General features: G+C 59.0%; 54 protein-coding genes and 1 tRNA gene (1 of these 55 cut by a window edge). 24 read left to right on the top strand and 31 right to left on the bottom strand.

What is annotated here, in order from left to right; all coding sequences use genetic code 11:
- Positions 1–99: 99 nt before the first annotated feature.
- From iolG to CLV87_RS10110, 7 genes are all read right to left on the bottom strand, one after another.
- Entirely contained in the window at positions 100–1,095 is a 996-nt protein-coding gene (gene iolG / locus CLV87_RS10140; RefSeq protein ID WP_099241422.1) for an inositol 2-dehydrogenase, read from the bottom strand.
- Between the two features lie 30 nt (positions 1,096–1,125).
- Positions 1,126–1,899 (bottom strand): TIM barrel protein, encoded by a 774-nt coding sequence (locus tag CLV87_RS10135; RefSeq protein ID WP_099241424.1) that lies wholly within the window; start codon positions 1,897–1,899, stop codon positions 1,126–1,128.
- 1 nt (position 1,900) lies between these two features.
- Entirely contained in the window at positions 1,901–2,860 is a 960-nt protein-coding gene (locus tag CLV87_RS10130; protein ID WP_099241426.1) for a sugar phosphate isomerase/epimerase family protein, read from the bottom strand.
- The gene (locus tag CLV87_RS10125) at positions 2,857–3,882 is read right to left on the bottom strand and encodes a Gfo/Idh/MocA family oxidoreductase (protein WP_099241428.1); all 1,026 of its coding nucleotides are present in this window, start codon (positions 3,880–3,882) and stop codon (positions 2,857–2,859) included. Before CLV87_RS10125 ends, CLV87_RS10130 begins: the two co-directional genes overlap by 4 nt.
- Positions 3,883–3,973: 91 nt before the next feature.
- A complete protein-coding gene (locus CLV87_RS10120; RefSeq protein ID WP_099241430.1) occupies positions 3,974–4,801 on the bottom strand; it encodes an ATP-binding cassette domain-containing protein in 828 nt (275 codons plus the stop codon).
- Between the two features lie 5 nt (positions 4,802–4,806).
- Complete coding sequence (locus CLV87_RS10115) at positions 4,807–5,856, bottom strand: ABC transporter permease (protein WP_235871886.1); 1,050 nt, start codon at positions 5,854–5,856, stop codon at positions 4,807–4,809.
- A gap of 87 nt (positions 5,857–5,943) precedes the next feature.
- Positions 5,944–6,903, bottom strand: coding sequence for a substrate-binding domain-containing protein (locus CLV87_RS10110; protein WP_099241432.1), 960 nt, complete (start codon positions 6,901–6,903; stop codon positions 5,944–5,946).
- A 296-nt stretch (positions 6,904–7,199) separates the two neighbouring features.
- Between CLV87_RS10110 and CLV87_RS10105 the strand changes: the two genes are divergently transcribed.
- Complete coding sequence (locus CLV87_RS10105) at positions 7,200–8,228, top strand: LacI family DNA-binding transcriptional regulator (protein WP_099241434.1); 1,029 nt, start codon at positions 7,200–7,202, stop codon at positions 8,226–8,228.
- Positions 8,229–8,414: 186 nt separating this feature from the next.
- On the opposite strand, the gene CLV87_RS10100 is transcribed toward CLV87_RS10105, so the two are convergent.
- A tRNA-Leu gene (locus CLV87_RS10100) sits at positions 8,415–8,501 on the bottom strand.
- A gap of 148 nt (positions 8,502–8,649) precedes the next feature.
- Here CLV87_RS10100 and CLV87_RS10095 point away from each other — a divergent pair.
- A complete protein-coding gene (locus CLV87_RS10095) occupies positions 8,650–9,633 on the top strand; it encodes a complex I NDUFA9 subunit family protein (RefSeq protein WP_099241436.1) in 984 nt (327 codons plus the stop codon).
- A gap of 75 nt (positions 9,634–9,708) precedes the next feature.
- Here the strand turns inward: CLV87_RS10095 and CLV87_RS10090 are convergent, their stop codons facing one another.
- From CLV87_RS10090 to CLV87_RS10075, 4 genes are all read right to left on the bottom strand, one after another.
- Positions 9,709–9,972 (bottom strand): DUF6455 family protein, encoded by a 264-nt coding sequence (locus CLV87_RS10090; protein WP_099241438.1) that lies wholly within the window; start codon positions 9,970–9,972, stop codon positions 9,709–9,711.
- A 2-nt stretch (positions 9,973–9,974) separates the two neighbouring features.
- Positions 9,975–10,274 carry a DUF6455 family protein gene (locus CLV87_RS10085; RefSeq protein ID WP_099241440.1) on the bottom strand — a complete coding sequence of 100 codons (300 nt, stop codon included), beginning with the start codon at positions 10,272–10,274 and terminating at the stop codon, positions 9,975–9,977.
- 3 nt (positions 10,275–10,277) lie between these two features.
- Complete coding sequence (locus tag CLV87_RS10080) at positions 10,278–10,535, bottom strand: DUF6455 family protein (protein ID WP_099241442.1); 258 nt, start codon at positions 10,533–10,535, stop codon at positions 10,278–10,280.
- Between the two features lie 86 nt (positions 10,536–10,621).
- Positions 10,622–11,344 carry a M48 family metallopeptidase gene (locus tag CLV87_RS10075; protein WP_099241444.1) on the bottom strand — a complete coding sequence of 241 codons (723 nt, stop codon included), beginning with the start codon at positions 11,342–11,344 and terminating at the stop codon, positions 10,622–10,624.
- A gap of 131 nt (positions 11,345–11,475) precedes the next feature.
- On the opposite strand from CLV87_RS10075, the gene CLV87_RS10070 reads away from it, so the two are divergent.
- The gene (locus tag CLV87_RS10070; protein ID WP_099241446.1) at positions 11,476–11,718 is read left to right on the top strand and encodes a hypothetical protein; all 243 of its coding nucleotides are present in this window, start codon (positions 11,476–11,478) and stop codon (positions 11,716–11,718) included.
- Here the strand turns inward: CLV87_RS10070 and CLV87_RS10065 are convergent.
- Entirely contained in the window at positions 11,715–11,969 is a 255-nt protein-coding gene (locus CLV87_RS10065) for a DUF167 domain-containing protein (protein WP_099241448.1), read from the bottom strand. The genes CLV87_RS10070 and CLV87_RS10065 overlap by 4 nt on opposite strands.
- Before the next feature lie 99 nt (positions 11,970–12,068).
- Here CLV87_RS10065 and CLV87_RS10060 point away from each other — a divergent pair, with 99 nt between their 5' ends.
- Together CLV87_RS10060 and CLV87_RS10055 are read left to right on the top strand one after the other, a co-directional pair.
- Positions 12,069–12,647, top strand: coding sequence for a nitroreductase family protein (locus tag CLV87_RS10060; protein WP_099241450.1), 579 nt, complete (start codon positions 12,069–12,071; stop codon positions 12,645–12,647).
- Positions 12,644–13,336 carry an EI24 domain-containing protein gene (locus CLV87_RS10055; RefSeq protein ID WP_099241451.1) on the top strand — a complete coding sequence of 231 codons (693 nt, stop codon included), beginning with the start codon at positions 12,644–12,646 and terminating at the stop codon, positions 13,334–13,336. The genes CLV87_RS10060 and CLV87_RS10055 overlap by 4 nt, the downstream gene beginning before the upstream one ends.
- 447 nt (positions 13,337–13,783) lie before the next feature.
- Here CLV87_RS10055 and carB read toward each other — a convergent pair whose 3' ends face one another.
- A complete protein-coding gene (gene carB / locus CLV87_RS10045) occupies positions 13,784–17,116 on the bottom strand; it encodes a carbamoyl-phosphate synthase large subunit (RefSeq protein ID WP_099241453.1) in 3,333 nt (1,110 codons plus the stop codon).
- 193 nt (positions 17,117–17,309) lie between these two features.
- Between carB and CLV87_RS10040 the strand changes: the two genes are divergently transcribed.
- Both CLV87_RS10040 and CLV87_RS10035 read left to right on the top strand, forming a co-directional pair.
- The gene (locus CLV87_RS10040) at positions 17,310–18,428 is read left to right on the top strand and encodes an aminodeoxychorismate synthase component I (RefSeq protein WP_099241455.1); all 1,119 of its coding nucleotides are present in this window, start codon (positions 17,310–17,312) and stop codon (positions 18,426–18,428) included.
- On the top strand, positions 18,386–19,033 hold the full coding sequence (locus CLV87_RS10035) for an aminotransferase class IV family protein (protein WP_099244514.1): 648 nt from the start codon (positions 18,386–18,388) through the stop codon (positions 19,031–19,033). Before CLV87_RS10040 ends, CLV87_RS10035 begins: the two co-directional genes overlap by 43 nt.
- Here the strand turns inward: CLV87_RS10035 and CLV87_RS10030 are convergent.
- Positions 19,030–19,644 (bottom strand): LysE family translocator, encoded by a 615-nt coding sequence (locus tag CLV87_RS10030; RefSeq protein ID WP_099241457.1) that lies wholly within the window; start codon positions 19,642–19,644, stop codon positions 19,030–19,032. The two genes, CLV87_RS10035 and CLV87_RS10030, sit on opposite strands and share 4 nt — an antisense overlap.
- Complete coding sequence (locus CLV87_RS10025) at positions 19,641–20,423, bottom strand: uracil-DNA glycosylase (RefSeq protein WP_099241459.1); 783 nt, start codon at positions 20,421–20,423, stop codon at positions 19,641–19,643. Before CLV87_RS10025 ends, CLV87_RS10030 begins: the two co-directional genes overlap by 4 nt.
- A 171-nt stretch (positions 20,424–20,594) precedes the next feature.
- Here CLV87_RS10025 and CLV87_RS10020 point away from each other — a divergent pair, with 171 nt between their 5' ends.
- The 6 genes from CLV87_RS10020 to plsY are packed head-to-tail and all read left to right on the top strand — an operon-like array spanning position 20,595 to position 24,820.
- Complete coding sequence (locus tag CLV87_RS10020; RefSeq protein WP_099241461.1) at positions 20,595–21,545, top strand: aspartate carbamoyltransferase catalytic subunit; 951 nt, start codon at positions 20,595–20,597, stop codon at positions 21,543–21,545.
- Entirely contained in the window at positions 21,545–22,084 is a 540-nt protein-coding gene (locus CLV87_RS10015; protein ID WP_235871885.1) for an aspartate carbamoyltransferase catalytic subunit, read from the top strand. Before CLV87_RS10020 ends, CLV87_RS10015 begins: the two co-directional genes overlap by 1 nt.
- Entirely contained in the window at positions 22,081–22,512 is a 432-nt protein-coding gene (locus CLV87_RS10010) for a hypothetical protein (RefSeq protein ID WP_099241465.1), read from the top strand. The genes CLV87_RS10015 and CLV87_RS10010 overlap by 4 nt, the downstream gene beginning before the upstream one ends.
- Entirely contained in the window at positions 22,509–22,904 is a 396-nt protein-coding gene (locus CLV87_RS10005) for a hypothetical protein (RefSeq protein WP_099241467.1), read from the top strand. The genes CLV87_RS10010 and CLV87_RS10005 overlap by 4 nt, the downstream gene beginning before the upstream one ends.
- On the top strand, positions 22,901–24,202 hold the full coding sequence (gene pyrC / locus CLV87_RS10000; RefSeq protein ID WP_099241469.1) for a dihydroorotase: 1,302 nt from the start codon (positions 22,901–22,903) through the stop codon (positions 24,200–24,202). The genes CLV87_RS10005 and pyrC overlap by 4 nt, the downstream gene beginning before the upstream one ends.
- 12 nt (positions 24,203–24,214) lie before the next feature.
- On the top strand, positions 24,215–24,820 hold the full coding sequence (gene plsY / locus CLV87_RS09995; protein WP_099241471.1) for a glycerol-3-phosphate 1-O-acyltransferase PlsY: 606 nt from the start codon (positions 24,215–24,217) through the stop codon (positions 24,818–24,820).
- Between the two features lie 94 nt (positions 24,821–24,914).
- Here plsY and CLV87_RS09990 read toward each other — a convergent pair whose 3' ends face one another.
- Both CLV87_RS09990 and CLV87_RS09985 read right to left on the bottom strand, forming a co-directional pair.
- Positions 24,915–25,685 (bottom strand): alpha/beta fold hydrolase, encoded by a 771-nt coding sequence (locus tag CLV87_RS09990; RefSeq protein ID WP_166652713.1) that lies wholly within the window; start codon positions 25,683–25,685, stop codon positions 24,915–24,917.
- 11 nt (positions 25,686–25,696) lie between these two features.
- Entirely contained in the window at positions 25,697–26,296 is a 600-nt protein-coding gene (locus CLV87_RS09985) for a 2-hydroxychromene-2-carboxylate isomerase (protein WP_099241474.1), read from the bottom strand.
- A 93-nt stretch (positions 26,297–26,389) separates the two neighbouring features.
- On the opposite strand from CLV87_RS09985, the gene CLV87_RS09980 reads away from it, so the two are divergent.
- Positions 26,390–27,400, top strand: a complete 1,011-nt coding sequence (locus CLV87_RS09980) for a ribose-phosphate pyrophosphokinase (RefSeq protein ID WP_099244516.1) — start codon at positions 26,390–26,392, stop codon at positions 27,398–27,400.
- Positions 27,401–27,496: 96 nt separating this feature from the next.
- On the opposite strand, the gene CLV87_RS09975 is transcribed toward CLV87_RS09980, so the two are convergent.
- On the bottom strand, positions 27,497–27,847 hold the full coding sequence (locus tag CLV87_RS09975; RefSeq protein WP_099244518.1) for an H-type lectin domain-containing protein: 351 nt from the start codon (positions 27,845–27,847) through the stop codon (positions 27,497–27,499).
- A 198-nt stretch (positions 27,848–28,045) separates the two neighbouring features.
- On the opposite strand from CLV87_RS09975, the gene CLV87_RS09970 reads away from it, so the two are divergent.
- Positions 28,046–30,127, top strand: a complete 2,082-nt coding sequence (locus CLV87_RS09970; RefSeq protein ID WP_099241476.1) for a DEAD/DEAH box helicase — start codon at positions 28,046–28,048, stop codon at positions 30,125–30,127.
- 179 nt (positions 30,128–30,306) lie between these two features.
- Here the strand turns inward: CLV87_RS09970 and CLV87_RS09965 are convergent, their stop codons facing one another.
- The 5 genes from CLV87_RS09965 to CLV87_RS09945 all read right to left on the bottom strand — a co-directional run bounded on the left by CLV87_RS09965 (position 30,307) and on the right by CLV87_RS09945 (position 35,261).
- Complete coding sequence (locus CLV87_RS09965; protein ID WP_099241477.1) at positions 30,307–30,729, bottom strand: F0F1 ATP synthase subunit epsilon; 423 nt, start codon at positions 30,727–30,729, stop codon at positions 30,307–30,309.
- A gap of 94 nt (positions 30,730–30,823) precedes the next feature.
- The gene (gene atpD, locus CLV87_RS09960; protein ID WP_099241479.1) at positions 30,824–32,248 is read right to left on the bottom strand and encodes a F0F1 ATP synthase subunit beta; all 1,425 of its coding nucleotides are present in this window, start codon (positions 32,246–32,248) and stop codon (positions 30,824–30,826) included.
- Positions 32,249–32,264: 16 nt separating this feature from the next.
- Entirely contained in the window at positions 32,265–33,143 is an 879-nt protein-coding gene (locus tag CLV87_RS09955; protein ID WP_099241481.1) for a F0F1 ATP synthase subunit gamma, read from the bottom strand.
- A 12-nt stretch (positions 33,144–33,155) separates the two neighbouring features.
- Positions 33,156–34,694 carry a F0F1 ATP synthase subunit alpha gene (atpA, locus tag CLV87_RS09950; protein ID WP_099241483.1) on the bottom strand — a complete coding sequence of 513 codons (1,539 nt, stop codon included), beginning with the start codon at positions 34,692–34,694 and terminating at the stop codon, positions 33,156–33,158.
- Entirely contained in the window at positions 34,695–35,261 is a 567-nt protein-coding gene (locus CLV87_RS09945) for a F0F1 ATP synthase subunit delta (RefSeq protein ID WP_099241485.1), read from the bottom strand.
- Between the two features lie 183 nt (positions 35,262–35,444).
- On the opposite strand from CLV87_RS09945, the gene CLV87_RS09940 reads away from it, so the two are divergent.
- From CLV87_RS09940 to CLV87_RS09930, 3 genes are all read left to right on the top strand, one after another.
- Positions 35,445–35,666, top strand: a complete 222-nt coding sequence (locus CLV87_RS09940; protein WP_133840745.1) for a hypothetical protein — start codon at positions 35,445–35,447, stop codon at positions 35,664–35,666.
- Between the two features lie 73 nt (positions 35,667–35,739).
- Positions 35,740–37,167: a calcium-binding protein gene (locus tag CLV87_RS09935; protein WP_099241487.1), complete on the top strand. Its 1,428-nt coding sequence runs from the start codon at positions 35,740–35,742 to the stop codon at positions 37,165–37,167.
- 203 nt (positions 37,168–37,370) lie between these two features.
- Positions 37,371–41,078, top strand: coding sequence for a hypothetical protein (locus tag CLV87_RS09930; protein ID WP_099241488.1), 3,708 nt, complete (start codon positions 37,371–37,373; stop codon positions 41,076–41,078).
- A gap of 22 nt (positions 41,079–41,100) precedes the next feature.
- On the opposite strand, the gene CLV87_RS09925 is transcribed toward CLV87_RS09930, so the two are convergent.
- A complete protein-coding gene (locus CLV87_RS09925; protein WP_099241490.1) occupies positions 41,101–41,862 on the bottom strand; it encodes a methyltransferase domain-containing protein in 762 nt (253 codons plus the stop codon).
- A gap of 73 nt (positions 41,863–41,935) precedes the next feature.
- On the opposite strand from CLV87_RS09925, the gene gloB reads away from it, so the two are divergent.
- From gloB to CLV87_RS09910, 3 genes are all read left to right on the top strand, one after another.
- Positions 41,936–42,697, top strand: a complete 762-nt coding sequence (gene gloB, locus CLV87_RS09920) for a hydroxyacylglutathione hydrolase (RefSeq protein WP_099241492.1) — start codon at positions 41,936–41,938, stop codon at positions 42,695–42,697.
- 150 nt (positions 42,698–42,847) lie between these two features.
- A complete protein-coding gene (clpA, locus tag CLV87_RS09915; protein WP_099241494.1) occupies positions 42,848–45,178 on the top strand; it encodes an ATP-dependent Clp protease ATP-binding subunit ClpA in 2,331 nt (776 codons plus the stop codon).
- Between the two features lie 32 nt (positions 45,179–45,210).
- Positions 45,211–46,137 (top strand): M23 family metallopeptidase, encoded by a 927-nt coding sequence (locus CLV87_RS09910; RefSeq protein WP_099244520.1) that lies wholly within the window; start codon positions 45,211–45,213, stop codon positions 46,135–46,137.
- On the opposite strand, the gene CLV87_RS09905 is transcribed toward CLV87_RS09910, so the two are convergent.
- The 3 genes from CLV87_RS09905 to CLV87_RS09895 all read right to left on the bottom strand — a co-directional run bounded on the left by CLV87_RS09905 (position 46,134) and on the right by CLV87_RS09895 (position 50,621).
- A complete protein-coding gene (locus CLV87_RS09905) occupies positions 46,134–48,845 on the bottom strand; it encodes a peptidoglycan -binding protein (protein ID WP_099241496.1) in 2,712 nt (903 codons plus the stop codon). The genes CLV87_RS09910 and CLV87_RS09905 overlap by 4 nt on opposite strands.
- 3 nt (positions 48,846–48,848) lie before the next feature.
- On the bottom strand, positions 48,849–50,024 hold the full coding sequence (locus CLV87_RS09900) for a biopolymer transporter ExbB (RefSeq protein WP_099241497.1): 1,176 nt from the start codon (positions 50,022–50,024) through the stop codon (positions 48,849–48,851).
- A 66-nt stretch (positions 50,025–50,090) separates the two neighbouring features.
- A complete protein-coding gene (locus tag CLV87_RS09895; RefSeq protein ID WP_099241499.1) occupies positions 50,091–50,621 on the bottom strand; it encodes a gamma-glutamylcyclotransferase in 531 nt (176 codons plus the stop codon).
- A gap of 64 nt (positions 50,622–50,685) precedes the next feature.
- On the opposite strand from CLV87_RS09895, the gene CLV87_RS09890 reads away from it, so the two are divergent.
- Positions 50,686–51,642 (top strand): DUF2125 domain-containing protein, encoded by a 957-nt coding sequence (locus CLV87_RS09890; protein ID WP_176555999.1) that lies wholly within the window; start codon positions 50,686–50,688, stop codon positions 51,640–51,642.
- Positions 51,643–51,693: 51 nt separating this feature from the next.
- Complete coding sequence (locus tag CLV87_RS09885; RefSeq protein WP_099241503.1) at positions 51,694–52,971, top strand: acetylornithine deacetylase/succinyl-diaminopimelate desuccinylase family protein; 1,278 nt, start codon at positions 51,694–51,696, stop codon at positions 52,969–52,971.
- 65 nt (positions 52,972–53,036) lie between these two features.
- Here the strand turns inward: CLV87_RS09885 and panC are convergent, their stop codons facing one another.
- Together panC and panB are read right to left on the bottom strand one after the other, a co-directional pair.
- The gene (gene panC / locus CLV87_RS09880) at positions 53,037–53,879 is read right to left on the bottom strand and encodes a pantoate--beta-alanine ligase (RefSeq protein ID WP_099241505.1); all 843 of its coding nucleotides are present in this window, start codon (positions 53,877–53,879) and stop codon (positions 53,037–53,039) included.
- The gene (gene panB / locus CLV87_RS09875) at positions 53,879–54,709 is read right to left on the bottom strand and encodes a 3-methyl-2-oxobutanoate hydroxymethyltransferase (protein ID WP_099241507.1); all 831 of its coding nucleotides are present in this window, start codon (positions 54,707–54,709) and stop codon (positions 53,879–53,881) included. The genes panC and panB overlap by 1 nt, the downstream gene beginning before the upstream one ends.
- 198 nt (positions 54,710–54,907) lie before the next feature.
- Between panB and CLV87_RS09870 the strand changes: the two genes are divergently transcribed.
- Positions 54,908–56,380, top strand: coding sequence for an ABC transporter substrate-binding protein (locus tag CLV87_RS09870; protein ID WP_099241509.1), 1,473 nt, complete (start codon positions 54,908–54,910; stop codon positions 56,378–56,380).
- Between the two features lie 3 nt (positions 56,381–56,383).
- Here the strand turns inward: CLV87_RS09870 and CLV87_RS09865 are convergent, their stop codons facing one another.
- On the bottom strand, positions 56,384–56,439 hold the 3' portion of the coding sequence (locus tag CLV87_RS09865) for a GMC family oxidoreductase (RefSeq protein ID WP_099241511.1). The gene runs 1,564 nt beyond the window's last position; the window shows 56 of its 1,620 coding nt (coding positions 1,565–1,620); its start codon lies beyond the right edge, outside the window; its stop codon occupies positions 56,384–56,386.

The raw sequence follows: 56,439 nt of genomic DNA, 5'->3' as shown, positions 1-56,439 counted from the left end.
ATATATTTGTCAAAAGACCCCATATCCTCAAGCCGCCCACCTATCTGAGCGCCATATAAATCAACCGAACTACGGCCAATCGTGATCAAATCAAGCGCGTCAGACATCGGCCAAGCTCACAGGTGCACCGGTTTTCAGGGATTGGGTGGCAGCCTCGGCCATGGCCAAAGCTGTGATCCCATCGGACAAATCGACCGGAAGCGCGGATCCGCCATTGATCGCGTCAACAAACGCGCCCCATTCATTGGCATAAGACGGCATATAGCGTTCGAGGAAGAAATAGGTTGGTTTCGCCCCGCTCACACCCGCGGTTGTGGATTTGACCACCGTGTTTTCCAGCATGTTCTGCGCTTGCAAAAGCCCGTCCGACCCCAGCAGCTCAACGCGCTGATCATAGCCATAGACGGCGCGGCGCGAGTTTTTGATCACCGCAATGCGCCCATCCGCATAGGTCATGGTGACGGCGGCGGTGTCCACATCGCCCGCTGCACCAATCTCGGTGTCAACAATGGAAGAGCCGCTGGCGCTGATCGACACCGGCGCTTCGCCCATCATGAAATTGGCCATGTCAAAGTCATGGATCATCATATCGCGGAACAGACCGCCCGAGACCTTGATATAGGCAACGGGGGGCGGGGCCGGGTCAAAGGAGGTGATCGACAGCAGTTCAGGTTTGCCGATTTCACCGGCATCCAAGGCAGATCTCATCGCGCTGAAATTCGGATCGAACCGGCGGTTGAACCCGATCATGACCGGCTGACCGGATTGCGCGACATTGGACTGGCAGGCGCGAGCACGGTCAAGGCTCAGATCCACCGGCTTTTCACACAAAACCGCCTTGCCTGCCGCCGTTGCAGCCTCGATCAGGTTGGAATGCGTATCGGTTGAGGTCGCGATCAAAACAGCGTCAATTGAGGGATCGGCGATGATCTCATCCGTGGTCCGCGCGGTGCTGCCATATTCGGCGGCCAGTTTCTCGGCGTTTTCGGGAAAATAGTCCGAAACGGCTGACAGCGTGCTGCCCGGGTTCGAGAAAATGGCAGTGGCATGCACACCAGCAATCCGGCCAGCGCCCAGAAGTCCAACTTTGATCATTGGGTCGTCTTTCTTGTTTTTGTTTGTTGTTCAGAGGGTAAAGGCCGCGCGAAACGCCTCGAGCGCGTCTTCGGGTTTGTCTTTTGCAAAGGCTTCCATGCCGATCGGGCCCTGATAACCCAGCGCATCCAGCGCACGCGCGATCATGGGCCAGTTCATTTCACCGGTGCCCGGTTCGCAGCGGCCCGGATTGTCAGCGACCTGAATCTCACCCACCCATGGCAGGCAGGCCTCGGCATGGCGGATCACATCGCCTTCGCCAATCTGCGTGTGGTACAGGTCGAGATTGATGCGCAATTGCGGACGATCCACGGTGCTGACAAGGTTCAACACGTCAGTGGTGGAATTGAATGGGCAGCCGGGATGTTCGCGCAGGTTGAGATTTTCCAGCGTGAAAACAACACCTTCTTCCTCAGCCATGTCGCAGATCCGGTGCAGGGTATCGCGGGCGCGTTGCCACATGCCCGGTGCCACATGGGCCAGCTGTTGGATCGGCAGGCCCATATCCCCCAACCCGGTCCCATGCAAATTCAGACGATCCACACCCAGCCGCTTGCCGATTTGCGCAGTCTCGCGGGCGGATTTCAGCAGCAGCTCGGCCCCCTCTTGATCCGCAAGACGGCCCTCAAGATAGCCATTCATGATGGTAAAATTCGCCCCGGTCGCCTCTAGCGCGTCCAGATCCCATGCGGGCCAATTCCATAGGCCAACGCCAAAGCCCATTTCATGCAGGCGCGCGGCCCGCCAGTGGATGGGCTTGTCCTGCCAAAGCATCTCGGCGCAGGCCGCAAGTTGAAATCCCATGTCAGATATCCTGTGGTGAGTAGTCAGAGGGAGAGACGGGCATGACGCCCTGAAGAAGGGACACGGATTTTTCCAGCCCCTCCAAAGAGTTGAGAAGAACATCTTCGTGCTCGATGGACAGCCAGCCATCATAACCCGCCATCTTGAGCCGGTAGCAGAACTGCCGCCACCATTCTTCGCCATGGCCAAAGCCAAGGGTGATATAGGACCAACTGCGCGCCGGGATATCCATCAGGGACCCGTTTTCAAGCAGGCTTGTCGTGGCCTGGACCGGCGCGTTCAGCATCGTGTCCTTGGCATGGACATGATAGATCGCCTCGCCCAGCGCCTCAGCAGCAACAAGCGGGTCCGCCCCCATCCAGAAAAGATGCGACGGGTCGAGATTTGCCCCAATCATGGGCCCGACCGCGTCGCGCAGTTTCCACAGGGAGGGAACATTGTAGACGCATTGGTTTCCGTGCAGTTCCAGTGCGATGCGTTCAATACCGGACTCTTTCGCCAGGGTCGCGATGTCGGTCCAGAAAGGGAGGAGCCTTTCTTCCCACTGGAACTGCAGGATCTCTTGGGTTTCGGGCGGCCAGGACGAAACCACCCAGTTTGGCATCGTGTCCTGGGCACTGCCGGCCGGCAGGCCAGACATTGTGCAGATGGTTTTGATCCCCATTTCGCCAGCAACGCGGATCGTGTCGCGCAACCCCTCGCCCTGGGCCGGGTCGGTCGGGTGCAGCGGGTTGCCGTTTGCGTTCAGTGAGATGATCTCAAGCCCGCGATCCTCAAACGCTGCCTGATAGGCTTTGCGTGCCCCGGCATCTTTCAGCATCAAGGGCAGATCAAAATGGGGCGCGGTTGACCAACCGCATGTATTCACTTCGACACCCGACACACCCATTCGTGCGGCGTTATCAAGCATCTGCTCAAAGCTCATGCCGCCCAGACTGTCTGACACAAATCCCAGTTTCATGCCGCGATTCCCTTATTCGTGGTGTAAATGCCAGGCTTGGCTTGAAGAGTGATCGGTTGCTTTTGCCCCGAAGACAGGGCCTTGACGCCAGCTTCGGCAACGATGGCGGCGCAATAGCCGTCCCAACAATCCGAGGCGATTTCCGGGAACATGCCCGTTTCCACAAAACGCAGGAAATCGCGATTTTGCCGGATATAGGCCTCGTGATAGCGGCTTCGCCAGTCTGTGTCGTACCGGGTTGATGATGCCAGGCGCATGTCTGTACGCGTATAGGCGACATTGTTCATGGCAATAGAACCGGCTTCACCAACCAACTCGGCGCGCACGTCATAGCCATAGGCGGCGTTGTTGTTGACCTCCACCGTGACAAGCTGGCCGTCATCGGTTTCCAAAACCATCACAACAGGGGCAACAACATCATCCGAGCGACGGGCCTGCTGCGCGGTGATCGAAGAAAACTCGGCCCCCAGAACATGGCGCACCACGTCGAATTCATGCGGGGCAGAATTGGTGATTGCCATCGCACCGGTGAAATCCGCCGCAGGGGTTTCGACATTGCGGTGAAAGTTATGCATCATCAACGCCCGCCCCAGCCGACCCGAGGTCAAGGCGGCCTTCATCTCGGTATAGGATTGGTCATAGCGGCGCATGAAACCCAGCATGACAAACGGACGCCCGGCGGCCTCTTCCAGCTGCATAACCTCAATGCATTCATCCGATGACTGCGACAGAGGCTTTTCACACAGCACCGGTTTTCCGGCGGCAATACAGGCCTTGGACAGAGGCGCATGGGTAAAATCCGGGCTGGCCACGATCACGGCATCCACGTCAGACCGGCTGATCACCGATTCCGGATCGTTGGCGATGTCGGCAACGCCATGGTCATCCGCAATTTTGCGGGCCCGCGCGCTGTCCATGTCACACACGACCTGCAGCGTCGCACCGGGCAAATCCTGGGCCACGATCGCAGCATGATCGGCCCCCATGATCCCGGCACCTATGATGGCTATGCGAATGCTCATTTGGCAATTCTCCGTGCATGCGTCTTGCAAAGTGGCCCGGCAAAGCCGGACCGCTGTCTCATTTTCTGATCAGAGATGAGAGGTCGCCCTCTCAGGACGTACTGAGTTGCGGCGGATGGCCTTCGTGGTCATCCATGTAGGTTTCCAACTGCGCCTCAAGCGAGGCCATGTCTTCGCCACCCGCCATGAGATCGGTGATCTCCTCGCGGCTTTTCTCGCCCTTGCGGAAATCGGCCGCGATGGCCCCCCGGATCAGAACGGCAAAGTGATCGCCCACCGCCAGCGCATGCATGACCTGGTGGGTGATGAACACCACCGCCAGCCCGCGCCGCTTGGCCTCGTTCACGATACGCAAAACGTGGGTCGCCTGTTTGACCCCAAGCGCCGCGGTTGGTTCATCAAGGATCAGAACACGCGCCCCAAAGTAAACCGCGCGGGCAATGGCAAGCGATTGCCGCTCACCGCCAGACAGGCCGCCAACCAGACGATCACCGTCTGTGATACGGGTAATCCCCATCTTCTGGACTTCTTCCACCGCGATACGGTTGGCCTTTTCCCGGTCGAAAACCCGGAACGGACCAAACCCTTTGGTCGGCTCCATGCCCATAAAGAAGTTCCGCCCAACCGACATCAGCGGATAGGTACCGCCAAATTGGTGTACGGTGGCAATCCCACGCCCTTGTGCTTCGCGCGGGCCGCTAAAGGTGATCGGCTCGCCATCCATCAGGATCTCGCCGCGTGTTGGTTTGTGAACACCGGCCAGGGTCTTGATCAGGGTCGACTTGCCGGCACCATTGTCCCCCAAAAGGCAGAGCACTTCGCCCTCGCGGACCTTCAGGCTGATTTCATGGAGCACGTCGATCGGGCCAAAGGACTTGTCGACTTTGCGGAGTTCGAGAACTGGTTTCTTGTCAGACATCCCGCTTACCCCTTATCTTTCTTGGTCGACCAACTGGTCGCCAGTTTCTGGAAGGTTCCGTTCATCAGAACCGCGATCAAAAGCATCACGCCGATGATCAGCAAGGACAGGTTGCGGTCGATTTCGGTGTAGTTGATCCCTTGCTGCACAATGCCCAGGGTCATGGTACCGAACACGACGCCGACAACCGAGCCAAAGCCACCATTCAACAACACACCACCCACAACCGAGGCGATGATTGTGAAAAAGATCATGTTGAAGAAGGTTGCAGACTGCGCCGAATTGAACTGTACGACCTGACAGATACCCGCCAGGGCCGTGCAGACCGAGCACAGGATGAACAGCCAGATCTTGAGGCGGTTGACAGGAATACCGGCGTTGCGCGCGCTTTCAGCGTCGCCACCCACGGCGAAAACCCAGTTCCCCCAGGGTGATCTGTGCAGGAAAAAGAAAAAGACGACGATTAGGGCCAGCCACCAAAAGACCGAGGTGCGGAAACCGAAATAACGCGTGCCAAAAATCGCCTTGGCCCAATCCGGGGAATAGAGCGACACATTGGTGTTGTTGATCAAAGCATCGGACAGAGCAAGCGTCAGACCGCCAACAGCAAAGAGCGTGGCCAGGGTCACAATAAAGGACGGCACTTGAGTTCGGGTCACCAACAACCCGTTGATCAGCCCGACACCCGCCGCCATCAACAGCGTCATGGTAATGCCAAGCCACATCGGCAATTCATAATGTCCGGAAGTGATGCCAAGCATCATCGCAGAGGCGGGCAGAACCGCGCCGGTCGAAATGTCCAGCTCGCCCGCGATCATCAGGAAAGCAACGGGAATAGCGATGATCCCCACGGTGCTGGCAAAGTTCATCCAGTTCGCCAAGCCACCCACCGACAGAAAGTTCCGCTGAAAGCCAAATAAGCTAAAGATGAGAAAGACGATAATCATGCCGAAAAAGGCACCCGCCGCGGGGCTGCGAATAAGTTCACCGAAGGAAAAACCACCGGATGTGGGGGCCGTTTCGTCCGTCTTTTGTTGTGTGATGCTCTCTGACACGGAGCCACTCCCTTTTTTCCAAAAGGCCAAAGACCTTAAATGCCCAGCCGAACCCCTGCCCGGCTGGGACTGTTTCAAAATCGCGGTTTAGCGAGTGCCCGCCTTGACGCCTGCAAAGGTCGCATCGATGTTCGAGGCATCAACAATTGCCGGGCCGGTCAAAACAGGCGCGGTCGCAACTTTGGTGCCAAAATCGATATGGGCGGCCAGAGTGGAGACTGACAGGAAGCCCTGGTAGTAAGGCGTTTGGTCGATGGCCATGGCCTGAGTACCGGCCTTGATGCGGTCCAGTGTGGATGGGCTCAGGTCAAAGGTGCCCAGCATCACGGTGTCGGTTTTACCCAGCTGTTCGATTGCCGCCGAGGAGGCATCAGCCGCCCAGGTTGCCAGGTTGATAACCGCATCGATGCTTGGGTCACCGTTCAGCTCCGCTTCGATCGCGGCCGAGGTCCCGGCAACGTCGCCATCCAGGTTGGCAGGCACGCGCAGGATGGTCGCCTTGGCACCGGCTTCGGTTGCCCCATCGCTCACGCCTTTGCAGCGGGCTTCCAGGTTGACCGTACCAGGGATCTGGATGTGGCACATGATGTGCTTGGCACCCTTTTCAGCCATGTATTTACCGCCAGCAACACCGGCAACATATTCATCGGACCCGAAATAGTTCAGCGCGCCGGATTCAGCCAGGAAATCGCCACCACCGTTCAGCAGGGTCACTTTGATACCCGCTTCGATTGCGGCGTGGATCGCTGGCATTTGCGCGTCAGGCGCAGGCAGAACGGTTGCGATACCGTCAACACCTTGCGCGACGGCCTGCTCGATCAGGGTCGCCAGGTCAGCACCATAGTTGTCGTAGTTCTGGGTCTGCAGAATGTTCAGCGAACCGCCATTGGCCTCGACAACCATCGCCGCCTGCTCAGCGCCTTTTTTGACAACGTTCCAGAACGAATCCTGGTTGGACCCAATGATCAGCGCGATGTCTGCGGCCATTGCGCCCGAGGACATCACAGCTGCCACTGCTGTCGCGGTAAGTGTTTTGAAAAGTTTCATGTCGAATTCCTCCCTTGGTAAGACCGCGCTACTGCGGCTCGACATTCTGGTTGACCTCACGGTCATCAATTTCGATGGGCGAGACACACCTCCTCCGTTCGCGCAAACCCTGCGCGTTCCTGGCTTTAAACCTGTGTGTTGGGCCTCCCCCGACAGCTGGCAGCTCGATTCTTCGTGAGCGTCGCCAGCTCATTTGTCATGCGATATTGACAGCTATCATATCAACGGCAATTCTGGATGAGAGACGCAATTGTCTCATTTCATGCCATTCGACCAGAATTGTGAGATTTTTTGACATGAAGCGCCCGACCATACCAGACCTCGCCAAGGCCGCCGGGGTTTCAGTTTCCACTGTAAACCGCGTTCTCAGCGACGCGTCTTCCGTGCGGACTCCGACCCGCGAACGCGTGTTGCAGGCCGCCTCTGAAATTGGCTTCTATGGCCTTGGGGCGATTGAACATGCCGTCAAATCTCATCAGAAAACCCATAGGTTGGGCGTGCTGCTTCAGCGCGGAGCGCGCAGGTTTTATCGCGATTTCGGGGATGCGATTGCGGAAACCGCCGCCAATTGGCGCGGCGAAAACATCGAACTAACCCTGGAATTTCTCGAAGATCTGTCTCCGGAAAAGGTCGCGGCCCATATTGTTTCGATCGGGGCGCGAACAGATGCGCTTTCCATCGTTGCGCCACAGCATTCCCTGGTGGCTGATGCCATTGACACGGTGCTTGAGACAGGTGTGCCGGTCACATCGTTGATTGGCCCGCTCTCTGCGCGCGGGAATATCAGCTTTGTGGGTTTGGACAATTGGAAGGTGGGGCGCACAGCGGCTTGGGGATTCGACAAAATGGTGCGTGAGCCGGGCAAGATCGGCATCCTGGTCGGCAGTCACCGGCTGCGCAACCAGGAAATGAACGAAAGCGGTTTTCGATCCTATTTCCGGGAACACAATTCGCAATTCACCCTATTGGAGCCTTTGGCCACCTATGAATCTGCGGCTGTTGCCCGCGAACATGTGGAAAAGCTGCTCAGCGATCATCCCGATATGTGCGGGCTGTTTATCTCGGGTGGGGGAATCACCGGAGCCATCGCCGCGCTCAGGGATACGCCCAAGCGCAGTGATTTCATTGCGGTCGGGTATGAGCTGTTCGACGACACACGCGCGGCCTTGATTGATGGGACACTCTCGATGGTAATCTCTCACCCGCTCGACCGCTTTGCGCAGGCAACAATCGCCACCATGCTCAAAACCCAAAAAGCTGGTCCAGACGCGGGCGCTCAAAGAGTGACCTTTGGCTTTAACATCTACTCACCCGAAAGCGTCTAAAAGGATCGGGCAGCCGCCGGGTAGCAGGAAGCTCAGAGCATCCGTCACAAGAGGGGATTCCAGTCACATTAAAACTTAAGCTTTGCCAATCCGGGCGAAGCGCCAGCATTAAAAAACGCCATTCGCATTCCAACTGCACGCTGCACATCAGGTGCAAAAGAGGTATAAGTATTTCGAGGGATTTTATGGTGCCCAGAAGAGGACTCGAACCTCCACGGCCTTGCGGCCACTGGCACCTGAAGCCAGCGCGTCTACCAATTCCGCCATCTGGGCACGGTTGGTGGAGCGCGGTTTAAGCTGGTCCTAAGGGGGTGTCAACAATCTTTTTTAAAGAAATTTCCACGCGGCAATCCTACACCTTGCCCGCACCCCCCGACGCAGGTAATGCTGCGCCAAGCTCGCATGCATGAGGAGAGACCCAATGCCTAAACTCGTCACCATTTTCGGCGGAGCGGGATTCCTAGGGCGCTATATTGCACGGCGCATGGCGAAAGAAGGTTGGCGCGTCCGCGTTGCCGTCCGTCGCCCCAATGAGGCGCTGCATGTGCGCCCCTACGGCGTGGTTGGCCAGGTCGACCCGGTCTTTTGCAATATCCGCGATGATGACAGCGTGCGCGCCGCTTTGGCCGGTGCTGATGCCGCGATCAATTGCGTTGGCACATTCGACAAGGGCGGCAAAAACAAATTTGACGCCGTGCATGTCGAGGGTGCTGAACGGATCGCCAAAATCTCGGCTGAGCTGGGCGTCGCGCAGCTGACCCATATTTCCGCAATCGGTGCGGATGCCAATGGCGATAGCATCTATGCGCAAACCAAGGCCAAGGGCGAAGCCGCCGTTCTGGCCGCCATGCCCGATGCGGTGATTCTGCGCCCCTCGGTGATGTTTGGCCCCGAGGACAACTTCTTTAACCGCTTTGGCACCATGGCGCGTTACAGCCTGATCCTGCCGATTGTCGGCGCGGAAACCAAATTCCAGCCGGTCTATGTGGATGATGTCGCAAAGGCAGCGGTCAATGCCACCCTGGGTCAGGTCGCCGCTGGCACCTATGAGCTGGGTGGCCCGGATACGCAGAGCTTCCGCGACTTGATGGGCACCATGCTGGGTGTGATCCACCGCCGTCGTCTGGTCTTGAACCTGCCCTTCTGGGCCGCGTCGATTGTCGCCCCGATTTCGGAAATCACGGCCAAACTGTCGCTGGGCCTGATCCCGGCTCAGATCACCGGTGACCAAGTGCGCAGCCTGAAAACCGACAATATCGTCGCAGACGATGCCAAAGGTTTTGCTGATCTCGGCATCAAGCCGGTTTCGATGGAAACCCTGCTGCCCGAATATCTCTGGCGCTTCCGCCCCTCGGGCCAGTTCGACGCGATCAAGGATTCGGCCAAGAACCTGCGCACGCAGTAGGGTCAGGACCAAACACCGAAAAAGAAAACCCCGGCCATTGGTCGGGGTTTTTCTGTGACTTCCTGTGTAACGCGATCAGTGCAAGCGGCACAGCTTGGTCAAGGTTTCTCCGTTGCAACAGCCGGGGGGCGGTGTGTTGACCAGGTTGCTTTGCTGCGCCAGCCATTGCTCACAGGCCTCGACCAGCGCGCAGCCCCGGCAATTTGTGACCATGCGCGCATAGGCTGCCGCGTCCAGGGTTCCGGCCTGCATCTCTTCGCTCAGGCTCAGCCCCATGGTGCGCGCGACACTGCGCGTCATAAAGAAATGTCGGGCGGGATCACCCAAATATTGGCCCATTTTTACAGCTCCTCAAGTTCCGCTTTGATCTCGGCAAGGCGTTTTCTGTTGATGCAAGGCTTGGGCAGGTCACGCTGGGCGTCATCCGGCTGGTCCAGCCAGCGCCCACAGCCGTCAGACCAAGTGCAGCCCCGGCAATGGGTCACGATTCCGGCCCAATCCTGTTGGGTCAGAATGTCGGTATTGGCGGCGCGGACCAGATCAATTCCCGTGGCCTTGGCCATGCGTTGAACAAGCCAGTAATGGTCGTTCTCTGGTCCAAGCACCAGATTTGGCTGTGTCGGCATGTCGAGATCACTCATGGCTCATCCCTCCTTCAGCTCGGTGAACAGCTCCTGGTTCTGGCAATAGGCCGGGGGCTGTATCACCGGCACGCTTTGCTGCGCCTGCCAAACAGCGCAAGCGCGCGGCTCTTTGCAATTGGCACAGCGCAAGACAGCGTCATCCAGATCGGGAATCGATAGATGTCCATCCAGCATCGCTTGCTCAAGATCGACATCCTGTAGCTGGGCCATCTCGTCAAAGAGGGCCGCATGGCGCTTTAACTTGTCCAGATCGTGCATCTCTGATTCCCTGTGACTGCGTCAAACAAGGAAAGCTGTATCGGAAAGGCAGAGAAACGGCCTTGACCCAGGTCAACGTACCGATCTTACAGGGCAGCAGCCGTTTTTCGCACCATTTCACGGCGGGCGGCATTGGGTGGATGCGTGCCAAGGAATTCATTCCCGGGATCCGGAATGCGGTTAAAGAATTCAGACCCCAGAACCGGGTCATACCCGGCGCGCGCCGCGATGATGGTGCCCAGACGGTCGGCCTCCAGCTCAAACTCCTTTGAGAAGGAGCGCGCGCCAATGACGGCCCCCAACTCCTCAGCTGAACGCACAGTTTCCGCGTCGGCCCCGCCCAAGGCCGCGATACCAGACAGGATCACAGCACCATAGGTTGCGGTTTCCCGTGATTTGTCGAGATGGTGCAGAATATGATGGGCCGCTTCGTGCCCCATGATAAAGGCCAGCTCATCCGCGTTGCGCACCGAGGTGATCAGGGCAAGGTTGAACGCCAGAATCGGACGGCCCGCGCGGTCAACCGTTTGAAACGCATTTGGCGGTTGGTCCGGGCGGTCATCGACCACGATCTGGAAATCGCAATTGACGCCACGGGTCACGCGCCGGCATTCGCTCTCAGCCACCGGTTCGACGGTTTCCACCACGGAAATGAATTGCCGCGCCGCTTTGGCCGCGCGCCTTTGCACCTCTGTCTCGGCAGCAGAGGGTTTGGGGGCGTCAGCATTGGGGGCCGGAGCCACCGCATCAACCGGCAGCTCGGTACAAGCTGCAAGAAACAGCAGAACCAGAGGGAGAAAGCGCGTCATTTGCCATCCTGTTAGCGTAGGACTACCATAGGCGCAGAAACCTGCTCGGGCCAGCCCTGCCCTCTCACAATTCGGTGGGATTTTTCCAAAAGGCAGTTCCACCCGCAGCTTTTCGCCGCTAAGCTGAAACCATGTTCAGCATCGAGCACGAATTTGACGCCACCGTTGTGACCCTGGTTGATGAGGGCAAGGCCCCCTTGACCGAAGATGTGGTCGTGTCGACCTTCGAAGATTGCATCACGGTCGAACAGTTTGATCCCCGCACGGACACAACCCAAAGAATCACTCTATCGATCTCACAGATGCAGGATCTGATCGCGGCGGTTTCCCTGCCCGAAGGGGTTTACTCGCGCACCGAAGAGACGTCGGACTAGCCTACCTTTATGGTTTTGTCCCGCGATTGCAGGCCGCGAATTATGGACATGCGTGACTTGGGAACGCCCAGCGCCTTAGCCAAAAGTTTTAGCACCGCCGCATTGGCTTTACCGTTTTCCGGAACCGTCGTGACATAGATGCGCAACCCGTCCGACCCGCGCTCAATCCGGCTACGCGCAGCTTTGGGTGTGACGCGGATCTGGATGGTAGTGCCGGGTACGGCAAGATCGGTTAAATCAGGCAAGGGCATGTCCCTCAGCTACCACCGGTGCCGATTTTCGACAATCTTGACGGTTGATTCCCGCGCCTCCAGCACTGACATAGACAGCACGCGTATTCAGGAGACCCCATGCCAGATCCCAATCCCCAAGCTCTCGACTTTTTGCTGACCCGCAGGTCGCGCCCTGCCAAAACCTTGCAAGGGCCCGCCCCGGATCGCGACCGGTTGATGACCTTGCTGACGGCAGCCGCGCGCAGCCCGGATCATGGCAAACTGGAGCCATGGCGGTTCATCGTGCTGGAAGGGGCCGCATTGGCACGTCTGGCGGATGAGGTCGCCCCGGCGGGTGAACGCCTGGGCAAGATCCCCGAGGAGATCGCCAAGGCACAGGCCGCCTTTGCCGATAGCCCGCTTTGCGTGGCGGTGATCGAAGTGCAAAAGGACAGCCCCAAAGTGCCCACGATTGAACAAAGCTATTCGGCCGGCGCGGTTTGTCTGGCGCTGTTGAACGCGGCCCTGGCCGATGGCTGGGGTGCAAATTGGCTATCCGGCTGGACCTCGCATGATCGCGGCTTTGTTCAGGCGGCACTGGGGTTAGCGGAGCATGAAAAGGTGGCTGGTTTCATCCATATCGGCACCGAGCGTCTGACCCCGCCCGAGCGCCCACGCCCGGATTTGGATACTATTACAACCTGGGTAGATGAATGATCATTTCTGCGTTTTTCTCGGCGCTGGCGCAGCTCAGCGACCGCCGTTTCCGGTCCGTCTTGTTGCGCGGAGTCGGTCTGGCCTTTGCCATTCTGTTCGGCATCAGCGCGTTGTTCGTCTGGGGGGTCGGCTTTTTCGTGGGCGATTCCGTGTCGATCCCCTGGGTCGGCGAGATCCAATGGCTGGACAATGTGCTGAGCTGGGCCATGGTGCCCCTGATGATGGTTCTGTCGGTGTTCCTGATGGTGCCGACCGCCTCGGCCATCACATCGCTGTTTCTGGATGAGGTCGCGCAGGCGGTTGAGGACAAACACTATCCCGGTCTTGGCGCGGCCACCCCGGTTTCGCTTTCGGATGGGCTGCGCGACACGTTCCGATTCCTGGGCATCATGGTGGTCGCGAACCTTGTGGCGCTGGTGCTCTATGTCTTTTTCGCGCCTTTGGCCCCGTTCATCTTTTGGGGGTTGAACGGGTTCTTGCTGGGTAATGAATATTTCACTCTGGCTGCGATGCGGCGTGTCGGGCGGGACGCGGCCTATAAGCTGCGCAAGCGTCACCTTGTGACGATTTGGGCCGCTGGGGTGTTGATGGCGATGCCGCTGTCGATCCCGCTGGTGAACCTGTTGATCCCGGTGCTTGGGGCGGCAACCTTTACCCATATTTTCCATCGGGTGAACAGGGCTGTCTGACCGGCAAAAAACCGGAGGAGTTGACAGCTGTCAACTCTGTAACGCTTTGAAAAGAGGCGTTTAAAGCTTTCTTGCCCCATCGCACAACGCAACGCGCGATGGGGTAAGGGTTTAATCAGGAGCGATAGACCGGTTAGGTCATGTTGACAAATTGCGCCCCCAATGCCGGGTGGAGGTGATGTCGACGAACCCGAGTTGGATTTCTGCAGTTTAGTCAAATCGGGTAGCGACGCTGCGGGCGCTCTTGAGCTCATTAGAACACCGTTCAACCAGATTTCGGGGCATATTGTTCTCTAAGACAGATACCAGCTTGAAACGCGTCCAAGGCCCGGTGTGAATCCCTTTTGTCAACACGGTCTAAAAATAGGGTTTCCAATAGATCCGGCTGCTCATGTAAAACGAGGGGCCGATTGGCCCCTCGTGAAATCTCGGTTCTGGTGCGGCAGTTTACGCCTGCAGCGATTTGACCACCAGATCACCCTCTTCGCGTTCCTTCATCGCCAGGGCGGCGGCGTGGGCGCCGGCGGCGGTGGTGAAGTAGGGGATCTTGTCATAGAGCGCGACCGAGCGGATTTCGCGGCTGTCTGACACGGCGGCGGATCCTTCGGTGGTGTTCATCACCAGTTGGATGCCGCCATCCTTCATCACGTCGACAACGTTCGGACGGCCCTCATAGACCTTTTTGGTCACATCACAGCTGATCCCATGTTCGCCGAGGAAGGCCGCGGTGCCCGAGGTCGCCACGATCTTGAAGCCCAGACCGTCCAGGATCTGCGCGGTTTCCACCAGTTGCGGCGTCTTGTCGTCATCCTTGATCGAAAAGAACACCGCGCCGCCTGTGGGCAAGTGGTTGCCCGCGCCCAGCTGCGCCTTGAGGAAGGCGCGCGCAAAGGTGCGATCCCAGCCCATGACCTCGCCGGTTGAGCGCATCTCTGGCCCCAGAATGGTGTCAACGCCGGGGAAACGGGCAAAGGGCAGCACCGCCTCTTTGACGCTGAACCAAGGCAGATCAGGATCGGCCAGGGTCATCGGGTCAGCCAGCGGAATGTCGGTGTCGTAATCGGCATTCTCAGGATAGGCGGGACGCTCGGGGAAATTTGAGAGTGGCTCACCGGCCATCAGACGCGCGGCGATGGAGGCAATCGCGCTATCGGTGGCCTTGGCCACAAACGGCACGGTGCGCGAGGCACGTGGGTTCACCTCGATCAGGAAGACCTCGCCGCCTTTGATGGCGAACTGAACGTTCATCAGGCCCACAACGTGCAGGGCCTTGGCCAATTCCACGGTCTGGCGCTTGATCTCGGCCAGCATGTCCTGATCCAGCGAGTATGGCGGCAAAGAGCAGGCAGAGTCGCCGGAATGCACGCCGGCCTCTTCGATATGCTGCATGATGCCCGCCACGTGGACGTTTTCACCGTCACACAGCGCATCCACATCCAGCTCAACCGCGCCCGCCAGATAGCTGTCGAGCAGAACCGGGCTGTCGCCGGAAACAACCACCGCCTCGTTGATATAGCGTTCGAGCTGCGCCATATCGCGCACGATTTCCATGGCGCGGCCACCCAGCACGTAGGAGGGGCGGATCACCAGCGGGAAGCCGATTTCCTCGGCAATGGCAAGCGCTTGGGCGTCGGTGGAGGCGATGCCGTTCTTGGGCTGTTTCAGACCCAACTGGTTGACCAGCGCCTGGAACCGTTCGCGGTCTTCGGCGAGGTCAATGGCGTCTGGGGTGGTGCCCAGGATCGGGATACCCTCGGCCTCAAGCGCGTTGGCCAGTTTCAGCGGGGTCTGGCCGCCGAATTGAACGATCACACCGTGCAGCGTGCCGTTTTCCTGCTCAACCCGCAGGATCTCCATGACGTTTTCGAAGGTCAGCGGTTCGAAATACAACCGGTCCGAGGTGTCGTAATCGGTCGACACGGTTTCGGGGTTGCAGTTGATCATGATGGTTTCGTAACCGGCATCCGCCAATGCGAAACAGGCGTGACAGCAGCAATAATCGAACTCGATGCCCTGACCGATCCGGTTCGGGCCACCGCCCAGCACGACGACTTTCTTGCGATCCGAGGGACGCGCCTCGCATTCCACCTCGCCCATCATCGGCTCTTCATAGGTGGAATACATATACGGTGTCTGCGCCTCGAACTCAGCCGCGCAGGTGTCGATGCGTTTGAACACGGCGGTGACACCGGCCTTGAGGCGGCGGTCGCGCACGTCTTTTTCGCTGAACCCGGTGAGTTTCGCCAGGCGGGCATCGGTAAAGCCGAGCATCTTGAGGTCGCGCAGCCCGGCCTCATCCGACGGCAGGCCATTGGCGCGCACGGCTTCCTCAGCCTCGACGATTTCGCGAATGCGGGCCAGAAACCATGGATCGAACGACGTCACGTTCTGGATTTCATCATCGCTGAGACCATGGCGCATGGCTTGCGCAATGGTGCGCATGCGGTCCGGGGTCTGTTCGCCGATTGCTTTGATCACAGCCGCCTTGTCCGGCGCGCCGGGGATCTCGACCTCGTCAAAACCGGTCAGGCCGGATTCCATGCTGGCCAGCGCCTTTTGCAGCGATTCGTGGATGGTACGGCCAATGGCCATCGCCTCGCCCACAGATTTCATTGCGGTGGTCAGGTAAGGCTTAGAGCCTGGGAATTTCTCAAAGGCGAATTTCGGGATCTTGGTCACGACATAGTCGATGGTCGGCTCGAACGAGGCCGGGGTCACCTTGGTGATGTCATTGTCCAACTCGTCCAGCGTGTAGCCCACAGCCAGCTTGGCGGCAATCTTGGCAATCGGGAAACCGGTCGCCTTGGAGGCCAGAGCCGAGGAGCGCGACACGCGCGGGTTCATCTCGATCACAACCATGCGGCCATCATCGGGGTTAACCGCCCATTGCACGTTGGACCCGCCGGTTTCGACGCCGATTTCACGCAGAACGTTGATCGAATGCGTGCGCATGATCTGGTATTCTTTGTCGGTCAGGGTCAGGGCCGGGGCGACGGTGATCGAATCACCGGTATGCACGCCCATCGGGTCCACATTCTCAATCGCGCAGACGATAATGGCGTTGTCGGCTTTGTCGCGCACAACCTCCATCTCGTATTCTTTCCAGCCCAGCAGGCTTTCATCAACGAGGATCTGATTGACCGGAGAGGCATCCATGCCTGTGCGGCAGAAATGGATGTAATCCTCGCGGTTATAGGCCACGCCACCGCCGGTCCCGCCCAGGGTAAAGGCCGGGCGGATAATCGCGGGCAGGCCGATTTCCTCAAGCTCCTCAAGCGCCATCGCAACGCCGGCATCCAGATCGGCATTGCCATCGTCTTTCTTGGGCGCGGTGATGATGGTCGCCTTGGGGTTTTCGATGCCCAGACGGTCCATCGCCTCGCGGAACAGCTTGCGATCTTCTGCCATTTCAATGGCATCGCGCTTGGCCCCGATCATTTCGACGTTGAACTTGTCGAGCACGCCCATCTCTTCGAGCGCCAGAGAGGTGTTCAGCCCGGTCTGCCCGCCCATGGTCGGCAGCAGCGCATCGGGGCGTTCTTTTTCGATGATTTTTGCGACAACTTCGGGTGTGATCGGCTCGATATAGGTCGCATCCGCCAGTTCCGGGTCGGTCATGATCGTCGCCGGGTTGGAGTTGACCAGGATCACCCGGTAACCTTCTTCGCGCAGCGCCTTACAGGCTTGGGCACCCGAATAGTCAAACTCGCAGGCCTGACCAATAACAATGGGCCCCGCCCCGATGATCATGATCGACTGAATGTCGGTTCTCTTCGGCATGGTGCACCTCTTTGTATGTCTGGCGTGGCGGTCTGGCACAGGGCGCCCCCGAAGCGCCCAAATTGTCGTGCGTTATAGGCAGTGAGTCAAAAGGTGCAAGTGGTATCGGAATTCAAGCCGCATTTGCCGCTTTCTAACCTTTCGTTTCGGGCAAAAACCCTTATATCGCTGGCCGGAACAGCGCGAGGCAGCCATGAAGATCAGATTTGATCACGGACCAAACGGCACAGGAGCGACTTTTGAGTCGCCCCGACAGGTCATTCGCGCCGACTCACCCGCCGAGGTGGCCGGGGCTTTGGCCGAGCTGGAACAGGCGCAATTGGCCGGGGCCTGGATCGCGGGCTTTGCCAGTTACGAGCTGGGCTATGTGCTGGAACCCAAGCTGGCCCCGCGCCTGCCGGGTCAGCGACGACTGCCGCTTTTGTGTTTTGGCGTCTTTGACGCGCCGATCTCGACTGATCTGCCACCCGCCGCTGGCGCGATTGACGCCCCGCGCCCCAGTTGGAGCGCGCAGGACTATGAGCGCGCCTTTGAGCAAGTACACCGCGCGATTGGAGCTGGCGACATCTATCAGGCCAACCTGACCTTTCCTTTGACCCTTCCCGTCTCTGGCGACACCGCCGCGCTCTACGCCGCGTTGCAGGCCCGTCAGCCCGTCAGCTACGGGGCTTTGGTTCAGGTCCCCGGCTTGCCTGACATCCTGTCCCGCTCGCCCGAGCTTTTCTTTCGCACCAGTGCCGCAGGCCAGATCGAAACCCGCCCGATGAAAGGCACCCTGCCGCGCAGCGATGACCCGGTTGAGGATGAGCGCCGCAAGACGTGGCTAGCGCAGGACGAAAAGAACTGCGCCGAAAACCTGATGATCGTTGATCTCTTGCGCAACGATATCAGTCGCGTTTCCGTGCCTGGTAGCGTCAAGGTTCCCGAACTGTTCAAGGTCGAATCCTATGCCACTGTGCACCAGATGGTGTCGCTGGTTCAGGCCCAGCTTTTGCCCGACACAACGCTGCCAGACATCCTGCGCGCGCTGTTCCCCTGTGGGTCTGTCACCGGTGCGCCCAAGATCCGCGCGATGGAAATCCTGTCGGACCTCGAACCAAATCCGCGCGAAATCTATTGCGGGTCAATCGGCTGGATGGCCCCAGATGGCAGCAGCTGTTTCAACGTCGCCATTCGCACGCTGATGGTGGAAAACGGCGCGGCCAGGTTGAATGTGGGCGGCGGCGTCGTCTGGGACAGCACCGCCACATCCGAATATGAGGAAGCGCTATGGAAAGCCCGCTTTGCCCAGCTGAGCCCGAGTTTCGCCTGATCGAAACCTTTGCGGTTTATCCGGATCGCGAAACGCCGCTTTTGGCGCGTCATCTGGATCGTATGGCGCGCTCGGCGCGGGGTTTGGGCATTCCGATGGAGATCGCGCAGATCCGCGCCGATATCGAGTCTTTGAACCCGTCCGAGCCGCTGCGCTGTCGCCTGACCCTTTCGGCCCGGGGCCAACCCGAGCTGACCACAAGCCCCCTACCCCCGACGCCCAGCGTCTGGCGTGTGGCCATTGCCGATCAGCGGCTGGACAGCGCCGAGCCATGGCTGCGCCACAAATCCACCCGCCGCGCGCTCTATGAGTCCGCGCGTGCGGCCCTACCTGATGGCATTGACGAGCTGCTGTTCCTCAATGAACGCGATGAGCTCTGCGAAGGCACCATCACCAATCTGTTTATAACAACACAGGCGGGTGAGAGGCTGACTCCACCTCTATCCTCCGGCCTTTTGCCGGGCGTTCTGCGCGCTCATTTGCTGGATTTGGGCCAGTATCAGACAAGAGCCCTGACCCTCGCCGAGCTCACTTCGGCCAGCTCGTTCCATATGGGCAACGCTATGCGCGGCCTGATACCAGCGACCTTCGTTGAAATACCCTAGGCCTTCAGCGCCAATCGCGCCGCCAATGCGCCAAAGACCGTCGCACTGACCCAGCGGGTGATCTTTTCGCTCAAACTGCCTGCCTTGAGGTAGCCACGCAATTGACCCGCGAATTGGCCAACCAATCCGTTCACGATCAATCCCCCCAGTGCCATCACCGCCCCAAAGAACATGAATTGCGGCAACACCGCACGGGTCGGATCAATGAATTGCGGCACAAAGGCCAGGAAGAACAGGATAACTTTGGGATTGGTCAGGTTGACCGCGAATCCTTGCCAGGCCGCTTGTGAGGCTGTAAGCGCCTTGGCACTGGCCGCCCCGATGGGGCTGCGCAAGGTCTTCCAGGCAAGGAACAGCAGATAGGCAACGCCAGCCCAACGGATCACGTCAAACGCCGCCGGATGCGCGGCGACCAGCGCGCCCAACCCGATCCCGGCCAGGAATGTATGCGCAAAAGCCCCGGCCGATATCCCGGCAGAGGCCGCCCAACCGGGTTTCGCACCGCCGCGCAACCCCTGTGCCAGACAAAACATCATGTCGGTGCCCGGCGTGAGGTTCAGCGCCAAGGCCGCCGGAACAAAGGTCAGCAAAACAAGTGGATCAGGGATCATGACAGGCTGTTCAGTTTGGCGCGGATCTCCAACAGGTCGGCCCAGGCCTTGCGCTTGGCCGCCGGATTGCGCAGCAAATAAGCCGGGTGGAACATGGGCAGGGCGGGTTTGCCCTCGGCCTGTGTCCAATTCCCGCGCAAACGGGTAATCCCACGTTTGCCCAGCAGGGCCTGACAGGAAAAATTGCCCACGATCACGATCACCTCAGGCTTGGCCAAGGCGATATGCCGCTTCAGAAACGGCAGCATCATCGCGATCTCTTCGGGTTTGGGGTCACGGTTCTGCGGCGGGCGCCAGGGCAGAACATTGGTGATATAGGCACTGTCTTCGCGCGACAGATCAATCGCTGCCAGCATCTTATCCAGCAACTGCCCGGCGCGGCCGACAAAGGGCTTGCCCTGCAAATCCTCGTCACGCCCCGGTGCCTCGCCAATCAGCATGACCTTGGCCCCGGCCACCCCGTCGGAAAACACCAGATTGCGCGCGCCGCGTTTCAACGGGCAATGCGGATAAGCCGCCATTGCCGCCTGCAATCCCGCCAGATCCTGCGCGGCCTTGGCGGCCTTCACGGCCTCGTCAATCGGATCAACCTCAGGCTCCGCCACGCGCTGCGCGGCCTGCCCCACGGGTTGGGCGCGGGCCGCCTCTGCCTTGGCTTTCGCCTCTTCCTCGGCGGCAAAGCGATCCACCGGGGCGGCAAGGATCGCCTCATCCACCCCCATCTCCGCCTGCCATTCCAACATGGCGCGCGCTGTATGCCAATCCAAAGCTGATTCCATGGCCGCCACCCTATCTCCCTTCCCGACCAAGTGAAACGCCCAGAAACACGCGTAAGAAACACTGTGACGATCGGGGGAGGGCGGGTGGGCCGATCGTCACAGTGTTTCTGAACCCTTGCCCCACCCGCCAACCCTTCTTATGAAGGCTCAAACCGTGAGGAGCCTTCGCATATGCGTTTTGACCAACGCCACTTGCTCGGTATTGAGCCCCTGCGCCCCGATGAGATCACAACGATCCTCGATCTGGCCGACCAATATGTCACTTTCAACCGTTCCCGTGACAAACACGCCAACGCCTTGGCGGGCCTGACACAAATCAACATGTTCTTTGAGAACTCCACCCGCACCCAAGCCAGTTTTGAGATCGCCGGCAAACGGCTTGGCGCGGATGTGATGAACATGGCCATGCAGGCCAGCTCGATCAAAAAGGGCGAGACCCTGATCGACACCGCCATGACCCTGAACGCCATGCATCCGGACCTGCTGGTCGTGCGCCACCCTCATTCCGGTGCGGTCGATCTGCTCAGCCAAAAGGTCAATTGCGCGGTCCTGAACGCGGGTGACGGCAAGCACGAACACCCAACGCAAGCCCTGCTTGACGCGCTGACCATCCGCCGCGCCAAGGGCCGTTTGCACCGGCTCAATATCGCCATTTGCGGTGATATCGCCCATTCCCGCGTCGCACGCTCCAACATCCTGCTGCTACACAAGATGGAAAACCGCATCCGTCTGGTCGGCCCCTCCACCCTCATGCCCTCGGGTGTCGAGCATTTCGGAGTAGAGGTCTATGACGACATGCGCAAAGGCCTTGAGGATGTCGATGTCGTCATGATGCTGCGCCTGCAACGGGAACGTATGGATGGCGGATTTATCCCGTCCGAGCGGGAATATTATCACCGCTACGGGCTCGACGCGGAAAAGCTCGCCTATGCCAAAGATGACGCCATCGTCATGCATCCCGGCCCGATGAATCGCGGTGTCGAGATTGACGGCACATTGGCCGATGACATCAACCGCTCGGTCATTCAGGATCAGGTTGAAATGGGCGTGGCCGTGCGCATGGCCGCGATGGACCTTTTGGCCCGCAACCTGCGCGCCAACCCCAAGGAGCTCCTGGCCTGATGCAGATCGAGATCAACGGATCAGACCGCACCACCTTGCGGGTCTTTCACCTCGACCTCCCGCCCGAGGCCGTGGAACGCTTTACGGTGCAGGCCGGCACTGGCGAATGGCCGTTGAAATACGCGCTGGGGGCCAAGACCCTGCGCAATGGCTTTGTCGATGTTGTCGATCTGCGGGATTTGGACAAGATGGGCCTGTCCTCTTACCTCGCCCAAGCGCACAACGCCGCTGGGGCGGATTTCAAAGCCGACAGGTCCGTTCTGGACGCGCTGACCGGCCATGTTGTTATCCTGCCACCGCAGGCCTTTGACAATACCAGCCAGACCCTGACCATCGCGCCGCAATTGCGCTTGATCGGCACCTATGGCGGTGCCAAACCGACCCCGCGCGGCCCGAAACTGCGCAGCGCCTCGGCCTCTGGTCTCACCGCCCAAGGTGACCCTGGCGCACCACAGCGCCGCGGCTCTCTCTGGACCATTCTCGCCCTGATCGGCGCGGGCATTGTTGCCCTCTTGCTCTTGGCTGCTTTGCTCCGATGACCTCACAACTGCCCCCTTTCTTTGACGGCGAAGAGCTGCTGCGTGAGACCAAAGGTTCAATCGCCCAAGGTCTCTTGCTGGGTCTGTTCTACGTGCTGGCAATGCTCCTGATCGCCTGGGGTATCGGGTTTCTGTTTCCCTCAGACCAACCCTTCCCGATTGTTCATATCTCGGTCATGGGCGCTTTCTTTGCTCTGGTGATCCTGTTTCAACAGCCAGATTACGTCGCCGTCACAACGCGCCGCCTCTATCTGAAATACCGCTCGGGGCGAAAATTCTCAGTCCTCTTCCCGGAAATCCAATCCATCCGCAAAGCCTGGGGCGGGATCGAAATCACCTCCTCGCGCCTATCGCGCAAGCTGCGTATCCGCACGGTTCCGAAATCCGACGAACTCCTGTCCCTGATCCAAAGGGAGTTGGCCAAATGACCACGTTCCGCGCGGACAAAGCCACCTATTGGCAAACGCATAAGGTTATGGGCGTCATCGCCATGGCGCTGGCCTTTGGCGTGCTGTGGATCGCGGGCAACCCCTATCCCTGGACCGGCCTTGTCGGCGGGGCCGCCGCCATTGGCTTGCGCGGCTGGTATCTCAAGGACGAAGAGCTGGCCCATGAATGGCAGATGGAAAACGGCGTGCTGTCAGGCCCGGGAGAGCGCCGCGTCTTTCTTTCTGATCTCGTCACCGTCAAATCCATCGGTTCCGCCGTCCAGCTGATCACCACAGCAGGCGACAAACACCTGATCAAATTCCAGGCCGACCCTGCGGCCACCATCACCCAAATCAACGCCGCCCGCCGCCTATCGGAAGAGCAGACATGACCGCCACCCTCATCAAAAACGCGCAATTGATTGACCCTGAGGCCGATACGGTCACCTTTGGTCACATCCTGATCCAGGATGGAAAGATTGCCGAAGTCTTAGCAGAAAACATTGAATTTGAAGGATTGTTTCGAGCGCGAAACATCGATCCTGAGATCATCAATGCGGGCGGTAAACACCTTGCCCCCGGTATTGTCGATATCGGCGTCAAGGTTGGTGAACCCGGTGAACGTCACAAGGAATCCTATGGCACCGCCGGGCAGGCCGCCGCTGCCGGGGGGGTGACAACCATGGTCACCCGCCCTGATACCACGCCCTGCATCGACACGCCCGAGGCGTTGGAATTCATCCGCCGCCGCGCCAATGAGGCCGCGCCGGTCCATGTTCTGCCCATGGCCGCCCTGACCAAAGGCCGCGACGGCAAGGAAATGACCGAATTCGGCTTTCTCATGGATGCCGGGGCCGTGGCCTTTACCGATTGCGACAATGTGGTGCGCGACACCAAGGTCCTGACCCGCGCCATGTCCTATGCGAAATCGCTGGACGCGCTGGTCATGGGCCACCCGCAGGAACCGACCCTGTCCAAAGGCGCGGCTGTCAGCTCGGGCAAATTCGCCACCCTGCGCGGGCTTCCCGGCGTCTCGCCAATGGCGGAACGCATGGGGCTGGATCGTGACATCGCTTTGGTCGAAATGACCGGCGCGCGCTATCACGCCGACCAGATCACCGCCGCCCGCGCCCTGCCTTCGCTGGAACGCGCCAAGAAGAACGGGTTTGACGTGACCGCCGGCACCTCGATGCATCACCTGACCCTGAACGAGCTTGACGTCGCCGATTACCGCACCTTCTTCAAGGTCAAACCGCCGCTGCGGAGCGAAGATGACCGCCAAGCCATCGTGGCCGCCGTCCGCGATGGGTTGATCGACATTATCGGATCGTTCCACACCCCGCAGGACGAGGAATCCAAACGCCTGCCCTATGAGGAAGCCGCCAGCGGTGCCGTGGGTCTGGAGACCATGCTGCCGGTGCTGCTGCGCCTCTATCATTCCGGCGAGCTTGAGCTGCCAACCCTGTTCCGCGCCCTGTCCCTGAACCCGGCCAAACGCCTCGGCCTGCCGGCGGGACGCCTGGCACAAGGGGCCCCTGCGGACCTTGTTTTGTTCGATGCGGACAAACCTTTTGTTCTGGATCGTTTCAAACTGAAATCGAAATCCAAGAACACCCCCTTTGACAGCGCCCGACTTCAGGGCAAAGTGTTGGGGACATGGGTGTCCGGCAATCGGGTATTCAAAGCGTAAGGGCCGCAAAACATGTTCAACACCGATCCGACCACCTTTCTGCTTTGGGCGCTGATTGGCTATGTTTTGGGCTCGATCCCCTTTGGCATCGTGATCACCCGCGCGCTTGGCCTGGGCGATCTGCGCAAGATCGGATCGGGCAATATCGGCGCGACCAATGTGCTGCGCACCGGGAACAAGCCCGCCGCCCTGGCAACGCTGGTGCTGGATTCGACCAAGGGCGCGATTGCGGTTCTGATTGCGAAATTCGTCACTGGCGACACCGCCGCCATGCAAATCGCGGGCCTCGCCGCCTTTGCGGGCCATTGCTATCCGGTCTGGCTCAAGTTCAAGGGCGGCAAAGGCGTGGCCACCTATCTTGGCGTGGTCCTTGCCATCAGCTTCCCGGTTGGCCTGCTTTGCTGCGCGACCTGGGCACTGGCCTTTGCTGTCTCGCGGATCTCCTCCGTCGGCGCTTTGGTCGCCGCCATGTCCACCACCATCTGGATGTTCGTTATGGCCCGCGGCGATCTGCTGCTCATGGGGCTCGCGCTCACCATGCTGATCTATTGGCGCCACCGCGAAAACATCGCCCGCATCAAGGCTGGCACCGAACCCAAGGTCGGCCAAAAGAAATAACCCCAAAACCTCCAGCCCCCAGGTTTCTTTGGGCCAAAAATATCCCGGGGAGTCCCGAGCACAGCTCGGGACGGGGCAGCGCCCCACCTTCCTCTTAACTTACGCCAACCGTCACATTTTCGCGCAACACCTCACTCACCGCATCCGGATGGGTGATCGCCAGCATATGCCCCGCCTGAGGCACCACAATCTCGCGCGCCTGAGGAATCCGCGCCATCAGGCTGCGATGGATCGCTGCGACGATGGGCTGCGTTTGTCCGCCGCGCAGAAATGTCACCGGCATGCGCAGCTGCTCCAACCCGTCCCCGTCCAGAAGCCCGTGACAATCGTCAATCAGGCTGGGGTTCGACCCGGCAATCAACGGCATCAGCGCCGTATTGGTTTCGCGCGCTTTCGGCGGGAGATCGTCCCAAGCCATGCCACCACCCCAAGCGCTAAAAAAGCCCTGCGCCATGCGCGGCCAATCCTGCGCCTGTTGCGCGGCCAGAAAATCCTGAGATTCGCCCATATAGGCGTCAAACTCTGCCTGCCCTCGGGCAGCCGCGAACAGGACCGGTTCAACCAAGGTGAGGGACAAGACCTTGTCCGGTTGCTCCAGCGCCAGACGCAGGGCCACGGTGGCCCCGAAACTGTGACCAACCAGGTGGGCCGGCCTTTCCAGCAAGGATCGGGCCTGCGCGGTCACCACATCATGAATGTCCCCCTGCTCATCCCAGGGTGCCGCCTTGCCATGGCCGGGCATGTCCGGGGCAAGACCTGTCAGGTCTTGCGCAAACGGTGCCGCGACCTTGCGCCACACCCCGCCATGGGCGAGCGAACAATGCAGCAACAGGGCCAGTCCCGGCCCTGTTCCAAAACGTGTCACGGGAAATTCGATCACAAATCACCTGCCAGATGCGCATCCAGATCATCCAGACGATCCTGCCCCCAGAATCGCTGATCGCCATCGACGATAAAGAAGGGCGAGCCAAAGACCCCGGCACCAACCGCCTCTTCGAGATTTGCGCCATAGATCTCGGCCCCGGACAGCAAGCCACTATCCGCCAGTTTGGGGTCAAACCCACCCTCTTCCAGCGCGGCGCGCACGACGTCATCCTGCGCGATATCCTTTTCTTCGGCCCAACAGGCGCGGAAAATCGCCTGAACCAGCTTGCCCATATCGCCTCCGCCCGCCTTTTGCGCCGCGATAATGGCATAGGCCGCCGGGGCCCCATTTGTGGGCCAAAAGGCCGGTTGCGGCGTCAGAGGCAGGCCAGTCTTGCTGCGCGCCCGCAGCAGTTCCTGCATGCGATATTCCATCCGCGACGGGTGGCGATCTTTGGGAAGGGTGCCGCCGGTGCGCGCAAAGAGCTGGCCGATATCGAGCGGCTTGTAAGTGATGGTGGCACCATGTTTCGCGGCGATCTTCTCGACCCGGTCACCGCAGAGATAGGCCCAGGGGGACAAAGTCGTGAAATAGTAGTCGATATGCGCCAAAGCTCTTCTCCTAATGGTGTTGCTGGCGCGAATGCTAAGCACATGTTAAGGCGACCGCAACGTCACGAATCCGTCATGATCCCGGAGCCTCCCATGCCGACCGTCATCGAACCCAAAATCATCTCTGGCAATGCCAACCGCCCGCTGGCCGAATCCGTTGCCCGCCGCATGTCGCTCTATCGCGGTATGAGCGTCAATCTCGTCGACGCCCGCGTCGAACGCTTTAACGATGGCGAGATCTTTGTCGAAGTCTTCGAGAATGTGCGCGGCGAAGACATGTATATCATGCAGAGCACCTCGAACCCGGCCAATGACAACCTGATGGAACTGCTGATCATGGCCGATGCGCTGCGTCGCTCCTCTGCCAGCCGCATCACCGCCGTCATGCCTTATTTCGGCTACGCCCGCCAAGACCGCCGCACCAAGGCGCGCACGCCGATCTCGGCCAAGCTGGTGGCCAATATGATCGCCGAAGCCGGGATAGAACGGGTGCTGACCATGGACCTGCACGCAGCGCAGATTCAGGGTTTCTTTGATATCCCGGTGGACAACCTCTATGCCTCGCCGATTTTTGCGCTGGACATCAAGAACCAGTTCAAGGGCCAACTTGAAGACGTCATGATCGTCTCGCCAGACGTGGGCGGCGTGGCCCGTGCGCGTGAATTGGCCAAGCGCATCAACGCGCCCCTGTCGATCGTCGACAAACGCCGCGAAAAGCCGGGTGAGATCGCCGAGATGACCGTGATCGGGAATGTTGAGGGCAAGAAATGTATCGTTGTGGACGATATGTGCGACACTGCCGGCACGCTGTGCAAAGCGGCTGAGGTGATCCTGGAACATGGCGCGACCGAAGTGCATGCCTATATCTCACACGGCGTGATGTCTGGTCCAGCCGTGGAACGTGTGTCCAACTCGGTGCTCAAGACCCTGGTGCTGACAGACACGATCCAGCCCACCGATGCGGTCAAAAACGCCCCCAATATCCGCATCCTGCCAACTGCGCCTCTCTTTGCGCAGTCGATCATGAATATCTGGAACGGTCACTCGGTCTCGTCGCTGTTTGAAACCGACGTGCTGGGCCCGATTTATGAGGGTATTCTTTAACAGCTGAGCTTGGCGCAGAAATTTCGTGCACGAAATTTGCAAAAATCGTGCACGATTTTTCAGCGCCCGGCCGCGGCCAAGCGCCCCCCAAAAAACCTAGTACAATTCCCAATCGTCGTCTGACGCGACCTCGCCAATCGCGGTCCAGCTCATACGCACGCGGGCCACGCGCGTGTCAGACCAGGTGCGGAACACCAGGTCAAAACCGGTTTCGCTGACCTTATCGGCGACAATATCAGCCCGCACATTTGCGCCCTGATCCATATCCCAAAGCGACAAAGACACCTGTACCGTTGGAATGCTGCGGAAGGGTTCCGAGAACTTGACCTTTTTGCGCCGCTCCCGCGCGCCATGGCCCGTCCACATGTCACCGCCAGAGGCGAAATCGGAAAACACTTCCTCATTGCCCTGATCCACCCCGATAAGCGAGCCTACATATTTGCGCATGATCCGCCTCTTGCGTCCTGTTCCGGGTTGGTCCTGCTTCCCGTCATGCGGGTATAACGCCCCTGCCCCGGCAATGGAAATGCCAAAGAAGGGTTTCGGAAGTGTTGAACTGGGCGCTGTGACGCTTTTGGCATATACATTCTTGGGTTTGACCTGTAAAAGCGCCCGATCATCCTCCTCCCCGAGAAAGAATCCCTTATGATTGCCCCTTTGCAAGACGCGCTGTCCGAGCGTGGTTATGACACTTTGACTGATGTGCAGCAGGCGGTTTCCGCACCCGAGCTGGTGGACAAGGATTTGCTGGTTTCAGCGCAAACCGGGTCGGGCAAGACGGTGGGTTTTGGCCTGGCGATTGCGCCGACTTTGCTGGGGGATGCCGAGCATATGGGCCGGGCGGATGCGCCGGTGGCCCTGGTGATCGCGCCAACGCGCGAGCTGGCCTTGCAGGTGAAACGTGAATTGACCTGGCTTTATGGCAAGGCCGGGGCCTGGATCGCCTCCTGTGTGGGGGGCATGGATATGCGGGATGAGCGGCGCAATCTGGCGCGGGGGGCGCATATTGTCGTTGGCACACCGGGGCGATTGCGCGACCATATCGAACGCGGCTCGCTGATCATGGATCAGCTCAAGGCGGTGGTTTTGGATGAGGCGGATGAGATGCTCGATCTTGGCTTTCGCGAGGATCTGGAATTCATGCTGGGCGAGGCACCCGAGGATCGCCGCACCCTGATGTTCTCGGCCACCGTGTCGCCGATGATCGCCAAGCTGGCGCAGAATTTCCAAAAGGATGCCGAGCGAATCTCGACCATTTCGAACAAGCAGCAGCATTCCGACATCACCTATCAGGCGGTGCGCGTTGCGCAGCAGGATGGGGAGCACGCGATTATCAACATCCTGCGCTATCACGAAGCCGAAAAGGCCATTGTCTTTGCCAATACCCGCGCGGCGGTGAACCGCTTGACGGCGCGGTTCTCGAACCGTGGTTTCGCGGTGGTCAGCCTGTCCGGTGAACTGAGCCAAAATGAGCGCACCCATGCGCTGCAGGCCATGCGCGATGGGCGTGCCCGTATCTGTGTCGCCACCGATGTCGCTGCGCGCGGCATCGACCTGCCCAAGCTTGAGCTGGTCATCCATGCGGAATTGCCCACCAATACCGAGGCGCTTTTGCACCGCTCTGGCCGGACGGGCCGAGCCGGGCAAAAGGGCATCTCGGCCATGGTGGTCACGCCCCGCAACGCCAAAAAGGCCGAGCGGCTGTTGAAATGGGCCAAGATCAAAGCGGAATGGGTGGATGCCCCGTCTGCGGAAGATATCTATCGTAAGGATGAAGAACGCCTGTTGGCCGACCCGATCTGGTCCGAAGAGATCACAGAAGAGCAACAGGCCTTTGCCGGGCAATTGCTGGAGCAGCATTCGCCAGAGACCATCGCAGCGGCCTATTTCAAGCTTTACCAGGCGCGCAAATCCGCGCCAGAAGAGTTGGCCGACCCCGATAGCCGGCCTGAACGCAAAGAGCGCAAGGAACGCGCGCCCTTTGGTCCTTCGACCTGGTTCTCTTTGTCGGTGGGGCGCAATGATCGGGCCGAGGCGCGTTGGTTGCTTCCGCTGATCTGCCGCGTGGGTGGGATCACCAAAGAGGCGATCGGTGCCATTCGCGTGCAGAACAACGAGACCTTTGTCGAGATCGCGAAGGATGCGGTGCCGGGCTTTATCGATGAAATCGGCGATGGCGGCGAGTTGCAGGACGATGTGACCGTCACCAAGCTGGACAAGGCTCCGGAACTGGAACGCCGCCCTGCCGGTGGTGGTCGCGGCCCCAAGCCCGGCGGCAAACGCCCGCCGCGTGGCGATTTCGACAACCGCCCGGCGCGCCCCAAGCGCGACGAGGATCGCCCACGCAAGGCGCATAAACCACGTGATGACGAGCCCAAGCGCGAAAAGCCTGTGATCAAGAAGAGCGGCAAGGCGGTTTGGGGCAGTGACGCGCAAGAGGGCGAGGCAAAGTTCAAAAAGCCGCGCGAGCGTCAGGAAGATGGTTCCGAGCGCTCTGACAAGCCGTTTGGCGATCGGAAGTCCAAGCCTCACCGCAAGGGCGGCGACGGGGCCAAAGGCAAGCGTGACGGTGACAAACCGCGCCACAAGTCGGATGGAAAGTCCTTTGGTAAGCCCAAAGGGAAACCAACTGGCAAGCCCAAGGGGAAACCCGGTGCCGCTTCGGCCAGCAAACGTCTTGGGCCACCGCGTAAAGGTGGTGACGCACGGCCGACGCGTCGCAAGTGATGTGAGGGAGTTGGGGCGCTGCCCCGCCCTGCGCGGGGCGCAGGACTTCCCGGGGTATTTTTGGCCCAAAGAAACGCTATATCGATCTAACGAGAGCGGTTTCGCAAAGCCCAAACAAAGAAAAGCCCCGGCTGCACTTCACGTCAGCCGGGGCTTTTGATTTCTGAACAGCGGGTCGCTTAGAGTGCGGGCTGCTTTGCGGTCAGACCCAGGCTGGCAGCGATTGCCACCGTGTCCTGAAGCAGTTTGGCGGCGTCATCGACACCGGCACCGGCCTCTTTGGTCTGGGTGTAGACGGCTTGCACCTCATCCACCAGCGCATCGTAAGTGGCCTGATCGACATCTGCCTTGGGCAGCGCCTTTTCAGCCAGCACCGACAGGCTTTCGCCGATTTCGGCAAAGCCACCGGTGACCACATATTCCTGTGCGCCTTTGTCGGTTTCCACGGTCAGGATACCGGGACGCAGGGTGGTGATCAGCGGAGCGTGGTTCGGCATCGCGGTCAGGTCGCCATCGGCACCTGGGATCTGCACCGAAGAGACCTGCGTCGACAGCAGGCTGCGTTCGGGGCTGACCAGATCGAATTGCATCGTGTCTGCCATTTTGTTTGTCTCCGTCTCCGGGTTGGCGGTGCGGGCACCGCCTGTCCCGTCGGTTAAGGAAAGATGTAGGGTGGGGTTTTACCCCACCGCCACATTAGGCAGCTTCAGCGGCCAGTTTCTCGGCTTTTTCCAGCACTTCGGCGATACCGCCAACCATGTAGAACGCGCCTTCGGGCAGGTGGTCATACTCACCGGCAACAACAGCCTTGAACGAGCTGATGGTGTCTTCGAGCGGAACCTGAACACCGTCGGAGCCAGTGAAGACTTTCGCAACGTCGAAGGGCTGCGAGAGGAAACGCTGGATCTTACGCGCGCGGGCAACGGTCAGTTTGTCTTCTTCAGACAGTTCGTCCATGCCGAGGATCGCGATGATGTCCTGAAGCGACTTGTAGCGCTGCAGGATACCCTGAACGTCACGTGCCACCTGGTAGTGCTCTTCACCCACGATCTGTGGGTCCATCAGGCGCGAGGAGCTGTCGAGCGGGTCAACCGCCGGGTAGATGCCCAGCTCGGAGATCGCACGGTTGAGAACGGTTGTCGCGTCCAGGTGGGCGAAGGTGGTCGCCGGAGCCGGGTCGGTCAAGTCGTCCGCTGGAACGTATACGGCCTGAATGGAGGTAATGGAGCCATTCTTGGTCGAGGTAATGCGTTCCTGCATCGCGCCCATGTCGGTGGCCAGTGTTGGCTGGTAGCCCACCGCCGAAGGAATACGACCCAAGAGAGCAGACACCTCGGAACCCGCCTGAGTAAAGCGGAAAATGTTGTCAACGAAGAACAGAACGTCGGTACCGGACTGGTCACGGAACTGTTCCGCCAGGGTCAGACCTGTCAGAGCAACACGGGCACGCGCACCGGGAGGCTCGTTCATCTGACCGTAAACCAGGGCCACCTGAGATTCCTCGAGGTTGTCCGGCTTAATAACGTTGGATTCGATCATCTCGTGGTAGAGGTCGTTGCCCTCACGAGTCCGCTCACCAACACCCGCGAACACGGAGAAGCCCGAGTGCACTTTCGCGATGTTGTTGATCAGTTCCATGATCAGAACGGTCTTGCCCACGCCGGCACCGCCGAAGAGACCAATTTTACCACCCTTGGCGTAAGGAGCCAGCAGGTCGATAACTTTAATACCGGTCACGAGAACCTCGGACTCGGTGGACTGTTCTTCGAACTCTGGCGCAGGCTGGTGGATCGCGCGATATTCGTCGGCATTCAAAGGCGCGCCTTCGTCAACCGGCTCACCCACAACGTTCAGGATGCGGCCCAGGGTGGCGTTGCCAACCGGAACCGAGATCGGGCCGCCGGTGTCGGACACGGATTGACCGCGAACCAGACCTTCGGTCGCGTCCATCGCGATGCAGCGGACAGTGTTTTCACCAAGGTGCTGAGACACTTCAAGAACCAGGTTCTTGCCGTTGTTGTCTGTGTTCAGCGCGTTCAGAATTTCAGGCAGGTGGTCTTCGAACTGCACGTCGACCACGGCGCCAATCACCTGAGTGATTTTGCCTTGTGCGTTAGCCATTTCTATTCTCCGATTCTTAGAGCGCCTCGGCGCCCGAGATAATTTCGATCAGTTCGTTCGTGATGACGGCCTGACGCGAGCGGTTGAATTCGATGGTGAGCTTGTCAATCATGTCACCAGCGTTTCGTGTCGCGTTATCCATAGCCGACATCCGGGCGCCCTGTTCCGAGGCACCATTCTCGAGCAGGCCCGAGAAGATTTGCGTCGCCACACCGCGTGGCAGCAGGTCAGCAAGGATGGCTTCTTCGTCCGGCTCATAGTCATAGAGCGTAGATTCGCCAGCCTCTTCCCCATCGGTCTCGTAAGAGGCGGGGATGATCTGCAATGCGGTAGGATCCTGGCTGATCACCGAGTTGAACTTGGCAAAGAAGATCGTTGCCACGTCAAATTCGTCAGCGTCAAAGCGTGCCAGAATACCGCGAGCGATGTCCTGAGCATTGCCATAGCCAAGATTTTTGACCTCGGACAGATCGACGTGATCAACGAAGAGATCTTCGTAATCGCGCTTCAGCTGTTCGCGGCCTTTCTTGCCAACAGTGAGAATTTTCACTGTCTTGCCTTCGGCTTTCAACGCTTCGATGCGGGTACGCGCCAGTTTGACGATGGAGCTGTTGAAGCCCCCGCACAACCCACGCTCGGCGGTCATGACCACCAGCAGCTGTACGTCGTCTTTACCGGTGCCGGCCAAAAGGCGCGGCGCGCTATCGCTGCCACCGACACCGGCGGCAAGCGACCCCATCACGGCGTTGAAGCGCGCGGCGTAGGGCCGCGCTGCCTCAGCAGATTCCTGGGCGCGGCGCAGTTTTGCTGCCGCGACCATCTGCATGGCCTTGGTGATCTTGCGGGTCGATTTGACCGACTCGATCCTGGTTTTTAGGTCCTTGAGACTGGGCATCGCCGGGCCTCCTTACGAGAAGTCAGCGGCGAATTCGTCCAGCGCAGCCTTGACCTTGTCTGCCAGCTCACCTTTGACCTTGCGGTCATTGTCGGTGATGTCTGCCAGCAGATCAGCGTGCTTGCCACGCAGATGCGTCAGCAGGCCAGCTTCGAAACGGGCAACGTCGGATACGTCAACTTTGTCCAGGTAACCATTGGTACCGGCGAAGATGATGCAGACGATTTCAGCGTTGGTCAGCGGCGAGTACTGAGCTTGCTTCATCAGCTCGGTCAGACGTGCACCACGGTTCAGCAGCTGCTGAGTTGCGGCGTCGAGGTCGGAACCAAACTGAGCAAACGCGGCCATTTCGCGATACTGAGCCAGGGACAGTTTAACCGGACCGGCAACCGAGGACATCGCCTTGGTCTGAGCCGAGGAGCCCACGCGCGAAACCGACAGACCGGTGTTCACAGCAGGACGGATACCTTGGTAGAACAGTTCGGTTTCCAGGAAGATCTGACCGTCGGTGATCGAGATCACGTTGGTCGGAATAAACGCGGAAACGTCGCCACCCTGGGTTTCAATGATCGGCAGAGCGGTCAAGGAACCTGCGCCATTGTCTTCGTTCAGCTTGGCCGAACGTTCCAGCAGACGCGAGTGGAGGTAGAAAACGTCACCAGGATAAGCTTCGCGGCCTGGTGGGCGGCGCAGCAGCAGGGACATCTGACGGTAGGACACGGCCTGCTTGGAGAGGTCATCATAGATGATCAGCGCGTGGCGGCCATTGTCACGGAAGTGTTCGGCCATCGCGGTCGCGGCGTAAGGGGCCAGGAACTGCATCGGGGCCGGGTCAGAGGCGGTCGCAGCAACAACGATCGAGTATTCAATCGCGCCGGACTCTTCCAGTTTCTTAACCAGCTGCGCAACGGTGGAACGCTTTTGGCCAACCGCAACGTAGATGCAGTACAGCTTTTTGCTTTCATCGTCGCCTGCGGCGTCGTTGTAGGATTTCTGGTTCAGGATCGCGTCCAGAGCAACGGCGGTTTTACCGGTCTGACGGTCACCAATGATCAGCTCGCGCTGGCCACGGCCAATCGGGATCATCGCGTCAACGGATTTCAGGCCGGTCGCCATCGGTTCGTGAACCGATTTACGCGGGATGATGCCTGGGGCTTTGACGTCTGCAACCAGACGCTTGTCTGTGTTGATCGGACCTTTGCCGTCGATCGGGTTACCCAGACCGTCAACAACGCGACCCAGCAGTTCGTCACCAGCAGGAACGTCCACGATGGAGTTCGTACGCTTAACGGTGTCGCCTTCTTTAATGTCGCGGTCGGAACCGAAGATAACGATACCTACGTTATCGGTTTCCAGGTTCAGGGCCATGCCCATGATGCCACCTGGGAACTCGACCATTTCACCCGCCTGGATGTTGTCGAGGCCGTGGACACGGGCAATACCGTCCCCAACGCTCAGCACGCGACCAACTTCGGCAACTTCGGCTTCCTTGCCGAAGTTTTCGATCTGGTCCTTCAGGATCGCAGAAATCTCTGCAGCTTGGATACCCATTTATCCGACCTCTTTCATTGCATTCTGGAGGGAGTTGAGCTTGGAGCGGATCGACGTGTCGATCATCTTCGAGCCCACCTTAACGACAAGACCGCCGATGAGAGATTCATCAACGGTCGCATTGATTTTGACGTCTTTGCCTACGGAGGCTTTGAGCGTCTCGGCTAGTTTGGCGGCCTGCGCATCAGACAGCGCGGTGGCAGAGGCGACTTCTGCGGTCACTTCGCCTTTTTCCTCTGCCAGCATGTCACGCAGTGTTGCGATCAGCTGAGGCAGAACAAACAGACGACGCTTTTGAGCCATCAGGCCCAGCGCGTTTGTGACGGCCGGAATGAGGCCCATCTTGTTAGCAATTGCCGCCACGGCTGTTCCTTGAGCATCACGGCTATAGACCGGCGACGAAATCAGATCGCGCAGGTCAGCACTGTCGTCCAGCGCCGCCGAAAGGTCATCAAGGTTGGCTTCGAGCTTGGGGAGATTCTTGCTCTCCTTAACAATCTCGAAGATGGCGGTGGCATAGCGCGCGGCGATGCCGGAGGAAATCGATGCAGATTCTGACACGTCCACCCTTCCGATATTAGCCCCCGTGACGCGACGGGATCCGGCGCATCCGAGGGCGTTTCGAGTTCTTGATTTGCATCAAGAGACATAAATCGACGCGGATGTAGCAGAGCTATGCAAACCTAGCAACATGCTAAGGCATTTTTAACTTGGGCGCTAAACCCATATAAAACAGGGGGTTGCCGAAAAGTGCGACTTTCTGCGCCGATTCAAGATGCATCTATTTTCGACTTTTTTGAGAGAATCCCCGACTTCGGGGTAAAAATCGCGGTCAAATTGTCCGTTTTGGGCCAAGACCACGTCGCGGCCGAGGGAAACAATACCCACATTCCGGGCGTCAATTCTTGTGCTTTACTGCTGCGCCAAGATGCGAGCGGTTTTATCGATGATTTTTCTGTCCGGCTCGCTTAACCTTTCTTTAACGAATTTAGCATGCCGGAGGTTCGGCGGCAGTAAACCAGTTCTTTGGTATCGGGGTTTGACAATGTATTTGGCATTTTTGGGTTTGGCCGCTTTGGGCCTGTTGGGGTCCATGGTCTTGGGATCATCCGATGATGATGACGGGGCCGAGGATGCGATCACCGATGACACGCCGATTATCGAAGAGCCGGGCTCAGAAGATCTGGGGGCCACGCTGACCACCAATGCAGACGGGTCTGTCACTGTGGATCTGGGCGAAGACGAAACCGGGTCATTGGTGCTGTTCCGGTATTCGGATACCGAAGATGCAGGCGTTGGCCTGTCGGAATCCTTTTCCTACGAACTCTATCTCCTACCCGAAGATGGCAGCATTCCTGAATTCAGCTATTCCGGGGCAAATAATCCCCGATTGGATGGGTCGGAAACGTTGCAGGAGCTTGCGGAGGCTCTGGATTTGCAGCCCGTGGCCAGCTGGGACTTGGGTGATATCCTTCCGACCAACGAAGAGCCTTATTTCATCGACAACACGGTTCCCGCTCCGGTCATTCAATCTGACCACCCCATTGCCGTTTACGATGTCGAGGCCAACACAGATGGTGACGAAATCATCTATTTGCGGCCCGAAGGGTACGAACCGCCGCCGCCCACCCATCTGGGTGCAGAGCAAGAGGATGTGTTTGCCAACACAACCGGCAGCGAAGAGCCCGATTGGCTGGTGGGTCAGGCCGCAGGGATCGTGATTGACGGGGCTGGCGGCGATGATCGCTTGGAAAGCAGATACGCAGATACAACGTTGATCGGCGGCGACGGGGACGATGATCTGTATGCCTATAGTGACAACACCAGTGTCGAAGGCGGGGCCGGAGACGACCGGATCGATTTGATCTCGAACGGTGTGGCCTATGGGGGCGAAGGTGAAGACTATATCACTTATTATGGCAGTGAAACTGTCGTTGAAATCCATGGCGGCGAAGGAAATGATCGCATTTATGGCAGCGGTCCCAGCGGTGAGATCTTTGGCGACGCGGGAGATGATTTTCTTGGAATCGCGAATGGCGTGACCGGACATGGCGGTGAAGGCAACGATCATCTGCAAATTAGAAGTGGCGGGGTCGGCGATGCCGGGGCGGGCGACGATCTGATCACGACGTACAACTTTCTTAACGACGAAGACGGGGCCGCGACTGTGACCGGAGGCGAGGGCGCGGACACAGTCAGGATTTCGGTACGCAATCCATATGGCGAGGGTGAGATTGAATTCATGACAATCACTGATTTCGATCCGGCTGAAGACATTCTGGAAGTGAGCAGCCCGGCTCAGACCTCCTATGTTTTGGACGACGTTGCCATCGTCGAAGCGGCCGATGGCAGCTATTCCGATGTGCTATTGAACTATGCTCCGCGTATAGGAGACAGCCCGGAAACAGCAACAGCAGTGGTGCGATTAACCGGCGTTTCCGGAATGACCGCAGATCAGATTGTGGTGACCTGATCTGGTCAGGGTGTCGTTGTCGCACCAATTCGGAAACAATCAGAGGTAAGGACGTGAATTGTTTCCTTTGACGCCAATTCGCGCCAACTCGCTTGAATGTCGGCATCTTTTTGACATTATTCACGTCAAGGATGTGGGTGGCAAATTGAGTCGCCTAGTTTGGCTTGGAATTGGCAGGCCATGTTACCGGTGGGATTGAAAGAATGTATCTAGCGCTATTGGGCTTGGCCGCTATGGGCCTGTTGGGAACACTGTTTGCAGGATCTTCTGATGGAGGCGAAGATTCAGAAACGCCTGAAACAGAAAGCCCGCTAACTCCCGAAACACCGGAAGACCCGGAAACTGAGCAGCCAGAGGTTGTTGTCACCGAACTCCAGAACGGCGCTTTGCGCATCGAGCAAGTCGAAGGCGCGCCCGCCGATCTGGTTACGATTGTGTCCGAGACTGAAAACGCGCCAGGCGGTCAAGGATCATCGCGGGAGCATGAATATCACGCCACTGTTTACATGGTTTCCGAGGGCTTTGATATTGACGCCTCCTTGGCTGATTTCAGTGCAGTGGCTGGCGACTATGATGATTTCGAACAGTATCTGAGGGTCAACGGAGCAGAACCAGTAGCCAATATCGATTTGGGCAGTGTTGGGTATGACAATTCTTCTTACCCGGGCAGTGGTGCCTACGATCCAGATTATTGGGACAACCGCACGCCCGTTCCTGACTTTGAAACCGATCTATCGAACACTTTTGTGTTTCAAAATCTTAATGGCAGCCTTGCGGAGTTTGATCCCTCAGAAGGCATGCCTTACGGCCTTCCTGAAATTGGGACGGATGGGGATGACCTGATCGAAGTCACCCCAACGCCAAGCACGGATGGCTGGCTTGGGCTCTTTACAGACGGGCTTGACGGCAATGACACGATTACGCTTGCGCCTGATGCAAGCGGCAGACTGGGCGAGGTCGAAGGCGGCAATGGCGATGACCTGATCCACAGCTTGAGCGCCCATCACATCGATGGCGAAGCCGGGGATGATACGATCGATGTCGGACCGTCGGGCTATGTTTATGGCGGCGAGGGAAATGACGTTATTCGCCTGGATAACTCCGAGGATTTTGAGGGTGATCACGATGTCTTTGGCGAAGCCGGCGATGATTATCTGGTTGGTGTTCTGAATGCCTCAGTGTCGGGCGGTGAAGGGGCTGACACCCTGACAGCCGTACATGGGGATACCTATGAATTCGGTGACGGGGTGTATCTGACTGGCGGTAGCGGTGCCGACACATTCCAGATAACCACGATGGACGACTCTGTCGGCGGGACCGCCGATAACCCGGAACGCTTGGCCTCCATATCCGATTTCGACCCGGCTGAGGATGTGCTTGTCCTGTCCTCCAACCTGCCCGGCCCGGTCACGCCGACCTATTCAGATGGAACACTCTTGCTGGAACTGGGCGATGGCAGCTTTGCCAGTGTGTATCTGGGCGTTGAGAATTTCGACGTCACGACCATCACTTATGCCGATGTTGAGGGTGAGGTCGCCACCGCTTTTGCTGCAACGCAGGCCCCCGACTTGGGGGCAACGCTGGTTCATAATGAAGACGGAACTGTTTCGATTGAACTGGGCGAAGACGACAATGGCAGCATCCAGGTGTTCTGGATTTCAGAGGAATCCGACACTTATGGAGGCCACCCAGGCTCTTCAGGCGAGAGTGAGCATTCGGTGATGGTCTTCTATGTGCCCGAAGGCGTTGAAATCCCGGACAGGTTTTATGATTTGCCTGAAGACGAACTCGAATTAATTCGGGAACACGGAATATCCGGCTTAGCCAGCGTTTTTGATTTAACCCTTTTGGACAGCTGGTACATGGGCACGACTGGTAGCAACGACGAAGGGTTCTTTGATGATGGTTTAATGCCACGTGAGTGGAACAACCTGACCGCCCCGCCACAATTCATATCTGATGAGCCCCTGGTTTATCGTCATTATTTCGACGGATCATCGGGCATCCAGACTATACCCGATGAAGCCTCCTATTTGCGCAACTTCCCTGTCTATGGATCAGAAGAAGGTGATGAGATCGTCTCTGATTCATCTCACATCGACGCCGAGGGAGGGGACGACACGATTGTTGCAGACGGTGCCGGCTACATCCTTGGGGGTGACGGAAATGATCTGATAGTCGCCGAGGAAACCGGGGCAATTGGTGGTGGCTTCGGGAATGATACCATCATTGCCGAGGATGCTTTTGGCGTCTGGGGGGGCCAGGGCAATGACGCGATCCTGACAGAGGCAGGTGAAAACAATGACGGTCTTGCCATTGGCGGTCACGGCGACGACTATGTGGTTGTGATCGGCAATGAGGACGCGTATGGCGACAGCGGGAACGACACCGTTACAGCAGTTCATCGCATGGGCGAGGGTGTGCCGGTGCTTGAGGGTGGTTCTGGCTTTGACACGTTCCAAGTCGCAGCCCCTGACCTGACGACCGGCGACACCGTGGATGCGCCTCTGCAATTGGCCCGGCTTGCCGATTTCGACCCGGCTGAGGATGTGCTTGTCCTGTCCTCCAACCTGCCCGGACCGGTCACGCCGACCTATTCGGATGGCACGCTTATGCTTGAGTTGGGCGATGGCAGCTTTGCCAGTGTGTATCTGGGCGTTGAGAATTTCGACGTCTCGACCATCACTTATGCCGATATTGAGGGTGAGATTGACGCGACCTTTGGCTCAGAAACTGACCCGGTTCCCGGAGTCTCGGTCAGTGAAAACGCGCAAGGGGTGGTCAATGTCGAATTTGGCGACGAAGCAACGGGCAGCGTTCTGGCCGTCCTGTCCAGCGTCGAGTTTATCCCGGGCAATGCCGCTTCGGCCAGCGGGGACGAGTATGAGTTGATCCTGTTCCATGTCCCAGAAGGCACCGTCATTCCCGAAGACATTTCCGGGCTGGCCACCAGCGATCCGAACGCGCCTTTCCCCTTTGAGATTGACGCATTGGCTGAGACCTATGGGCTGACGGAACTCGGGTCCTGGGATTTGGGCGAGGCCGGGAGCAATTATGGTCCCTACGATGACTATGGCGACATGCCGGTAATCACCAATTCGCTACAGATGCCGCCCGAGATTACGACCAATGCCGAGCTGGAATTTCGCGAATACGCGTTTGACTCATTAAACTTTAACGTCATTTCCGATTTACAGGACTTTACCGACCGCCTGCCAGTTCTGGGCTCGGATGAGGGCGAAAGCACGGGTGTGGTCGGGGCCACCTTCTTTGATGGGATGGGTGGCGATGACACTGTGAATGCCATCGATGTCCGGACTGTCTTGGGCGGTGAGGGCGATGATGACCTGACCACATCCCTGACCGGGCCGGTTGGTGGCGGCGCGGGCAATGATACGATCGATTCCGAATATGCCTTGGGCGTCTGGGGTGGTGAGGGTGATGATGTGATCCGTTTGGACACAACAGGTTGGCGCGCCTTGGGTCACGCGAATGGCGAAGCCGGAGACGACTTTGTCGTTGTGATCGGAGAGGACACCGCGACCGGTGGCGAGGGCAATGACACGCTCAGCGCGATCTATTCAGAGCCAGCCGGTAGCGGCACAGGTTTGAATGGCGGCGAAGGGGCAGATGTGTTTCAGGTCGCGGCACCGGGGCTGACCTCGGGGGGCACGGCGGATGACCCGGTGGAAATTGCCCAGGTCGAGGATTTCGACCCGGCTGAGGATGTGCTTGTCCTGTCCTCCAACCTGCCCGGACCGGTAACGCCGACCTATTCGGATGGTACACTCTTGCTGGAGTTGGGTGATGGCAGCTTTGCCAGTGTTGAACTTGGGGTCGATAGTTTTGATGTTTCGGCCATCGTCTTTGCCGATGTCGAAGCTGGTGTCGAAGCGGCCTTTGCCTCGTAGAGCACCTCGGCCAGATCGCGCGTTACCCTCCCACAGGATCCGCAACCTTGCCCGGTTTCGGGGTCAGCACATCCAGAGGGGACAGCACCTTGGCCGCTTCGCCCACACCACGGTGGCGGGGCGGATGGCGTTTTGAAGCCAGCACCATCATCACGCCCCCGGCCATGACCGCCGGAATGGCGCGGCCGGTCTTTTCCCAGAACGGGCCGGTTTTCATCCAAAACCGCCGGGTCGAGGGCGGTTGGTAGAGCACTGACAGATGCGCCTCGGGGACAAAATCGTGCTGGCGCAGCTGCGCTTCGAGCTGGCCTGATGTATAGGGGCGACCAAAGCCAAACGGCGTCTTATCCGCCCGCGCCCAAAGCCCGGTGCGATTGGGTACGATGAACAGTGCCTGCCCACCGGGGCCAAGCACGCGATAGGCTTCCTCAAGCACTTCGACCGGGCTTTGCGAGGTCTCCAGCCCATGCATCAACACCAGCTTGTCCACATGGCCGGTTTCCAGCGGCCACATGGTTTCTTCGCAGAGCACGCTGACATTGGACATGCCCGCAGGCCAGGGCATCACCCCCTGCGGCGCGGGCATCAAGCCGACCACCCGGCGCGCGGTGGGCAAATAGGGGCGCAGCAGGGGCACGGCAAAGCCAAACCCCGCCATGGTCTGCCCCTTGGCGCGATCCTCGGGCCAGAAAGTACGCACCTGGTCGCGAATGATCTTTTGCGCCGCACGCCCCAGCGCGCTGCGGTAATAGAAATCGCGCAAAACTTGTACGTCCAGATGCATGGTAGCCCCATTGCAGCCCCGTGACAGATGCGTCACTCTGGGGGCACTCTGTCATTGACCGTAAGGAAACGCCATGCCTTTCGAAGTTGTTACTGTCCCCTGTCTGGAAGACAACTATGCCTATCTGGTGAACAGCGCCGATGGCGTGGCCATCATCGACGCCCCCGAAGCCGCGCCGATCATTGCAGCGCTAGAGGCGCGCGGCTGGGCCCCCGGGGTGATCATGATCACCCACCACCATTGGGACCATGTTCAAGCGGTTGATGAGCTGAAGGCCAAATATGGTTGCCCGGTCATGGGACCCAAGGCCGAAGAGGACAAGATCAAGAAACTCGACATGGCCCTGGATGACGGATTTTCCGGCGGCACCGATGATGGGCTGTGCCAGGTGATATCCGTTCCGGGCCATACGCTTGGCCATATCGCGTATTATTACCCCAAGGGTGGTGCCGTGTTCACCGCTGATAGCCTGATGGCGCTGGGATGTGGCCGCCTGTTTGAAGGTACGCCAGACATGATGTGGGAGAGCCTAAGCAAGCTCGCCGCGCTACCGCCGGAAACCATGGTCTATTCCGGCCATGAATACACAATGGGCAACGCAAAATTCGCGCTGACCATTGACCCTGACAATGCGGCGCTTACATCACGCATCCAAGACATTGAAACTGCCCGCGCCGAAAACAAGCCAACCGCGCAGGTGCCGCTGTCTATGGAACTGGCCACCAACCCGTTTTTGCGCGCCTCTGATCCGGGCATTCGCAAGGGTCTGGGGCTGGAAGACGCAACAGATGCCGACGTCTTTGCCGAAATTCGCGCCCGCAAGGACAAATTCTAGCGGAAATCACGCTCGGTTACGGGAAAGCGGCCAAAAGTGACCGGGCCTGACAAAGAAAAAACTTGAAGCTTGGCGGTAATCGACCAAACTTTAACCTTAAGAAGACATGCTGGCGGTCAACGGCAGCGCACAAACAAGAGGAGCACTCCCGTGCCTTCATTTTCGAATACACTTGAGCAGGCAATCCACGCAGCTTTGGCCTTGGCCAATTCCCGAAGCCATGAATTCGCAACGCTTGAGCATTTATTGCTCGCGCTGATTGATGAACCGGATGCGGCGCGTGTGATGAAAGCCTGTTCCGTGGATACGGAAGAGCTGCGCCAAACTCTGGTGGAGTTTGTCGATGAGGATCTCGCGAATCTGGTGACCGATATCGAAGGGTCAGAAGCGGTTCCGACAGCGGCCTTCCAACGCGTGATCCAGCGCGCGGCGATCCATGTGCAATCTTCCGGCCGGACCGAAGTGACCGGGGCCAATGTGCTGGTCGCCATCTTTGCCGAGCGCGAATCCAATGCCGCCTATTTCCTGCAGGAACAGGATATGACGCGCTATGATGCGGTGAATTTCATCGCCCATGGCGTCGCCAAAGACCCGGCCTATGGCGAAAGCCGCCCGGTTTCCGGTGCCGAAGAAGAGGAAGAAGCGCCGCAGGTCGAGCCACAGCAAGCCGGGGCTGAAAAGGAAAGCGCGCTGGCGAAATACTGCGTCGATCTGAACGTCAAGGCGGGCGAGGGCGACATTGATCCGCTGATTGGCCGTGATCACGAGGTGGAACGCTGCATTCAGGTGCTCTGCCGCCGTCGCAAGAACAACCCACTGCTGGTGGGTGATCCGGGCGTGGGTAAAACCGCGATTGCAGAAGGTCTGGCACGCAAAATTGTCGCGGGGGAAACGCCCGAAGTGCTGTCGAACACCACGATTTACTCGCTGGATATGGGCGCATTGCTGGCCGGCACCCGCTATCGCGGTGACTTTGAAGAACGGCTAAAGGCGGTTGTGACCGAGTTGGAAGACCACCCGGACGCCGTTCTGTTCATTGATGAGATTCATACGGTTATCGGCGCTGGCGCGACCTCTGGCGGGGCGATGGATGCCTCGAATCTGCTGAAGCCAGCCCTGCAGGGTGGCAAGCTGCGCACCATGGGCTCGACCACATACAAAGAGTTCCGCCAGCATTTCGAAAAAGACCGCGCGCTGTCGCGTCGCTTCCAAAAGATCGACGTGAATGAGCCGTCGGTTGACGACACCGTCAAGATCCTCAAGGGCCTCAAGCCGTATTTTGAGGAGCATCACAGCGTAAAATACACCGCTGATGCGATCAAATCCGCTGTGGAACTGTCGGCGCGTTACATCAATGACCGCAAGCTGCCGGATAAGGCGATTGATGTGATTGATGAGGCTGGTGCCGCCCAGCATCTGGTGGCCGAAAGCAAACGACGCAAAACCATCGGTGCCAAAGAGATTGAGGCCGTTGTCGCCAAAATCGCGCGCATCCCGCCGAAAAACGTCTCGAAAGACGATGCCGAGATGCTGAAGGATCTGGAAAAGACCCTGAAACGCGTGGTGTTTGGTCAGGACAACGCCATCGACGCGCTGTCTTCGGCAATCAAATTGGCGCGGGCTGGTCTACGCGAACCTGAAAAACCCATCGGCAACTACCTGTTCGCCGGTCCAACCGGTGTGGGTAAAACTGAGGTCGCCAAGCAATTGGCCGATAACCTTGGTGTGGAACTGCTGCGTTTCGACATGTCGGAATATATGGAGAAGCACGCGGTGTCGCGTCTGATTGGCGCGCCTCCCGGCTATGTCGGCTTTGATCAAGGTGGCCAACTGACCGATGGTGTCGATCAACATCCGCATTGCGTGCTGCTGCTTGATGAAATCGAAAAGGCGCATCCGGATGTTTACAACATCCTGCTCCAGGTGATGGATCACGGCACGCTGACCGATCACAATGGACGCACGGTGGATTTCCGCAATGTGATCTTGATCATGACCTCGAATGCTGGCGCGGCTGAGCAGGCGAAATCCGCCATCGGCTTTGGCCGTGACCGCCGCGAGGGTGAGGATACCGCCGCGATAGAACGCACCTTCACGCCGGAATTCCGCAACCGACTGGATGCGGTGATCAGCTTTGCACCGCTGCCCAAGGATGTGATCCTGCAGGTGGTTGAGAAATTCGTGCTGCAGCTCGAAGCGCAGCTGATGGACCGCGGTGTGTCGATTGAACTGACCCGTCCGGCGGCTGAATGGCTGGCCGATAAGGGTTATGATGACAAAATGGGTGCGCGCCCACTGGGTCGCGTCATTCAGGAACACATCAAAAAGCCCCTCGCCGAAGAGCTGCTATTTGGCAAGCTGATGAAAGGCGGGCTGGTCAAGGTGTCGATCAAAGATGGCGAATTGGTGCTGAACCTCGAAGGGCCAAAAACGCCCAAGATCAGCTCGAAGAAAAAACCTCCTCTGCTGACCGCAGATTGATGCGCTGGTGTGCGCCCTTCGTTGGGGCCGCCATGCTCCTGGCAAATCAAACCCAGGCGGACTCGTTTCGTCTGGGTTTTCCTTTGGACTGCACTATCGGGGAAACCTGTTTTGTCGAGGATTACGTCGATCACGACCCGGCCAAAGGCAAACAGACCGATTTTGCCTGCGGGTTGAACAGCCGCGACGGGCATAAGGGCACGGATTTCGCCCTGCTCAGTTTTGACGAGATCACCAAGGGCGTCGCCGTTCTGGCCGCTGCCGATGGCGTTGTGTTTCGAACCCGCGATGAAATGCCGGATGATCGACTCATGCGCGGTGTCACCAGCCAGAATGCCTGCGGGAACGCGGTGATCGTGACCCATGCAGATGGCTGGCGCACGCAATATTGCCACCTGAAACTGGGTTCAATCACCGTTCAACCTGGCGAAAATGTCGAACAGGGGCAGGTTTTAGGTTTCGTTGGTCTGTCGGGCCAAACCAACCACCCGCATCTGCATTTTTCGCTTTTTCAGGGCAAGGCGCTGGTTGATCCGTTTCAAACCGGCCCATTGGGGCAATGTGAGGCCTCGGATACAAGCCTTTGGCAAGAGCCCATCCCCTATACCAAAACCGGGATCATGACCGCCGGGTTTTCAGACCACATTCCGGATCTGAAAGAGGTGCGCAGTGGCGGCGCCTTTCGCGAAACAAGCGCCTCTACCCAGCCACTTGTTGTCTATATGCACGCAGCCTATGCCCAACATGGCGACCTGCTGACCCTGTCGGCAAGCGGGCCAGAGGGTGAGATCTTTGAACGCGAAATCGTGCTAAAATCCCCACAGGCCAGCCATTTACGCGCCTTTGGCCGCAAAGCCCCGCCAGGCGGTTGGCCCAAGGGTGAATATCTGGGTGAGGCGTTGCTGACTCGCAAGGGCAAGGTGATTGCGCATCGCTTTGTTCATGTGACAGTGAATTAGCGCTCAGTCAGCTTTAGCTCGATCCGGCGGTTCTGCGCGCGGGCCTCGGCGGAGTTTTCGGGATTGACCGGCTGGTATTGCCCGAACCCGTTGGCCGCCAGCCGCTGAGGCGCGATGCCGTAGGAGTCGATCAGGTCGCGCACCACTGACAGCGCCCGCGCCTGGCTAAGTTCCCAGTTATCGGCAAATTCTGCACCGGGGCGGACCGGGACATTGTCGGTATGGCCGTCAACCCGGATCACCCAATCAATGCCATCGGGGATTTCATTGGAGATCTCACGCAGGATATTGGCCACCTTGGCGATCTCGCGCTTACCCAAGGCAGAGAGTTCGGAATCGCCGGGCGGGAAGAGCACTTCGGAGGAGAAGACAAACCGGTCGCCTTCGATCCGCACCCCTTCGCGGGTGCCGACAACATCGCGCAGGCGACCAAAGAACTCGGACCGATAGCGTTCCAGATCCTTTTTCTCTTCTTCCAGACGTTTGCGCTCTGCCTCTTCCAGCTTGCGACGCTTGCGTTCCTCAGCGGCAAGGCGGGCAACGGCGGCGTTCAGTTCCGAGCCAAGGTTTTGCAACTGCACTTGCGCCTCGATATCGCGGACCTTGGCGTCATCCAAGAGCGCCTGCAATTCCCCCAACTGCTGACGCAAGGCGGCAACCTGCTGGTTCAGCAACTCCGCCTGCTTTTCGGCTTTGGTGGCGCGGTCTGTGCTCTCTGCCAATTCCGATTGCGCCTGCGACAGCAAGACCTGTTTTTCCTCTGCTTCGGTCAGTCTGGCCTCCAGGTCAGCCTCGGCTGCCTTTTGCGCGGCCAGGGCCGCGACCAGTTTGGCGCGCACATCCTCGACCGAGCTTTGCGCCTCAAGCCGCGCTGCCAAAGCTGCGGCAAGCCGTTCTTCGAGCGAGCGGCTGTCATCTTCGACCTGAACAGCCCGCGCCTCAGCCTCGGCCAAGGATTTTCTCAGACCGGCAATGACAGTGTCGCGTGCGGTATCGCGGGTTTTGGCCGCTTCCAGTTCAGCAGCCAAGCGGTCAGCGCGGTTTTGCGCCGCAATGAGTTCTGCCTGATCCACGGCTGCCTCTCCGAGCGAGGTCAACTGCTGGGTCAAATCGGCGTTTTCAGCGCTGAGCGCGTCGATGCGCAATTGGCGATCATCCGAGCGTTTCACAGCTGCGTCCAATTCGGTTTGCAACCCGGCAACCTGCCCCTGCAACTCGGCCACACGGGCATCGCCAGCCGTACCTTGCTCTTCTGACGAGGACAGCCGGGCGGCAAGATCAGCGGCTTCGGCCTTGAGATCATCCAACCCGGATTGTGCCGCCACCAATTGCGCCTGTGCGTCTTTGGCCGCGATCTCCAGAACACGGCGCTGTTCAACGGCCACGGCCATTTCCGACGCCGCCTCCGCAGCCTGTGCTTTTGCGGTTGAGAGCTGTTCGCTCAGGCTGTCGTTCTTGGCCTGCAACGCCGTCAGTTCTGTTTCCAAGGCGTCCGCTTCGGTCAATCGCGCCAGGGCAGCAGCGAGTTGAGCGGAAAGATCTGACAGCTTGGTCTCAGAGGCGGTCGCCGCCTGTTTTGCCTGTTTCAGTGCGGCTTCGGCCTTGGCACGGGCATCGCGTTCATCAGCCAGGGCCGTCTCGGCGGCCAGACGTGCGTTGCGCTCTTCGACCAGCGCAGTCCCGGCATCCGTTCGGGCGGCGCGCTCATCTGTCAGGGCAGATTCCGCATCTGCGCGCGCGGCTTGCTCTGCCTTAAGATCGGCCTGCAGTTGTGACAGGCGCGTATCGGCTTCGCTGCCTGCGGCCTTGAGCTGGGCCAACTCGGCCTCAAGACGGGTCTTTTCGACCTGGGCCACATCCAGTTGCGCCTGCAAATCGGTGGCTTTGGTCTGACCCGCGATAAGCGCGGCCGCCAGTTGCGCGTTCAAATCCGCCTCAGCCTTGCGGGCGGCGGCGAGCAGGGTCAGGGTCTCCTCGGCCTTTTTGCGCTCTTCTTCCAAAGCGAGCGTCATGGCGGTCAGCTCGGCCCCGGCCTCTTCAAGGCGTTTGCGGAGGAGATCAGCGGTTTGCGCCTCGGCCAAGCGCTGTTTTTCCTCTTCGCTCAGCGCCTTTTTGGTGTCGTCCAATTCGCCGGTCAGCGTGCCAATCTGCGCCTCTTGCGCGGCGTTCTTGTCCTGAAGGTCTTTCAGCACCGCCTCAAGCGCTTCGCGTTTGGCTGCTGCCAACAAAGCAGCCTCGGCCTGTTCATCGATCTGGGATTTCGCCCGGGTCAAAGCGGCTGTCAGATCGTCCCGTTCGCTGAGAAGCCCGGCGACTTGCTCTTCGAAACTGGCGATCCGATCAGCGGCGGCGGCAAGATCGGCAGCCTGACGGTCGCGGGTCGCTGTCAGGGCCGAGATGATCTGTGCCTGTTCGGTCAGCCGGGTTTCATTATCGCTAAGCGTGGCCTGCAATTCGCCCAGCTCGTTATTCAGGGCGGTGTTGCGGCGTTCCTGAACACCCAAGGCCTGCGCCAAGGCGGCGACTTCGGAGGCCAGCGTATCCAGCTCGGTTTCCTGCCCGGAAATGGTTTCGCGCAGCACAAATTGCACGGCCATAAAGATCGACAGCACAAAGGTCAGAACCAGCAAAAGCCCGGTCATCGCATCCACGAAACCCGGCCAGATAGAGGCCTGGAACCGGGCACCGGTGCGACGGGACAGCGCCATGGCTTAGCCCTCGTCCAGACGGGAGCGGGTGGCCTGTGCCTGGGTCAGCTTGCGCCCAAGCGAGGCAAGATCGGTGCGTAGCTCGGCCATGCTTTCCTGACGACCGGCGGCGATTTCCTCGAGGATACGCAGCATTTGCACGTCGATCGAGCGCAGGCGCATACGGCTTTCGGCATCCAGCCCTTCGTTGCTTTCCTTTTCACGGATCGCCTCGGCCAGTAGCTCCTGACCCTCTGCGATGCGCGCCATGGAATTGGCGGTGGGGGCGGTGGCCTCGATCCGTTCGGTCATGCGTTCCAGCGAATCTGCCAGCTGCGCGAGGCGGTTGTCCACATCCGCCCGGCCCTGTTCAGAACGGGCAAAGAGCAGTTGCAGCCGTTCCATCTGCTCGGCCATTTGGTCCAGCACAACGCCCGCCGCGCCCAGATCGGGCCCGTCGCCATCGGCGGAAAAGCCAAGCTTGGTGATTGAGCTCAGCCATTCCTCAAGCTCGCGGTAAAAGCGGTTTTGCCCGTGGCCGGCAAAGAGTTCCAGCAGACCAACAATCAGCGAACAGGCCAACCCCAGCAGGGAGGAGGCAAAGGCCACACCCATACCGCCCAGCTGGCTTTCCAGCCCGGTCATAAGGCGGTTGAACACCGCGACACCTTCTTCCCCCTCTTGCGGAGCAAGGCCACGGATCGTGTCGACCAGGGCCGGAACCGTTGTCGCCAACCCGTAAAAAGTGCCGAGCAGGCCAAGGAAGATCAGCAAGGACACGATGTAACGCGTAATCTCGCGCGCCTCGTCGATCCGGGTCGCAACCGAATCCAGGATCGAGCGGGTCGAGGTGGTGTTGATCTGCATGCGCCGATCATGGCGGCCAAGAAGCGTTGCCAGAGGGGCCAAAAGCTGCGGAGCCTTGGCGCGCAACCCCTGATCACCCGGACGGGCAAAATTCAAAATCCAGCGTACGGAGGTCATCAATTGCGCGACCTGCCAGAAACAGGCCAGCACCCCGATCACAAAGACGAACAGGATAAACCCGTTCAGATAGGGGTTGGCCTCGAACACCGGCAAGACGCGCGGCAAGGCCAAAACGGCCCCAGCAATGGATAGGCCCAAAACCGACAGCATCATAAAGACCTGACGGACGGGTTGAGAGAAATGCGGCTCGGCCTCGAGGTCGGGCTGGTCCATCGGACACCTGACACGTTGTTTTGCTTTGGCTAGAGCCTAAGCTTTTGCAACCGTTTCGCCAAGTGGTTATGCGCGCAAGGCTTTGACCCGCTCTGTCAACCAGTGCAAATCGGCGTCAGGCACGCCCAATTCGTCCAAATGCGCGGCAGTGTTGTAGAGATAATCACAGTTCGGCCCGCGCCCGCCATGGGCCTGCGCGATGATCTGCGCCTGCTCTTCCAGACTAAGCGCGCCGGTATATTGGACGTGATCGGGGTCTATCACATAAGACACGGCATCGACCCGGCGGCCATCGCCCAGATTTACAGGCAAAACACGCTCCAGATAGGCGGCAGACACCAATTCGCGTTCGCGCAGATAGTCCAGAGCCTGCTCTTCTGTCCCCGGGGCCGCGCGCAGGGCCAAGCCATCACACGATGTCTCGGCATGTTCGTCCAAGGCCAGGACCAAGCCTGGCTTTTCCTCGGTGCCGCGATGGTGGATCGAATACATACAGAAACTGCGCGCATATCCGCTTAGTCGCGCCGGTTGGCTTTCGACAACCTCAAAGCCCGGGTTCCACAGCAGCGATGCATATCCAAATACCCAAAGTGTCATGTCTGGTCCTTATCCCTTGGCCGCTGTAAACACGATTGCGCAGGTCAGGAAAAGGGGGGCGCAGGTGAAACGGTTGATCTTGGGCGTGGTTTTTGTGACTCTGGTCTGGTCGGGCTGGTGGTTTTGGCAGGCCAGTGCAACACGCGGGCAGGTCGAGGCCTGGTTAGGGGATCGGCGCGCAGATGGCTGGGTCGCCGAGTATTCCGATATTTCCGTCCGGGGCTTTCCCAATCGGCTGGACGTCACCCTGACCGATCTGTCCCTGGCTGATCCCAATTCCAACATGGTTTGGGAGGCCGCGTTTTTCCAGATCCTGTCACTGAGCTATGATCGCGACCATCACATTTTGATTTTCCCGGATCAACAAACCCTGTCCTATCAAGGCAAACAGCATGAGATCACCAGCGACGGTTTGCGCGCCAGCGTGGTGTTTGAAGAGGGTCGGATTGAACGGCTAAACGCCGAAGCCGAGACCCTGAATTGGGACGGGATCGCGCTGGCCACGACGACAGCGGCGTTTTTACGGCAGGATGAGCAACTCTATCAACTGGCCGTTTTGGCCGAAGCGATTGCGCAAAACGCCACCGGACTCGCCGTGGTCAATGACGGGCGGGCAAGTAACGCGAAACTCAATGCCTTGGTGCAATTTGATCAGGATTGGTCGCTGGCCTCAGTGGAAATGGCCCGTCCGCAGCCCACACATATCGACCTGAAACAGCTGTCCTACCAGCTAGATGGTCTGGAATTGGAAATGGCGGGCAAGCTGGATGTCTCGGCCAGTGGGCTGGGTGACGGCGAGCTCACCTTGCGCGCGGTGAATTGGCAAGAGGCGCTGGAACAGGCACGGCTGAACGATCATCTGCCCGGCGGCATGATGGAAACATTGGTTCAGGGCCTGTCCCTGGTGGCTGGGCTCAAGGGGCGCGCCGACACGCTGGACCTGCCTTTTCATATCAATAATGGCGAGATGGCGCTGGGGCTTTTGCCGCTTGGGCAGGCACCCCGGTTTCAAATTCCCTGACATAACACGGGCAGGCTTGCACCCGCTTAAAAACGCGGCAACACTCGGCGCATGAGTTTTGCCCTTCTCCATCGTATTGAGCTCAAGCGCGACGACATGGTCGCGCTGCTGCAGGATCTGATCCGCATTCCGACGCTGAACCCGCCGGGTGAAAATTACCGTGAGATTTGCGACTACCTCGAAAAAAGATTGAAACCAAAGGGGTTTGATTGCCAGTTGATCCGGGCCGAGGGCGCGCCCGGTGATAGTGATACATACCCGCGCTGGAATATCATCGCCCGACGCGAAGGCACGCGGCCCGGCGATTGCGTGCATTTCAACTCGCATACGGATGTGGTCGAAGTCGGCCAGGGCTGGACTCGCGATCCCTTTGGGGCCGAGCTGGAAGATGGTCGGGTCTATGGTCGCGGGGCATGTGATATGAAGGGCGGGTTGGCCGCCTCTATCATTGCGGCTGAGGCTTTTCTTGAGCAAAACCCGGATTTCCACGGGGCGGTTGAAATCAGCGGTACGGCTGATGAGGAATCCGGCGGCTATGGCGGCGTCGCCTATCTGGCCGAAAAAGGGTTCTTTGATCCCTCCCGCGTGCAACACGTGATCATCCCCGAACCTCTGGGGCATGATTGCATTTGTCTTGGCCATCGCGGCGGCTGGTGGGCCGAGATCGAAACCAAGGGCGAGATTGCCCATGGCTGTATGCCCTTTCTCGGCGATTGCGCCGTTCGCCATATGGCGGCGGTGCTGGACCTGTTCGAGCAAAAGCTCTTCCCGGCCATGGCCGCGCGATATACCGAAATGCCGGTGATCCCCGAAGGCGCACGCCAATCCACAATGAACATCAATTCAATCCATGGCGGACAACCGGAACAACCCGCAGATTACACCGGCCTGCCCTCCCATTGCGTGCCTGACAGTTGCCGGATCGTCATCGACCGACGTTTCCTGATCGAAGAGGGGTTGGACGCGACACAGACCGAGATTGTCGAACTGCTCGAGCATCTCAAAGCCACGCGGCCCGGGTTTGACTACAGCCTGCGTGAAATCAACCGTGTGATCCCGTCAATGACCGCCAAGGACGCCCCGGTGGTGACCACGGTTCATGGGGCCATTCACGATGTGCTGGGCCAGGACCCGATCTATGTCGCCTCGCCCGGTAGCTATGACCAGAAACATATCGACCGGATCGGCAAGCTGAAAAATTGCATCGCCTACGGGCCCGGTGACCTTGAAATGGCCCATAAACCGGATGAGTTCATCACCGTCGACGATATGATGGACAGTGCCAAGGTCATGGGGCGCAGTTTGGAAAAACTGCTTTTGCCGCGTTGAGTTGCCCTACGGGATGGCGGGTGGGGCGCCTTTCAGCTTGCTGAAACAGCGTCCCCGCCATTCCGTCACACAGCGATATTGTCGATCAGACGCACCCCGGCCAACCACGCCGCTGCCAACAGACGCGCCGGGCGGGTGGGGGTGTCCAGAACGGATAGATCGTCACAGGCCCGCAGGTCCAGATATTCGACCTCGGTAAATCCGGCGGCGAGGATTTTCTTGCGCGCTTCAACTCGCAATTCATGCGCCTCGCCCCCCGCGCGCAATCCTTCGGCCATCTCTTCCATGGCTTCATTCAACACAGGTGCCTTGATCCGCGCACGGTCCGACAACAGCAAGTTGCGCGACGACATGGCCAAACCATCCTCTTCACGAATGGTCGGGCAGCCGACGACTTCGGTCATCAGATCCAGATCCGCCGCCATGCGCGTTACGACCTGCAACTGCTGAAAGTCCTTTTCACCAAAAAACGCCTGATCAGCGCGCGTTTGGGTAAAGAGCTTGGTCACAACCGTCGCTACCCCGTCAAAATGCCCGGGCCGGTGCGCGCCGCAGAGCACATCGGTCAGCCCGGAGACAGACACTGTGGTAGCAAACCCTTCGGGATAGATCTCTTCAGGACCTGGCACATAGACCATGTCCACCCGATGATGCGCCAGCTTCTTGGCGTCCTCTTCTTCGGTGCGCGGGTAATTTTCCAGATCTTCTGGATTGTTGAACTGTTTTGGGTTCACAAAGATCGTCACGATCACCCGATCACAGTTTTCTTCTGCTGCGCGCACAAGGCTCAGATGCCCCTGATGCAACGCCCCCATGGTTGGGACCACGCCTACGGTTTCGCCAGCGGCCTTCCAATCCGCGACCCGCGCGCGCAGTTCGGCCTTGGTGCGAATGATGTCAGGGATCATTACTTTTTCTCCGGGGCTTGGTCGGCAAAGATATGTTCCGCTGCCGGAAATTCGCGGGCGCGGACTTCGCGGGCATAATCGGCAAAGGCCGCCTCGGCCTGTTCACCCAAATTGGCATAGCGTTTGACGAATTTCGCCTTAAAGGCCGTGAACATGCCGATCATATCATCCACCACCAGGATTTGCCCGTCACAGCCGGCCGACGCCCCAATTCCGATTGTCGGAATGGCAATCGCCGCCGTGACCTCATCCGCCAGATTGGCTGGTACTTTCTCGAGAACAACGCTGAACACCCCGGCCTCGGCCACCGCCTGGGCATCGGCCATCAGCTCAGCCGCCGCATCCCCGCGCCCCTGCACTTTGTAACCGCCCAGAGTGTTGATCGATTGCGGGGTCAGCCCAATATGCGCCATCACTGGCACGCCGCGCGCCACGAGAAAGGCGATGGTTTCGGCCATGTGACGCCCGCCTTCCAGCTTGACCGCCGCAGCGCCGGTTTCGGCCATCAGAAGCGCGCCATTTCGGAAGGCCTGTTCCGGACTTTCCTCATATGAGCCAAAGGGCATGTCCACGACCATCATGGCCGTTTTCAGCCCACGCGCCACCGCCTGCCCGTGCAAGATCATCATTTCCATGGTCACGCCCAGTGTGCTGGGCAGCCCGTGCAACACCATGCCGACACTGTCACCGACCAGAACAAAGTCGCAATGCGCATCCATCAACTCGGCCATTTGCGTTGTGTAGGCTGTCAAACTGACCAGCGGCTCACCGCCTTTGCGCGCCCGGATGTCATCAGGCATTGGCGCTTTTTTCTTTGCAGTCGCGCTCATTTCTCGCGTCCTCCACGCAATAAAGTTGCGCGGGTGTAGCATTTGCTGCGTTGCAGAACCAGCAAAGATTTGTGCAACCCGCGCCGCGTCACGGCGATGTCTGACGCTATCACACTTCACCATCGTCAACTGTGTGCTTGATTACCGCGTGGGTTGCGGCAAAACTTGAAACAGCGCCTTTGCCGCAGGGAGACCCTTATGAAACAGTTCCGCAACATGCTTTTGGCCACCAGCTTTCTGGCCACTGCCGCCGCCGCGCAGCAGACCGATCTGACCATCGCCATTCAGCTAGAACCACCGCATCTGGACCCGACATCGGCCGCTGCCGGGGCGATTGACAGCGTGCTTTATTCCAACGTTTTCGAAGGTCTGACCCGCTTTACCGAGACTGGTGCCGTGGTGCCCGGCCTGGCGGAAAGCTGGGCGATCAGCGAGGATGGGCAGACCTATACTTTTGCGCTGCGCTCTGGTGTCCAGTTTCATGACGGCAGCGAGATGACCGCCGAGGATGTGAAATTCTCGCTCGATCGCGCCCGCGCCGAAGATAGCACCAATGCACAAAAAGCCCTGTTCGCGGGCATCGCGGATGTCAACGTGGTTGATCCGCAGACGGTCGAGGTCACACTGGCACAGCCGGACGGGAATTTCCTGTTCAATATGGCCTGGGGCGACGCAGTGATCGTTGCGCCCGAAAGCATTGAGGGGATCAAGCAGACCCCGATCGGCACCGGTCCGTTCAAATTTGTTGAATGGAAGCAGGGTGACAGCATCTCACTGGCGCAGAATGCCGATTACTGGGGTGAGAAACCAGCGCTGACCTCCGCGACCTTCAAGTTCATCTCGGACCCGACCGCCGCCTTTGCCGCCATGATGGCGCAGGATATTGACGCTTTTGCTGGATACCCCGCCCCGGAGAACCTGCCACAATTCGAGGCCGATCCCCGGTTCCAGGTTCTGGTCGGTTCCACCGAGGGTGAGACGATTCTGTCGACCAATAACCTTCAGGCGCCTCTGGACAATGTGAAGGTGCGTCAGGCGATTGCCCATGCCATCAACCGTCAGGACATAATTGATGGAGCCATGTTTGGCCTTGGCACGCCGATTGGCAGCCATTTCGCCCCCCATAACCCGGCCTATGTCGATCTGACCGGCAATTCTGGTTATGACCCGGCCAAGGCCAAGGCACTGCTGGCCGAGGCTGGTTTCCCGGATGGGTTCACCACCACGCTGAAACTGCCGCCCCCCTCATATGCCCGTCGCGGCGGCGAAATCATCGCGGCGCAGCTGCGCGAAGTCGGTATTCAGACCGAGATTTCCAATCTGGAATGGGCGCAATGGCTCGAAGAGGTGTTCCGTGGCAAGGATTTCGGCCTGACCATTGTCAGCCATACCGAACCGTTTGACATCGGCATCTATGCGCGGCCGGAATACTATTTCCAGTATGATAACAAAGCGTTCCAGGACCTGATGGGCGAATTGACCGGCACCACGGATCAAACCGCGCGCCAAGATCTGCTGGCCAAGGCGCAAACAATCATCTCCGAGGATTACGTCAACGGCTACCTGTTCCAGCTCGCCTATCCAACCGTAGCAGATGCGCGGCTGGAAGGTTTGTGGTTGAACCAGCCAACGCAGGCCACCGACCTGACTGGCGTACGCTGGACTGAGTAAAGCTTAGGAACGGGCGGCGGCGCGGATCATGTCCGCCGCCTTTTCCGCAATCATGATCA

The organism is Pelagimonas phthalicica, from assembly GCF_004364805.1.
In the GTDB taxonomy this organism is placed as follows: Bacteria; Pseudomonadota; Alphaproteobacteria; order Rhodobacterales; family Rhodobacteraceae; genus Pelagimonas; species Pelagimonas phthalicica.
Note: the sequence above shows the minus strand (reverse complement) of the source record. Positions and strands in the feature narration are given on the sequence as shown.

Coding starts and splice junctions, on each gene's coding strand:
- CLV87_RS10085 (WP_099241440.1), bottom strand. CDS start 10,274: ATGAGTGATCTCGACATGCCGACACAGCCAAATCTGGTGCTTGGACCA.
- CLV87_RS09905 (WP_099241496.1), bottom strand. CDS start 48,845: ATGGCGCTGTCCCGTCGCACCGGTGCCCGGTTCCAGGCCTCTATCTGG.
- CLV87_RS10130 (WP_099241426.1), bottom strand. CDS start 2,860: ATGAAACTGGGATTTGTGTCAGACAGTCTGGGCGGCATGAGCTTTGAG.
- CLV87_RS10065 (WP_099241448.1), bottom strand. CDS start 11,969: ATGCCCTTGCCTGATTTAACCGATCTTGCCGTACCCGGCACTACCATC.
- CLV87_RS10010 (WP_099241465.1), top strand. CDS start 22,081: ATGACCTCACAACTGCCCCCTTTCTTTGACGGCGAAGAGCTGCTGCGT.
- CLV87_RS09885 (WP_099241503.1), top strand. CDS start 51,694: ATGAGTTTTGCCCTTCTCCATCGTATTGAGCTCAAGCGCGACGACATG.
- CLV87_RS10060 (WP_099241450.1), top strand. CDS start 12,069: ATGCCAGATCCCAATCCCCAAGCTCTCGACTTTTTGCTGACCCGCAGG.
- CLV87_RS10005 (WP_099241467.1), top strand. CDS start 22,509: ATGACCACGTTCCGCGCGGACAAAGCCACCTATTGGCAAACGCATAAG.
- carB (WP_099241453.1), bottom strand. CDS start 17,116: ATGCCGAAGAGAACCGACATTCAGTCGATCATGATCATCGGGGCGGGG.
- CLV87_RS09900 (WP_099241497.1), bottom strand. CDS start 50,024: ATGGACCAGCCCGACCTCGAGGCCGAGCCGCATTTCTCTCAACCCGTC.
- pyrC (WP_099241469.1), top strand. CDS start 22,901: ATGACCGCCACCCTCATCAAAAACGCGCAATTGATTGACCCTGAGGCC.
- plsY (WP_099241471.1), top strand. CDS start 24,215: ATGTTCAACACCGATCCGACCACCTTTCTGCTTTGGGCGCTGATTGGC.
- iolG (WP_099241422.1), bottom strand. CDS start 1,095: ATGATCAAAGTTGGACTTCTGGGCGCTGGCCGGATTGCTGGTGTGCAT.
- CLV87_RS09910 (WP_099244520.1), top strand. CDS start 45,211: ATGCTCCTGGCAAATCAAACCCAGGCGGACTCGTTTCGTCTGGGTTTT.
- panB (WP_099241507.1), bottom strand. CDS start 54,709: ATGAGCGCGACTGCAAAGAAAAAAGCGCCAATGCCTGATGACATCCGG.
- CLV87_RS09895 (WP_099241499.1), bottom strand. CDS start 50,621: ATGACACTTTGGGTATTTGGATATGCATCGCTGCTGTGGAACCCGGGC.
- CLV87_RS09975 (WP_099244518.1), bottom strand. CDS start 27,847: ATGCGCAAATATGTAGGCTCGCTTATCGGGGTGGATCAGGGCAATGAG.
- CLV87_RS10080 (WP_099241442.1), bottom strand. CDS start 10,535: ATGCACGATCTGGACAAGTTAAAGCGCCATGCGGCCCTCTTTGACGAG.
- CLV87_RS10030 (WP_099241457.1), bottom strand. CDS start 19,644: ATGATCCCTGATCCACTTGTTTTGCTGACCTTTGTTCCGGCGGCCTTG.
- gloB (WP_099241492.1), top strand. CDS start 41,936: ATGCCTTTCGAAGTTGTTACTGTCCCCTGTCTGGAAGACAACTATGCC.
- CLV87_RS10125 (WP_099241428.1), bottom strand. CDS start 3,882: ATGAGCATTCGCATAGCCATCATAGGTGCCGGGATCATGGGGGCCGAT.
- CLV87_RS09965 (WP_099241477.1), bottom strand. CDS start 30,729: ATGGCAGACACGATGCAATTCGATCTGGTCAGCCCCGAACGCAGCCTG.
- CLV87_RS09980 (WP_099244516.1), top strand. CDS start 26,390: ATGCCGACCGTCATCGAACCCAAAATCATCTCTGGCAATGCCAACCGC.
- CLV87_RS10110 (WP_099241432.1), bottom strand. CDS start 6,903: ATGAAACTTTTCAAAACACTTACCGCGACAGCAGTGGCAGCTGTGATG.
- CLV87_RS09970 (WP_099241476.1), top strand. CDS start 28,046: ATGATTGCCCCTTTGCAAGACGCGCTGTCCGAGCGTGGTTATGACACT.
- CLV87_RS10040 (WP_099241455.1), top strand. CDS start 17,310: ATGAAGATCAGATTTGATCACGGACCAAACGGCACAGGAGCGACTTTT.
- CLV87_RS09955 (WP_099241481.1), bottom strand. CDS start 33,143: ATGCCCAGTCTCAAGGACCTAAAAACCAGGATCGAGTCGGTCAAATCG.
- CLV87_RS10055 (WP_099241451.1), top strand. CDS start 12,644: ATGATCATTTCTGCGTTTTTCTCGGCGCTGGCGCAGCTCAGCGACCGC.
- CLV87_RS10020 (WP_099241461.1), top strand. CDS start 20,595: ATGCGTTTTGACCAACGCCACTTGCTCGGTATTGAGCCCCTGCGCCCC.
- CLV87_RS09935 (WP_099241487.1), top strand. CDS start 35,740: ATGTATTTGGCATTTTTGGGTTTGGCCGCTTTGGGCCTGTTGGGGTCC.
- panC (WP_099241505.1), bottom strand. CDS start 53,879: ATGATCCCTGACATCATTCGCACCAAGGCCGAACTGCGCGCGCGGGTC.
- CLV87_RS10095 (WP_099241436.1), top strand. CDS start 8,650: ATGCCTAAACTCGTCACCATTTTCGGCGGAGCGGGATTCCTAGGGCGC.
- CLV87_RS10025 (WP_099241459.1), bottom strand. CDS start 20,423: ATGGAATCAGCTTTGGATTGGCATACAGCGCGCGCCATGTTGGAATGG.
- atpA (WP_099241483.1), bottom strand. CDS start 34,694: ATGGGTATCCAAGCTGCAGAGATTTCTGCGATCCTGAAGGACCAGATC.
- CLV87_RS09870 (WP_099241509.1), top strand. CDS start 54,908: ATGAAACAGTTCCGCAACATGCTTTTGGCCACCAGCTTTCTGGCCACT.
- CLV87_RS10075 (WP_099241444.1), bottom strand. CDS start 11,344: ATGACGCGCTTTCTCCCTCTGGTTCTGCTGTTTCTTGCAGCTTGTACC.
- CLV87_RS09930 (WP_099241488.1), top strand. CDS start 37,371: ATGTATCTAGCGCTATTGGGCTTGGCCGCTATGGGCCTGTTGGGAACA.
- CLV87_RS10120 (WP_099241430.1), bottom strand. CDS start 4,801: ATGTCTGACAAGAAACCAGTTCTCGAACTCCGCAAAGTCGACAAGTCC.
- CLV87_RS10070 (WP_099241446.1), top strand. CDS start 11,476: ATGTTCAGCATCGAGCACGAATTTGACGCCACCGTTGTGACCCTGGTT.
- CLV87_RS10015 (WP_235871885.1), top strand. CDS start 21,545: ATGCAGATCGAGATCAACGGATCAGACCGCACCACCTTGCGGGTCTTT.
- CLV87_RS10135 (WP_099241424.1), bottom strand. CDS start 1,899: ATGGGATTTCAACTTGCGGCCTGCGCCGAGATGCTTTGGCAGGACAAG.
- CLV87_RS10105 (WP_099241434.1), top strand. CDS start 7,200: ATGAAGCGCCCGACCATACCAGACCTCGCCAAGGCCGCCGGGGTTTCA.
- CLV87_RS10035 (WP_099244514.1), top strand. CDS start 18,386: ATGGAAAGCCCGCTTTGCCCAGCTGAGCCCGAGTTTCGCCTGATCGAA.
- atpD (WP_099241479.1), bottom strand. CDS start 32,248: ATGGCTAACGCACAAGGCAAAATCACTCAGGTGATTGGCGCCGTGGTC.
- CLV87_RS09925 (WP_099241490.1), bottom strand. CDS start 41,862: ATGCATCTGGACGTACAAGTTTTGCGCGATTTCTATTACCGCAGCGCG.
- CLV87_RS10090 (WP_099241438.1), bottom strand. CDS start 9,972: ATGGGCCAATATTTGGGTGATCCCGCCCGACATTTCTTTATGACGCGC.